Origin of the sequence: Synechococcus sp. Cruz-7E5 (assembly GCF_024345995.1) — a bacterium.
Taxonomy (GTDB): Bacteria; Cyanobacteriota; Cyanobacteriia; order PCC-6307; family Cyanobiaceae; genus Regnicoccus_A.
This window is the reverse complement of sequence record NZ_JAGQCE010000004.1, coordinates 112,702-168,195: the sequence shown is the minus strand read 5'-3', so window position 1 is coordinate 168,195 and position 55,494 is coordinate 112,702. Positions and strand designations below refer to the sequence as shown.

General features: G+C 65.7%; 57 protein-coding genes and 2 tRNA genes (2 of these 59 cut by a window edge). 31 read left to right on the top strand and 28 right to left on the bottom strand.

Features of this window, described 5'->3' with window-relative positions; translation table 11 throughout:
* The 5 genes from truA to prfA all read left to right on the top strand — a co-directional run.
* Positions 1-267 carry the 3' end of a tRNA pseudouridine(38-40) synthase TruA gene (truA, locus tag KBY77_RS07115; protein WP_261351975.1) on the top strand. 684 nt of this gene lie to the left of the window's left edge, so only the last 267 of its 951 coding nucleotides appear in the window; its start codon lies off the left edge, out of view; its stop codon occupies positions 265-267.
* A 115-nt stretch (positions 268-382) separates the two neighbouring features.
* The gene (gene rplM / locus KBY77_RS07110; protein ID WP_255102911.1) at positions 383-841 is read left to right on the top strand and encodes a 50S ribosomal protein L13; all 459 of its coding nucleotides are present in this window, start codon (positions 383-385) and stop codon (positions 839-841) included.
* Positions 838-1,245: a 30S ribosomal protein S9 gene (gene rpsI / locus KBY77_RS07105; protein ID WP_255102855.1), complete on the top strand. Its 408-nt coding sequence runs from the start codon at positions 838-840 to the stop codon at positions 1,243-1,245. The genes rplM and rpsI overlap by 4 nt, the downstream gene beginning before the upstream one ends.
* 32 nt (positions 1,246-1,277) lie before the next feature.
* Positions 1,278-1,550, top strand: a complete 273-nt coding sequence (rpmE, locus tag KBY77_RS07100) for a 50S ribosomal protein L31 (protein ID WP_255102854.1) — start codon at positions 1,278-1,280, stop codon at positions 1,548-1,550.
* Positions 1,551-1,622: 72 nt separating this feature from the next.
* On the top strand, positions 1,623-2,726 hold the full coding sequence (gene prfA, locus KBY77_RS07095; RefSeq protein ID WP_255102853.1) for a peptide chain release factor 1: 1,104 nt from the start codon (positions 1,623-1,625) through the stop codon (positions 2,724-2,726).
* A gap of 33 nt (positions 2,727-2,759) precedes the next feature.
* On the opposite strand, the gene KBY77_RS07090 is transcribed toward prfA, so the two are convergent.
* Positions 2,760-3,257, bottom strand: coding sequence for an HNH endonuclease (locus KBY77_RS07090; protein ID WP_255102852.1), 498 nt, complete (start codon positions 3,255-3,257; stop codon positions 2,760-2,762).
* Positions 3,258-3,393: 136 nt separating this feature from the next.
* On the opposite strand from KBY77_RS07090, the gene alr reads away from it, so the two are divergent.
* Together alr and KBY77_RS07080 are read left to right on the top strand one after the other, a co-directional pair.
* Positions 3,394-4,605 (top strand): alanine racemase, encoded by a 1,212-nt coding sequence (gene alr, locus KBY77_RS07085; protein WP_255102851.1) that lies wholly within the window; start codon positions 3,394-3,396, stop codon positions 4,603-4,605.
* 18 nt (positions 4,606-4,623) lie between these two features.
* Positions 4,624-4,712, top strand: a tRNA-Ser gene (locus KBY77_RS07080).
* 70 nt (positions 4,713-4,782) lie between these two features.
* Here KBY77_RS07080 and KBY77_RS07075 read toward each other — a convergent pair.
* Positions 4,783-5,715, bottom strand: a complete 933-nt coding sequence (locus KBY77_RS07075) for a serine hydrolase (protein ID WP_255102850.1) — start codon at positions 5,713-5,715, stop codon at positions 4,783-4,785.
* A gap of 17 nt (positions 5,716-5,732) precedes the next feature.
* Between KBY77_RS07075 and KBY77_RS07070 the strand changes: the two genes are divergently transcribed.
* Together KBY77_RS07070 and KBY77_RS07065 are read left to right on the top strand one after the other, a co-directional pair.
* Positions 5,733-6,464 carry a C40 family peptidase gene (locus KBY77_RS07070; RefSeq protein WP_255102849.1) on the top strand — a complete coding sequence of 244 codons (732 nt, stop codon included), beginning with the start codon at positions 5,733-5,735 and terminating at the stop codon, positions 6,462-6,464.
* 43 nt (positions 6,465-6,507) lie between these two features.
* On the top strand, positions 6,508-7,479 hold the full coding sequence (locus KBY77_RS07065; RefSeq protein ID WP_255102848.1) for a glycosyltransferase family 2 protein: 972 nt from the start codon (positions 6,508-6,510) through the stop codon (positions 7,477-7,479).
* Here the strand turns inward: KBY77_RS07065 and KBY77_RS07060 are convergent.
* Positions 7,437-7,967, bottom strand: coding sequence for a HEAT repeat domain-containing protein (locus KBY77_RS07060; RefSeq protein WP_255102847.1), 531 nt, complete (start codon positions 7,965-7,967; stop codon positions 7,437-7,439). The two genes, KBY77_RS07065 and KBY77_RS07060, sit on opposite strands and share 43 nt — an antisense overlap.
* A 92-nt stretch (positions 7,968-8,059) precedes the next feature.
* Here KBY77_RS07060 and KBY77_RS07055 point away from each other — a divergent pair, with 92 nt between their 5' ends.
* The 3 genes from KBY77_RS07055 to KBY77_RS07045 all read left to right on the top strand — a co-directional run bounded on the left by KBY77_RS07055 (position 8,060) and on the right by KBY77_RS07045 (position 12,030).
* Positions 8,060-8,176: a photosystem I reaction center subunit VIII gene (locus tag KBY77_RS07055; RefSeq protein WP_255102910.1), complete on the top strand. Its 117-nt coding sequence runs from the start codon at positions 8,060-8,062 to the stop codon at positions 8,174-8,176.
* Between the two features lie 47 nt (positions 8,177-8,223).
* The gene (locus KBY77_RS07050; RefSeq protein ID WP_255102846.1) at positions 8,224-8,715 is read left to right on the top strand and encodes a photosystem I reaction center subunit XI; all 492 of its coding nucleotides are present in this window, start codon (positions 8,224-8,226) and stop codon (positions 8,713-8,715) included.
* A 180-nt stretch (positions 8,716-8,895) separates the two neighbouring features.
* Entirely contained in the window at positions 8,896-12,030 is a 3,135-nt protein-coding gene (locus KBY77_RS07045) for an efflux RND transporter permease subunit (RefSeq protein WP_255102845.1), read from the top strand.
* 72 nt (positions 12,031-12,102) lie between these two features.
* On the opposite strand, the gene psaB is transcribed toward KBY77_RS07045, so the two are convergent.
* Both psaB and psaA read right to left on the bottom strand, forming a co-directional pair.
* Positions 12,103-14,322: a photosystem I core protein PsaB gene (gene psaB / locus KBY77_RS07040; RefSeq protein ID WP_255092241.1), complete on the bottom strand. Its 2,220-nt coding sequence runs from the start codon at positions 14,320-14,322 to the stop codon at positions 12,103-12,105.
* 21 nt (positions 14,323-14,343) lie between these two features.
* On the bottom strand, positions 14,344-16,647 hold the full coding sequence (psaA, locus tag KBY77_RS07035; protein ID WP_094555130.1) for a photosystem I core protein PsaA: 2,304 nt from the start codon (positions 16,645-16,647) through the stop codon (positions 14,344-14,346).
* A 454-nt stretch (positions 16,648-17,101) separates the two neighbouring features.
* Between psaA and KBY77_RS07030 the strand changes: the two genes are divergently transcribed.
* Both KBY77_RS07030 and cobJ read left to right on the top strand, forming a co-directional pair.
* Positions 17,102-18,514 (top strand): hypothetical protein, encoded by a 1,413-nt coding sequence (locus KBY77_RS07030; RefSeq protein WP_255102844.1) that lies wholly within the window; start codon positions 17,102-17,104, stop codon positions 18,512-18,514.
* Entirely contained in the window at positions 18,511-20,283 is a 1,773-nt protein-coding gene (gene cobJ, locus KBY77_RS07025; protein WP_255102843.1) for a precorrin-3B C(17)-methyltransferase, read from the top strand. Before KBY77_RS07030 ends, cobJ begins: the two co-directional genes overlap by 4 nt.
* Positions 20,284-20,320: 37 nt before the next feature.
* Here the strand turns inward: cobJ and KBY77_RS07020 are convergent.
* Positions 20,321-20,394 (bottom strand) — tRNA-Pro (locus KBY77_RS07020).
* A gap of 83 nt (positions 20,395-20,477) precedes the next feature.
* Between KBY77_RS07020 and lipA the strand changes: the two genes are divergently transcribed.
* Positions 20,478-21,347 (top strand): lipoyl synthase, encoded by an 870-nt coding sequence (lipA, locus tag KBY77_RS07015; protein WP_255102909.1) that lies wholly within the window; start codon positions 20,478-20,480, stop codon positions 21,345-21,347.
* Between the two features lie 8 nt (positions 21,348-21,355).
* Here the strand turns inward: lipA and KBY77_RS07010 are convergent, their stop codons facing one another.
* Genes KBY77_RS07010 through KBY77_RS07000 form a run of 3 tightly spaced genes read right to left on the bottom strand, consistent with a single transcriptional unit; the run spans position 21,356 to position 23,714 of the window.
* Positions 21,356-22,390, bottom strand: a complete 1,035-nt coding sequence (locus KBY77_RS07010; RefSeq protein WP_255102842.1) for a pseudouridine synthase — start codon at positions 22,388-22,390, stop codon at positions 21,356-21,358.
* Positions 22,383-23,144, bottom strand: a complete 762-nt coding sequence (locus KBY77_RS07005) for a response regulator transcription factor (RefSeq protein WP_255102841.1) — start codon at positions 23,142-23,144, stop codon at positions 22,383-22,385. The genes KBY77_RS07010 and KBY77_RS07005 overlap by 8 nt, the downstream gene beginning before the upstream one ends.
* A 45-nt stretch (positions 23,145-23,189) precedes the next feature.
* Entirely contained in the window at positions 23,190-23,714 is a 525-nt protein-coding gene (locus KBY77_RS07000) for a hypothetical protein (RefSeq protein ID WP_255102840.1), read from the bottom strand.
* A gap of 62 nt (positions 23,715-23,776) precedes the next feature.
* Here KBY77_RS07000 and KBY77_RS06995 point away from each other — a divergent pair, with 62 nt between their 5' ends.
* Positions 23,777-24,913, top strand: coding sequence for a cysteine desulfurase family protein (locus KBY77_RS06995; protein WP_255102839.1), 1,137 nt, complete (start codon positions 23,777-23,779; stop codon positions 24,911-24,913).
* 93 nt (positions 24,914-25,006) lie between these two features.
* Positions 25,007-26,002: a hypothetical protein gene (locus tag KBY77_RS06990; RefSeq protein WP_255102838.1), complete on the top strand. Its 996-nt coding sequence runs from the start codon at positions 25,007-25,009 to the stop codon at positions 26,000-26,002.
* A gap of 7 nt (positions 26,003-26,009) precedes the next feature.
* Here KBY77_RS06990 and KBY77_RS06985 read toward each other — a convergent pair whose 3' ends face one another.
* Positions 26,010-26,558 carry a DUF456 family protein gene (locus KBY77_RS06985; RefSeq protein ID WP_255102837.1) on the bottom strand — a complete coding sequence of 183 codons (549 nt, stop codon included), beginning with the start codon at positions 26,556-26,558 and terminating at the stop codon, positions 26,010-26,012.
* Positions 26,558-27,457, bottom strand: coding sequence for a 16S rRNA (cytosine(1402)-N(4))-methyltransferase RsmH (rsmH, locus tag KBY77_RS06980; protein ID WP_255102836.1), 900 nt, complete (start codon positions 27,455-27,457; stop codon positions 26,558-26,560). The genes KBY77_RS06985 and rsmH overlap by 1 nt, the downstream gene beginning before the upstream one ends.
* A 47-nt stretch (positions 27,458-27,504) precedes the next feature.
* Here rsmH and KBY77_RS06975 point away from each other — a divergent pair, with 47 nt between their 5' ends.
* Both KBY77_RS06975 and KBY77_RS06970 read left to right on the top strand, forming a co-directional pair.
* Positions 27,505-28,689: an NAD(P)H-quinone oxidoreductase subunit H gene (locus KBY77_RS06975; protein ID WP_255102835.1), complete on the top strand. Its 1,185-nt coding sequence runs from the start codon at positions 27,505-27,507 to the stop codon at positions 28,687-28,689.
* 23 nt (positions 28,690-28,712) lie between these two features.
* A complete protein-coding gene (locus tag KBY77_RS06970; protein WP_255102834.1) occupies positions 28,713-29,126 on the top strand; it encodes a DUF2752 domain-containing protein in 414 nt (137 codons plus the stop codon).
* A 17-nt stretch (positions 29,127-29,143) separates the two neighbouring features.
* Here KBY77_RS06970 and KBY77_RS06965 read toward each other — a convergent pair whose 3' ends face one another.
* The gene (locus KBY77_RS06965) at positions 29,144-30,178 is read right to left on the bottom strand and encodes a cyclopropane-fatty-acyl-phospholipid synthase family protein (RefSeq protein ID WP_255102833.1); all 1,035 of its coding nucleotides are present in this window, start codon (positions 30,176-30,178) and stop codon (positions 29,144-29,146) included.
* Between the two features lie 475 nt (positions 30,179-30,653).
* Here KBY77_RS06965 and KBY77_RS06960 point away from each other — a divergent pair, with 475 nt between their 5' ends.
* On the top strand, positions 30,654-31,160 hold the full coding sequence (locus KBY77_RS06960) for a thioesterase family protein (RefSeq protein WP_255102908.1): 507 nt from the start codon (positions 30,654-30,656) through the stop codon (positions 31,158-31,160).
* Between the two features lie 24 nt (positions 31,161-31,184).
* Here KBY77_RS06960 and KBY77_RS06955 read toward each other — a convergent pair whose 3' ends face one another.
* Positions 31,185-31,424, bottom strand: coding sequence for a hypothetical protein (locus KBY77_RS06955; protein ID WP_255102832.1), 240 nt, complete (start codon positions 31,422-31,424; stop codon positions 31,185-31,187).
* Between the two features lie 222 nt (positions 31,425-31,646).
* On the opposite strand from KBY77_RS06955, the gene KBY77_RS06950 reads away from it, so the two are divergent.
* Positions 31,647-31,880 carry a hypothetical protein gene (locus tag KBY77_RS06950; RefSeq protein ID WP_255102831.1) on the top strand — a complete coding sequence of 78 codons (234 nt, stop codon included), beginning with the start codon at positions 31,647-31,649 and terminating at the stop codon, positions 31,878-31,880.
* A gap of 40 nt (positions 31,881-31,920) precedes the next feature.
* Here KBY77_RS06950 and KBY77_RS06945 read toward each other — a convergent pair whose 3' ends face one another.
* From KBY77_RS06945 to menA, 5 genes are all read right to left on the bottom strand, one after another.
* Positions 31,921-32,310 (bottom strand): hypothetical protein, encoded by a 390-nt coding sequence (locus KBY77_RS06945; RefSeq protein ID WP_255102830.1) that lies wholly within the window; start codon positions 32,308-32,310, stop codon positions 31,921-31,923.
* Positions 32,311-32,547: 237 nt separating this feature from the next.
* Entirely contained in the window at positions 32,548-33,834 is a 1,287-nt protein-coding gene (locus tag KBY77_RS06940; RefSeq protein ID WP_255102907.1) for an AMP-binding protein, read from the bottom strand.
* 17 nt (positions 33,835-33,851) lie between these two features.
* Positions 33,852-34,157 (bottom strand): hypothetical protein, encoded by a 306-nt coding sequence (locus KBY77_RS06935; RefSeq protein WP_255102906.1) that lies wholly within the window; start codon positions 34,155-34,157, stop codon positions 33,852-33,854.
* 17 nt (positions 34,158-34,174) lie between these two features.
* Positions 34,175-35,251, bottom strand: coding sequence for an enolase C-terminal domain-like protein (locus KBY77_RS06930; protein ID WP_255102829.1), 1,077 nt, complete (start codon positions 35,249-35,251; stop codon positions 34,175-34,177).
* Positions 35,251-36,270 (bottom strand): 2-carboxy-1,4-naphthoquinone phytyltransferase, encoded by a 1,020-nt coding sequence (gene menA, locus KBY77_RS06925; protein ID WP_255102828.1) that lies wholly within the window; start codon positions 36,268-36,270, stop codon positions 35,251-35,253. Before menA ends, KBY77_RS06930 begins: the two co-directional genes overlap by 1 nt.
* Before the next feature lie 75 nt (positions 36,271-36,345).
* Between menA and KBY77_RS06920 the strand changes: the two genes are divergently transcribed.
* The 3 genes from KBY77_RS06920 to KBY77_RS06910 are packed head-to-tail and all read left to right on the top strand — an operon-like array spanning position 36,346 to position 39,817.
* Positions 36,346-37,779: an isochorismate synthase MenF gene (locus KBY77_RS06920; protein ID WP_255102827.1), complete on the top strand. Its 1,434-nt coding sequence runs from the start codon at positions 36,346-36,348 to the stop codon at positions 37,777-37,779.
* Positions 37,776-39,512 carry a cyclic nucleotide-binding and patatin-like phospholipase domain-containing protein gene (locus KBY77_RS06915; protein ID WP_255102826.1) on the top strand — a complete coding sequence of 579 codons (1,737 nt, stop codon included), beginning with the start codon at positions 37,776-37,778 and terminating at the stop codon, positions 39,510-39,512. Before KBY77_RS06920 ends, KBY77_RS06915 begins: the two co-directional genes overlap by 4 nt.
* Positions 39,513-39,517: 5 nt before the next feature.
* Positions 39,518-39,817, top strand: coding sequence for an Mpo1-like protein (locus KBY77_RS06910; RefSeq protein ID WP_255102825.1), 300 nt, complete (start codon positions 39,518-39,520; stop codon positions 39,815-39,817).
* 44 nt (positions 39,818-39,861) lie between these two features.
* On the opposite strand, the gene KBY77_RS06905 is transcribed toward KBY77_RS06910, so the two are convergent.
* From KBY77_RS06905 to grxC, 3 genes are read right to left on the bottom strand one after another with little or no spacing between them, the layout of a single operon-like run.
* Positions 39,862-40,905: a fatty acid desaturase gene (locus KBY77_RS06905; protein WP_255102824.1), complete on the bottom strand. Its 1,044-nt coding sequence runs from the start codon at positions 40,903-40,905 to the stop codon at positions 39,862-39,864.
* A gap of 46 nt (positions 40,906-40,951) precedes the next feature.
* On the bottom strand, positions 40,952-41,965 hold the full coding sequence (gene gshB / locus KBY77_RS06900; RefSeq protein ID WP_255102823.1) for a glutathione synthase: 1,014 nt from the start codon (positions 41,963-41,965) through the stop codon (positions 40,952-40,954).
* Between the two features lie 2 nt (positions 41,966-41,967).
* Complete coding sequence (grxC, locus tag KBY77_RS06895; protein WP_255102822.1) at positions 41,968-42,237, bottom strand: glutaredoxin 3; 270 nt, start codon at positions 42,235-42,237, stop codon at positions 41,968-41,970.
* Positions 42,238-42,335: 98 nt separating this feature from the next.
* Between grxC and prfB the strand changes: the two genes are divergently transcribed.
* From prfB to KBY77_RS06860, 7 genes are all read left to right on the top strand, one after another.
* A protein-coding gene (prfB, locus tag KBY77_RS06890) for a peptide chain release factor 2 (protein ID WP_255102821.1) occupies positions 42,336-43,461 on the top strand; the annotation gives its coding sequence in 2 pieces (ribosomal slippage) (positions 42,336-42,410 and positions 42,412-43,461; 1,125 coding nt in all).
* Between the two features lie 17 nt (positions 43,462-43,478).
* Positions 43,479-43,706, top strand: a complete 228-nt coding sequence (locus KBY77_RS06885) for a DUF3285 domain-containing protein (RefSeq protein ID WP_255102820.1) — start codon at positions 43,479-43,481, stop codon at positions 43,704-43,706.
* Positions 43,703-44,299, top strand: a complete 597-nt coding sequence (ybeY, locus tag KBY77_RS06880) for an rRNA maturation RNase YbeY (protein ID WP_255102819.1) — start codon at positions 43,703-43,705, stop codon at positions 44,297-44,299. The genes KBY77_RS06885 and ybeY overlap by 4 nt, the downstream gene beginning before the upstream one ends.
* Before the next feature lie 101 nt (positions 44,300-44,400).
* The gene (locus tag KBY77_RS06875) at positions 44,401-44,823 is read left to right on the top strand and encodes a diacylglycerol kinase family protein (protein ID WP_255102905.1); all 423 of its coding nucleotides are present in this window, start codon (positions 44,401-44,403) and stop codon (positions 44,821-44,823) included.
* Between the two features lie 23 nt (positions 44,824-44,846).
* Positions 44,847-45,479, top strand: a complete 633-nt coding sequence (locus KBY77_RS06870; protein ID WP_255102818.1) for an aminodeoxychorismate/anthranilate synthase component II — start codon at positions 44,847-44,849, stop codon at positions 45,477-45,479.
* Positions 45,480-45,640: 161 nt separating this feature from the next.
* Positions 45,641-46,330 carry an MBL fold metallo-hydrolase gene (locus KBY77_RS06865; RefSeq protein WP_255102904.1) on the top strand — a complete coding sequence of 230 codons (690 nt, stop codon included), beginning with the start codon at positions 45,641-45,643 and terminating at the stop codon, positions 46,328-46,330.
* Between the two features lie 261 nt (positions 46,331-46,591).
* Positions 46,592-47,152 carry a hypothetical protein gene (locus KBY77_RS06860; protein ID WP_255102817.1) on the top strand — a complete coding sequence of 187 codons (561 nt, stop codon included), beginning with the start codon at positions 46,592-46,594 and terminating at the stop codon, positions 47,150-47,152.
* 204 nt (positions 47,153-47,356) lie between these two features.
* On the opposite strand, the gene KBY77_RS06855 is transcribed toward KBY77_RS06860, so the two are convergent.
* The 7 genes from KBY77_RS06855 to mnmE all read right to left on the bottom strand — a co-directional run.
* Positions 47,357-48,619, bottom strand: a complete 1,263-nt coding sequence (locus KBY77_RS06855; protein ID WP_255102816.1) for a histidinol-phosphate transaminase — start codon at positions 48,617-48,619, stop codon at positions 47,357-47,359.
* Positions 48,616-50,460 (bottom strand): arginine--tRNA ligase, encoded by a 1,845-nt coding sequence (gene argS / locus KBY77_RS06850; RefSeq protein WP_255102815.1) that lies wholly within the window; start codon positions 50,458-50,460, stop codon positions 48,616-48,618. The genes KBY77_RS06855 and argS overlap by 4 nt, the downstream gene beginning before the upstream one ends.
* 110 nt (positions 50,461-50,570) lie before the next feature.
* Entirely contained in the window at positions 50,571-51,728 is a 1,158-nt protein-coding gene (gene grrM, locus KBY77_RS06845) for a cyclophane-forming radical SAM/SPASM peptide maturase GrrM/OscB (RefSeq protein WP_255102814.1), read from the bottom strand.
* Positions 51,725-52,201, bottom strand: a complete 477-nt coding sequence (gene grrA / locus KBY77_RS06840) for a GrrA/OscA1 family cyclophane-containing rSAM-modified RiPP (protein ID WP_255102813.1) — start codon at positions 52,199-52,201, stop codon at positions 51,725-51,727. The genes grrM and grrA overlap by 4 nt, the downstream gene beginning before the upstream one ends.
* A complete protein-coding gene (grrP, locus tag KBY77_RS06835) occupies positions 52,201-53,163 on the bottom strand; it encodes an extracellular substrate binding-like orphan protein GrrP (RefSeq protein ID WP_255102812.1) in 963 nt (320 codons plus the stop codon). The genes grrA and grrP overlap by 1 nt, the downstream gene beginning before the upstream one ends.
* Before the next feature lie 126 nt (positions 53,164-53,289).
* Positions 53,290-54,177, bottom strand: coding sequence for a carboxylating nicotinate-nucleotide diphosphorylase (nadC, locus tag KBY77_RS06830; RefSeq protein ID WP_255102903.1), 888 nt, complete (start codon positions 54,175-54,177; stop codon positions 53,290-53,292).
* Positions 54,178-54,233: 56 nt separating this feature from the next.
* A protein-coding gene (gene mnmE, locus KBY77_RS06825; RefSeq protein ID WP_255102811.1) for a tRNA uridine-5-carboxymethylaminomethyl(34) synthesis GTPase MnmE crosses the window boundary here: on the bottom strand, positions 54,234-55,494 show its 3' portion. The gene runs 92 nt beyond the window's last position; the window shows 1,261 of its 1,353 coding nt (coding positions 93-1,353); the start codon falls outside the window, past its right edge — the gene reads right to left on this strand; the stop codon is at positions 54,234-54,236.

Here is a 55,494-nt window from a genome sequence, read left to right as displayed (position 1 = left end):
GGGCGCTGGCGGCAGCGGACCCGCTCGGAGGTCAAGGAGGCAGCCCCTGCCCACGGACTCTCCCTGCTGCGGGTTGGCTACCCCGCCTCTCCTTTCCCACTGTCTGCCTGGTATGATTGCCAGCCGCGGCACTGGCTGGAATGCCAGGATCCGCCTGAGCTTCCTTCCCTGAGCCCGCCTCCGCTGTTCACCAGCCTCAAGGCGTGTTCGCCACTGGATCATGTATCCAGCGGAGACCCGGAAACGGGCCAATGGGCCACAGGTTAGGCTCAGGACTTGCGCGTCGTGCTGATGGGGTCACCCTTCGACGCCGCCCTTCCGCCCCATGTCCAGCCCCATCCTCTTCGGATGGCGCCCTACTCCGATCCGGCCTGCCGGTGCGATGAACAAGACCTCCGTTCCCTCTCTTGATTCCCTCGACCGCCAGTGGTTTCTGGTGGACGCCGAGAATCAGACCCTCGGCCGTCTGGCCAGCGAGGTGGCCAGTGTGCTGCGCGGCAAGAACAAGCCAACCTTCACCCCCCACCTGGACACCGGTGACTTCGTGGTCATCATTAACGCCGACAAGATCCGCATCAGCGGCAACAAGGCCAGCCAGAAGATCTACCGCCGCCATTCCGGTCGTCCTGGCGGCATGAAGACCGAAACCTTTGAGGCACTGCAGGCTCGCCTGCCCGAGAGGATTGTCGAGAAGGCCATCAAGGGCATGCTTCCTCACAACGCCCTCGGCCGTCAGTTGTTCCGCAAGCTGAAGGTGTACAAGGGTGCCGAGCATCCCCACACCGCCCAGCAGCCCCAGGTTCTGGTTCTGGCTCTCGATCCCTCCGCCACCGCCCAATGAGCAACGCTTCCAACCGCGTCGTCTACTGGGGCACCGGCCGCCGTAAAACGGCCGTCGCCCGCGTGCGTGTCGTTCCCGGCACCGGCTCGATCACGATCAATGGCCGCCCCGGCGACAACTACCTCAACTACAACCCCAGCTACCTCAGTGCCGTGAAGGCGCCCCTGGACACCCTCGGGCTCTCCACCGAGTACGACCTGCTGGTCAACGTCAAAGGCGGCGGTCTGACTGGTCAGGCCGATGCCATCAAGCAGGGAGCTGCCCGGGCCCTCTGTGAGCTCTCCCCGGATAACCGGAAACCTCTCAAGACCGAAGGCCACCTCAGCCGGGATCCCCGGGCCAAGGAACGGCGCAAGTACGGCCTGAAGAAAGCCCGCAAAGCGCCCCAGTTCTCCAAGCGCTGATCCTTCCCTTCCGTATTCAGCCCACTCCAGCCATGCCCAAGGCCGACATCCATCCCACCTGGTATCCCGACGCCAAGGTGATCTGCAACGGAGAGGTGGTGATGACCACCGGCTCCACCCAGCCAGAGCTCCACGTCGATGTGTGGAGTGGCAACCACCCCTTCTACACCGGTACCCAGAAGATCCTCGACACCGAGGGGCGCGTGGACCGCTTCATGCGCAAGTACGGCATGGGCAGCGCCGATACAGCCAGTACCAAGCCCAGCAGCGAAGAGCCCAAGGTGGAGGTAGAGGTCGAGGCCTGATCGCTCGAGATCTGCTTCAGAGGCCGGACACTCACGAGTGTCCGGCTTTGTGCTGTCTGCTCACCTGCCCCCATGGATTCATCCTTGCTGCGTGAGCGCCTTGAGGCTGCCGATCGCACCTTCCACGCGCTCGAGCGTCAGCTGGCAGATCCCGCCGTGGCAGCCGACCCCTCTGAATTACGCCGTCTCTCCAAGGAACGGGCCCGGCTTGAGCCCCTGGCCACGGGCCTCAGCCATTGGCAGAGCCTGCAGCAGCAACTGAAGGACGCTCAGCAACTGGCGCGCCAGAGCAAGGGGGATCCCGAAATGGAGGCCCTGATCCAGGACGAGCTCAGCCAGCTGGGAGGTCAGATCGATGCACTCGAGCAGCAACTCACCCTTGCCCTGCTCCCCAGTGACCCCCGTGATGAGCGCAGTGTGATGCTGGAGATCCGCGCCGGCACTGGGGGGGATGAAGCGGCACTTTGGGCCGGTGATCTCGCCCGGATGTACGAGCGCTTCGCCCAGGCCGTGGGCTGGAGCGTTCAGCCCCTCAGTGCTTCGGAATCCGACCTGGGCGGCTTCAAGGAGCTGATCCTGGCGATCCGCGGCGATGGCGTCTATAGCCAGCTCAAGTACGAGGCCGGCGTTCACCGGGTCCAGCGGGTGCCTGCAACCGAGTCCCAGGGACGGGTGCACACCTCTACCGCGACCGTGGCGATTATGCCAGAGGCCGATCCGGTCGAGGTCCAGCTTGATCCCGCTGATCTCGACATCAGCACGGCCCGCTCCGGCGGAGCCGGCGGGCAGAACGTCAACAAGGTGGAAACGGCCGTGGACCTGCTGCATAAACCAACGGGCATCAGGGTGTTCTGCACTCAGGAGCGCTCGCAGCTGCAGAACCGTGAGCGGGCTCTGGAGATCCTGAGGGCGAAGCTGCTGGAGAGGGAGCTGGCTGAGGCCGCTGCCGCCGAGAGTTCTGCCCGCCGTGCCCAGGTGGGCAGCGGCGAACGCAGCGAAAAGATCCGCACCTACAACGCCAAGGACAACCGGGTCACCGACCACCGCCTGGGGCGCAACTTCGCCCTTGAGCCGGTGCTGCAGGGCCAGCTCGCCGAAATGATCGGCGCCTGCGTGGCGGCGGAACAGAAGACTCGTCTGGAGCAGCTGGTGGCCGAGGGCGCAGGCGCGGACTGATGTCCAAGATGAGGGGCGTCCTGAAAGGGTGCCTCAAGCTCCGATCACGTACTTGGCCCACTCCTGGCGACCGGAGCGGATGTGGCGGGTGGCCTCGAAGTAAAGGGTGCTCACCGGCCGCCTCGGCACCCTGGCCAGGGGCATGGCCGCTTCCCTGGGCGTACGGCTGCCCTTGCGCACATTGCAGCGCAGGCAGGCGGTGGTGACGTTCTCCCAGGTGTCAGTTCCGCCGCGGCTGCGGGGGATCACATGGTCGATCGAGAGTTGCTCCCCCTGGTAGCCGCAGTATTGGCAGCTATGGCCATCACGCTGGAAGACGTTGCGTCGGGTCAGCGGCAACTGCTTGAAGGGCACCCGCACGAACTGGCGCAGACGGATCACCGACGGCAGCAGCATCTCGCCACGGATGGGATGCTGAGAATCGTGCTCAAGGCCTTCGGCTTTGCCCTTCAGCAGCATCACCGTGGCTCTACGCCAACTGGTGATGTTCAACGGCTCATAAGACGCATTAAGGACCAGAACCTGGCTCACGGCGCATGGTCCACGGAAGGGGTGCCAGATCCCCAGATGGCCGCCATGCTAATGGGTCTGAGTCATCAGGCACGAGATTGGACTCACGGATCACATCAGATTGACTCTGCTGCGATGCCGGTCTGAGATTGCACAGATGCCCCAGCCCTGCCAACAACTGCCAGTTGAGGATCCCCAGCAGTTCGGGGCACCCGGGCTGCACCCGCGGCAGAGGGCCTGGGTGGAGGTTGATGAGACAGCGATCGAGCACAACGCCAGGGCGCTGGGCCGGTGGCTGGCTCCGGGGTCGTCGCTGATGGCTGTGGTCAAGGCTGATGGCTACGGCCACGGCGCCGCACCGGTTGCTCGCGCGGCCATGGCCGGTGGCGCAACCTCACTGGGGGTGGCCACCCTGCAGGAAGGCATCGAGTTGCGCCAGGCGGGCCTGAAGGAGCCTGTGCTGGTGATGGGGAATCTGATCCACCCCGATGAGCTGCGCAGCTGCCTGGAGTGGGAATTGATGCCCACCATCAGCGGCATGCGCGAAGCTCTGCTTTGCCAGAATCTGGCCAGTGGCAGCGGCCGATCCATGGCGCTGCACCTCAAGCTGGACACCGGCATGGCCCGGCTCGGAGTGGACTGGAGCGATGGGGTGAGGCTGCTGCAGGCCATCCATGGTCTGGAGGCGGTACAGCTGGCTGGGGTCTACTCCCACCTGGCCGATGCCGACTCACCCGACCCGGGAGGTGGGGGACTGACCGCCATCCAGCAGCAGCGCTTCGAGAGGGTGCTGAGCGGCGCCGCTGAGCTGGGGCTGCCCACCGGAGTGCGTCATCTGGCCAATTCCGCCGGCACCCTGCGCTGCCGCCGGCTCCACTACGACCTGGTGCGTGTGGGCCTGGCGCTTTACGGCCAGGCACCCGCCGAGCACCTGAGCCACACAGTGTCCCTGCAGCCCGCCATGAGCGTGCGGGCAAGGGTCTGCCTGATCCGCGAGGTACCTGCCGGAGTTGGAGTGAGTTACGGCCATCGCTACCGCACCCGGCGCCCAACCAGGCTGGCGGTGGTCACGATCGGCTACGCCGATGGGGTGCCAAGGCTGCTCAGCAACCAGCTGGAGGTGCTGTTCGCAGGGCGCCGGCTGGCCCAGGTGGGGGCGATCACCATGGATCAGCTGCTGATCGATGCCACCGAGGCGCCCCAGCTGGAGGTGGGCTCGGTGGTCACCCTGCTGGGTGACGAAGGAGGTGAGCGCATCGCCCCCCAGGATTGGGCCCAGGCCACTGGCACGATCCCCTGGGAGATTGTCTGTGGCTTCAAGCACCGTCTGCCCCGCCTGCACCTTGGCGAGGCCGAGCGCGATCGCTGATAAGCTCATCTGGCCCCTGGAGAGGTGGCTGAGTGGTTGAAAGCGGCTCCCTGCTAAGGAGTTACAGGAGGCAACTTCTGTCGAGGGTTCGAATCCCTCCCTCTCCGTTCCAAGACCCTGGCTCCAGCAGCATCTTCGCCTTGGCACACTCTGGCGAAGCTTTACGGCCAATGGCGGTCAGCTCGTTGAACAAGCCTCGCTGAGCAGCCGGCTCAGCTCTGGAAGGAGCTTTTCATCGGCGGCCCGCTCCGCCCCTTCGCTGAAGATCACCAACAGGAAAGGAGACCGTCCCTCGATCTCCACATAGGCAGCGTCATGGCGAGCCTGGCTCATCCAGCCAGCCTTGCTCCACAGCCGGGCATCGGCTGGCAGACCCGCGCCGATGAAACCATCCACCTGGTTCTCCGGATCCGCCGCCCTCAGCTCAGGGTCAAGAGAGCGGCCCAGCAGCTCCCGCATCCGGGTGCAGGCGGGGGGAGACACGAGGGCGCCGGCCATGATCACGTGCAGGAGCCGGGCCGTGGCATCAGTGCTGAGGCGGTTGCGATTCTCCAGCTCCGGTCCGTAGAACTGCCGCTCTCGTCCGTAGGGGCCATCCCCCCAGGTTTTCTGGCAGACGTTGCAGCCCTCGAATTCGGGCCAGCCTTGGGAGGCGTACCACTGGTTCACCAGCTGGCGGGCCTCGATCCAGGCCCGCAGCGGCCGCTCCGGCAGGTCGGGGCCGCTGGTGGTGCCCGTGAGCCAATCCACCAGCACGGCGGTGGCATCGTTGCTTGAGTCGCGGATCATGTCGGTCATCGCCCGGCGCAACTCGGGGCCGTCTTCGAGCAGCTGGCGCTGGAGCCAGGCTTCGGTGGCCGCCAGGTAGAAGAGCTTGACCACACTGGCCGGATAGCGGGCCGTGGAGCCGGCCCAGGCAGCACCGGCCACTGGCTCCAGCCATGGCCTCAACGACTCACTCGCCTCGGCCGCGCCGATCAGGCTGCGCTGATAGCGCAACCAGGTGATAGAGACCTGGGAGGCCAGACCGGGGCGGCCCTGCAGCTCCAGGGAATGGAGGTGGTCCTCGAGAATCGCTCCCATCGCCGCATCGGGGCTGTAGAACGCCATCGGTACCGCTGTCTACCGTGGAGAGCCTAGGAACCGGGGAGAACACCGCTGGGCTGGAGGCCGGCCGCTGCTGGCGTCTTAACGCCGACATCGACGGCCACGCCCGCTCCAGCGGGCCGGGGCTGGCCACCCAGGCACGCCGCGGCCGCATGCTGCAGCTGCTAGGCCAGCGCGAGGGGACCCGGCTGCGGGCCCGACTGCTGGAGGATGGCTACCCCTGCTGGCTGGAGATCAGCCAGCTGCTTGAGCGGGCCATCCCCGCCCAGCCCAGCCGGTCGCTCCCACTGGGGCCGAGCAGCATCGCCGCTCGCCTGCCAGATGTGCTGAGCTTCGCCGAGCGGGCCCGGGAGCAGCCCAACCGATACCTCTGGGGCGGCAGCCTCGGCCCCGACTTCGACTGTTCAGGGTTCGTCCAGAGCGCCTTCGCCAGCGCCGGGATCTGGATCCCTCGCGATGCCTACCAGCAGGAGCTCTTCTGTCAGCCGGTGGCCGTACGGCCGGGAGTCTTCGCGCTGCTGCAGCCAGGGGATCTGATCTTTTTCGGCCGTCCCCAACGCTGCAGCCATGTGGGGCTGTATCTGGGCGCGGGCCACTATCTGCACAGCTCCGGCAAGGAGCACGGCCGGGATGGCCTCGGCATCGACCAGCTCAGCCCCGAAGCCGACCACCCCGTTTCGTGCCACTACCGCAGTGAACTGCGCGGAGCCGGACGGGTGGTGCGTTGCCATGACGGCAGCACCCTGGCCTGACCCGGGACTCCCGTAGGTTGCAGCTCGACACAGCCCAGCCGCCATGACCGCGTCGCACGGCCCAGAGCTCTCGGTCGTGATCCCTCTGTACAACGAGGAGGAAAGCCTCGGTCCACTGGTGGAGAAGGTTCTCGCCAGCCTCAGGCCCCTGGGTCGCCGCTTCGAGCTGGTTCTGGTCGACGACGGCTCCAGCGACGGGACCGCGAGCCGGCTTGAGGAGCTCGCCGCAACGACCCCTGAGCTGGTGGCGGTGCTGCTGCGTCGCAACTACGGCCAGACCGCCGCCATGGCCGCTGGCTTCGATGCCAGCCACGGTGCCGTGATCGTCACCCTTGATGGCGATCTGCAGAACGATCCCGCCGACATCCCCCTGCTGCTGGACCGGCTTGAGCAGGGCTATGACCTGGTGAGCGGCTGGCGCCACCAGCGCCAGGATGCTGCACTGCAGCGCCTGCTGCCCTCCAAGATCGCCAACCGTCTGATCGCCAGGGTCACCGGGGTGCGCCTGCACGACTACGGCTGCTCGCTCAAGGCCTACCGCCGCGAAGTGGTGGCTGACATGAACCTGTACGGCGAACTGCACCGCTTCCTGCCGGCGCTCGCCTTCATCGAAGGAGCCCGCATCAGCGAGGTGAAGGTGAACCATCACGCCCGCCGCTTTGGTCAGAGCAAGTACGGCATTGATCGCACCTTCCGGGTGCTGATGGATCTGCTCACGGTCTGGTTCATGAAGCGCTTTCTGACCCGGCCGATGCATGTGTTTGGTTTCGGTGGCCTGGCCTGCCTGGCGATCGGCCTGGTGCTGGGGCTCGTGCTGCTCGGCGAGAAGGTTTTTATCAACGCCGACGTGGGCGACCGGCCGCTGCTGATGGTGGCTGTGCTTGCAATCATGGCCGGCATCCAGCTGTTCTGCTTCGGGCTGCTGGCGGAGCTGCAGATGCGCACTTACCACGAAAGCCAGGGCCGGCCGATCTACCGGGTACGCAGCACATTGCGCGGCAGCCTTGCAGGCTGAGTGCGGCTGGCCTGAACGGCCGTCCGACCACGGAACGCCGCAATCCCCTCGGCGGCCAGGGCTGCCACGCAAGGGTCGGGATCGAAGCGAGCCCGCTTCAGCAGCGGCAGGCTGGCCCGATCTCCCCAGACCAGGCAGGCGGCCACGGCCGCCAGACGCTCGTCTTCGCCGCCTGTGGCAGCTGCGCGAAGCTCAGCGAGGACCTGCCGGCGCCAGCGAGGATCCCGGTGCGTGCCTGGCGCCATTGAGGCCAGGGCTTCCGGCAACAGCTTCGAGGGCTTGAGCGCAGGAGACGCGGAGATCGCCACCGCAGAGGGGGCTGATGAGGCCGCTGATGAAGTGGCCGGGGTCACGACCCGTTCGAGCTGCGCCCTGTTGACGGCGGCCACTGCACTGCCGTCATCGCCGGATAGCAGGGGCAGCCTGCTGCGGCGCACAAGCAAGACCATCACCAGGAGAGCCGCGGCGGCGGGGAGGGCCTGCTGCATCGGATTGAATTTTTATGTCGCAACGGCAGGGCGACAAGGCCTGCCCTGCAGTGATCTTTACAGTATCGGCGGTTGCTGTATTGGCCCGCGCCATGACTGGAGAATTCGCTGCCGCCTGGCTGCCCTCGTTGTTGGTCCCCGTGGTGGGGATCCTCGGCCCTGCCGTGGCCATGGCCCTGCTGTTCAACGTGATCGAAGCGCGCGACTGAGCGCCTCGCCCGTTCTTCTGCCTTTCGTTCCCACCACGAGCCCGCCCATGACCGTGCATCCCGTGGCCGACCCCACCGTCGGCAACCTCGCCACCCCCATTAACAGCAGTTACTTCACCAAAGCGTTCCTGAACGCTCTGCCCGCTTATCGCCCGGCTCTTTCCCCCAACCGCCGCGGCCTGGAAGTGGGAATGGCCCACGGGTACCTCCTCTACGGCCCGTTCGCCCTCACCGGCCCCCTGCGGCACACGGAGTACGCCACCACCGCTGGCCTGCTGGCCACGATCGGCCTGGTGACAATCCTCACGATCTGCCTGTCGATCTACGGCACCGCCGGCACAGGCCCCAACGTGCAGCCCCCCGACGCCACGATCGACAACCCGCCCGCTGATCTGTTCACCAAGGCCGGCTGGGCCGAATTCGCCAGCGGTTTCTGGCTGGGTGGCTGCGGTGGTGCCGCCTTCGCCTGGTTCCTGGCCAGCACGGCGCTGGTTTCCCCCCTGGTCGACCTCGTCGGCGGCGGCTGGAGCGCCGGCTGAGGCGCACGCCGCACCGAGCTGATCTCAGAATCCGGAAAGTGCAACTTCAGCGTTGCGCCAGGCCCCGCTAATGCGGGGCTTTTTCATGGCCGGGGATCCCCCCCTGCTCGGGCCAGGGGGCTCAACGCCAGTGGGGCAGGGCAGGCAGACTCTTGCGGCGTGCCCTGAGCAGCCGTTTCGATGTCAGTCTCCGATCCATTCCTGCGTCGGCCTGTGCTCACCCTGGTGGTGAGCCTGCTGATCGTGATGGCCGGCCTGCTGAGCCTGCCGGGCCTGCAGGTGGAAAACCTGCCCCCGATCGCGCCTGTGCGGGTGAACGTTCGCGCCACCTATCCCGGGGGCGGGGCCCTGGCGGTGGAGCAGGGGGTCACCACTCCGCTGGAGCGGCAGCTGAACGGGCTGGATCGGCTGGAGAGCATCCGCTCCACCAGTTCCGCCAACGGCAGCTCGATCACCCTCACCTTTGAGGGAGGCAATCCCGAGCTCAACCAGATCAATGCCCAGAACGAAGCCGTTCTGGTGAACCGCAGACTGCCGCCGGAGGTGGCCCGCCTGGGCGTGCAGGTGCGCCGCAGCTCCGACGACCTGCTGATGGTGATCAGCTTCAGCACTCCGAAGTGGATGTACAGCGACGCCTTCCTCAGCGGCTGGCTTGACCAGCGCCTCAGGGATGAGCTGCAGCGGGTGCCCGGGGTCGGCAACGTGGCCGTTGCCGGCGGCAGTGAACTGGCGTTCCGGGTCTGGCTGGATCCGGTGGCCCTTGAGCAGCGAAGCCTCACCATCGCCGACATCGAAGATGCGTTGGAGGAGCAGAACGTTCTCGCCGCTCTGGGCCAGGTGGGCGATGCCCCCAGCCCAACCGGTCAGGAGATCACCCTGCCCCTTGAGATGGAGGGTCGGCTGCGCACCCCCGCCGAACTGGAGGGTCTGGTGGTGAGCCGGGCCAGCAACGGCGGTGTGGTCCAGCTCAAGGACGTGGGGCGGGTCGTGCTCGATGACGAGAGTTTCGAGAGCACCGCCATGAACCTGGCAGGACAACCCACCTTGGCCGTGCTGATCTTCCAGCGCGACGGCAGCAACGCCCTCGAGGTGAGCGAGGCTGTCAACTCAGCGCTGAGCCGCCTGGAGCCCGATTTCCCGCCGGGGGTGGAGCTGCAGCGCATCGTCGATGTGGCCGACAGTGTGCGCGAGAGCATCCAGCTCACCTGGGTCAGCCTGCGCGACGCAGTGCTGCTGGTGCTGCTTGTGCTGCTGCTGGCGCTTGGCAACAGTCGCCTGGCGGCGATCACTGCCGTCGCGGTGCCCGTGGCCCTGGTGGGCAGCTTCACGATCCTGCGGCTGACGGACAGTTCGATCAACACCCTCAGCCTGTTCGGCATGGTGCTGGCCACAGGCCTGGTGGTGGATGACGCCATCGTGGTAAGCGAAGACATCGGCCGCAGGCTCGAGCAGGGGGAACCCCCCTGGCAGGCCGCCCGTAACGCCATGCAGGAGCTGGGCAGTGCCGTGATCGCCACTTCCCTGGTGCTGGTGGTGGTGTTTCTGCCGGTGCTGGCGATGCCCGGCAGTGTGGGCCGCCTCTACCAGCCGATCGCAATCACGATCAGCGCCACGATCCTTTTCTCCACCATCAATGCGCTCACCTTCACGCCGGTGGCCTCCAGCTGGCTCCTGCAGCATGGCTGGACGGAACCACACTGGATGCGCCGGCTGCTGGATCGGCCCCAGCGCTGGATCCACCGGCTCGGAGAGGACTACGGCCGTGCCCTGGATCGCAGTTTTCGCTGGCGGCGGAGCATCCTGCTTGGCTTGCTGGGCAGCCTAATCCTGGCGGGCTGGGGCCTGGGGCAACTGCCCACAGCCTTCATTCCCCAGGAAGACGACAGTCAGATTCGCGGCGTGGTGGTGTTGCCTGGGGGGGCCTCGATCCAGCGCACCGAAGCGGTGATGGAGCAGGTCCGGGAGCAGGTGGCGAACGAGCCCCTGGTGCGGGTTGGCAACTTCTACGCAGGCCGCTCCTTTGGCGACAGTGCCCCGAACCGGGGCATCTTCTTTTTGCGCCTGCTGCCGCTTCAGGAGCGCGGCTCCCGTGCTGAGGACAGCAGTGAAGCTGTTGCCGAACGACTCTCCAAACGGATGCGCAGCTCCGTCAGCGAGGCCACCGTGCAGGTCAGCGTTCCACCGGTCGTGAGGGGCTTCAGCAGTGAGGGGGGACTGGAACTGGAGCTGCTCGATCTCAGCGGCGGACGACTCAGCCTGAGCGAGTTCGAGCAAGCCACCCGCGAATTCATCGCCGCCGCCAACGCCACGGGGGACTTTGAGAGGGTGGGCACTCGCTTCAGTGCCGATTCACCGCAACTGCGTCTGAAGCCCGACCGGCTGCGCATGGCGTCACTGGGGGTGGACCTCGACACGGTGGTGAGCACCCTCGGTGCCAGCTTCGGCAGCAGCTATGTCAACGACACCTTCGAAGGCGAACGGGTGAGGCGGGTGATCGTGCAACTGGATGGGGCCTTCCGGCGCACAGCCGCAGATGTGCTTTCGCTTCAGGTGCGCAGCCGGGAAGGGAACCTGGTTCCTCTCCGCGAACTGATGACCCTTGAGCAGGACAGTGGGCCGACGGTGATCAACCACAGCCGCCTGGCACGCTCGATCACCATCCAGGCACTGCCCAAAGCGGGACTCAGCACAGGCAAGGCGATCGAACGGTTGGAGGAGGTGAAGCAAGAACTGGCCAATCCAGTGATCGCCCTGGAATGGGTGGGGCTGGCCAAGGAGGAGCGTCAGGCGGGAGGGCGCACCTGGCAACTGTTCGTCCTTGGGATGGCGGTGGTTTACTTGGTTCTGGCCGGCCTCTATGAGAGCTTTCTCGATCCACTGATCATCTTGATCACGGTGCCGATGGCCCTGCTCGGCGCCCTGCTGGGCCTGGCCGGCCGTGGGCTCTTTCTTGATATCTATGCCCAGGTGGGCATGCTCGTTCTGGTGAGCCTGGCCGCCAAAAACGGCATCCTGATCGTTGAGTTCGCCAACCAGCGCCTTAAGGAAGGTCTGGGCTTACGGGAGGCCGTGGAAGAGGCTGCCATCAGTCGCCTTCGCCCGATTCTGCTCACAGCACTCTCGTCCCTGGCCGGATTCCTGCCGCTGCTGCTGGCCACCGGAGCGGGGGCAGCCAGCCGGATCAGCATCGGCACGGTGGTGTTCTTCGGGTTGCTGGTATCAACCGGACTGACGCTGTTCGTGGTGCCTGTGGTGTACCTGGAGGTGAAACTGCTGGAAGGCCGTCGCTGGTGGCCCCAGGCAAAAAGGTCATGAAAAAACCCTCGGAGATATTCCCCGAGGGTTGGTTGTTGGAGGTGCGTCCCTCGGGGTGACTGATCGCTTGGATCAGCCGAACTTGCCTGAAGTGGAGGCGATCAGGAAGGCGCCGTAAGTGAGGATGTATCCCACTGTGAAGTGAGCCAGACCAACTACACGGGCCTGAACGATCGACAGAGCCACCGGCTTGTCGCGCCAGCCAACCAGGTTGGCAAGCGGGGTGCGCTGGTGAGCCCAGACGATGGTTTCAATCAGCTCCTGCCAATAACCGCGCCAGGAGATGAGGAACATGAAACCGGTAGCCCAAACCAGGTGACCGAACAGGAACATCCAGGCCCAGACGGCAAGGTTGTTCGAACCGAACGGGTTGTAACCGTTGATCAGCTGGGAGCTGTTCAGCCAGAGGTAGTCGCGGAACCAGCCCATGAGATAGGTACTGGATTCATTGAACTGGGCCACGTTGCCCTGCCAGATGGCGAGGTGCTTCCAATGCCAGTAGAAGGTGACCCAACCAACAGTGTTCAGGGCCCAGAACACTGACAGGTAGAAGGCATCCCAGGCCGAGATGTCACAGGTGCCACCACGTCCGGGGCCATCACAGGGGAAGGAGTAGCCGAAGTCCTTTTTGTCGGGCATCAGCTTGGAACCCCGGGCATCAAGGGCACCCTTCACCAGGATCAAGGTGGTGGTGTGCAGTCCGAGGGCAATGGCGTGGTGAACAAGGAAGTCACCAGGGCCGATCTGCAGGAACACATCGGTGTTGCCATTGATGGCATCCAGCCAGAAGTGATCGCCAGGGATATTGGCCGAAGCCAGGCTGGCGGCACTCGTCGGGTTGGAGAGCAGCACGTCGAAGCCGTAGATGGCCTTACCACTCGCCGCTTGCACGAACTGGGCAAAGACAGGCTCGATCAGGATCTGCTTCTCGGGAGTACCAAAGGCAACGACCACATCGTTGTGGACGTAAAGGCCAAGGGTGTGGAAGCCGAGGAACAGGGACACCCAGCTCAGGTGGCTGATGATCGCTTCTTTGTGCTCGAGCATCCGAGCCAGAACATTGTTCTTGTTGGCTTCGGGGTCGTAGTCACGGATGAAGAAGATCGCACCATGAGCGAAGGCACCGCACATCAGGAAGATGGCGATGTACTGGTGGTGGGTGTAGAGCGCAGCTTGTGTTGTGTAGTCCTTTGCGATGAACGCATAGGACGGCAGCGCATACATGTGCTGCGCAACCAGGCTGGTGATCACTCCCAGGCTGGCCAGGGCCAGACCCAGCTGGAAGTGCAGGGAGTTGTTGATCGTGTCGTAGAGACCCTTGTGGCCTGCACCGAGCGCACCTCCGAAAGGAGTTCCCTTAGGGGGGTTGTGAGCCTCCAGAATCTCCCGGATCGAGTGACCGATCCCGAAGTTGGTCCGGTACATGTGGCCGGCAATCACGAAGATGCAGCCAATCGCCAGGTGGTGATGGGCGATGTCGGTGAGCCAGAGCGCCTCGGTCTGGGGGTGGAAGCCGCCCAGGAAGGTGAGGATCGCTGTACCGGAGCCTTCGGAGGTGCCGAACACCTGGTTAAGGGTGTCGGGATTTTCGGCGTAAACGCCCCAGTTGCCGGTGAAGAACGGAGCCAGACCGGCGGGATGGGGCAGGACATTCAGGAAGTTGTCCCAACCAACGTGCTGGCCACGGGCTTCAGGGATGGCCACGTGAACCAGGTGACCGGTCCAGGCGATTGAACTGAAGCCGAAGAGGACGGCGAGGTGATGGTTGAGGCGGGATTCAGCGTTCTTGAACCATGCCAGTGAAGGCCGGAACTTGGGCTGAAGGTGGAGCCAGCCGGCGAAGAGGGCCCAGGCCGACAGGATCATCATGAAGATGGAACCCTGGTACAGCTCGGCGTTGGTCTTCATTCCGATCGTGTACCACCAGTGGTACAGACCTGAATAAGCGATGTTCACCGGGGAGGTTGCTCCCGCCTGGGTGAAGGCGGTGATGGCCCCCTGGCCGAAGTGGGGATCCCAGATCGCATGTGCGATGGGACGGACATGCAGCGGATCGGCGACCCACTGCTCAAAGTTGCCCTGCCAGGCGATATGGAACAGGTTGCCCGAAACCCAGAGGCCGATGATCGCCAGATGACCGAAATGGGTGGAGAAGAGCTTTTGGTAAAGCTTCTCCTCCGTCATCCCGTCGTGGCTCTCGAAGTCGTGAGCCGTGGCGATGCCGTACCAAATACGGCGGGTTGTCGGGTCCTGTGCCAGACCCTGGCTGAACGAAGGAAATTTCGTTGCCATTGGGAAAGGTCAGGTGTGAGGTCAGCCGACCGCGATGAGTCGGGACAGGAAGAAGGCCCAGGTGGTGGCGATACCGCCCAGGAGATAGTGGGCAACGCCTACGGCACGGCCCTGGGTGATGCTCAGCGCACGGGGCTGGATGGCCGGAGCCACTTTCAGCTTGTTGTGAGCCCAGACGATGGACTCAATCAGCTCCTGCCAGTAGCCGCGGCCGCTGAACAGGAACATCAGGCTGAAGGCCCAGACGAAGTGGGCACCAAGGAACATCAGGCCATAAGCACTGGAGGACGAGCCGTAGCTGTTGATCACCTGCGCGGCCTGAGCCCAGAGGAAATCACGCAGCCAGCCATTAATGGTGATGGCGCTCTGCGCAAAGTTCCCATTCGTGATGTGCTGGACGCTGCCGTCCGCATTCACGGTTCCCCACACATCGCTCTGCATCTTCCAGCTGAAGTGGAAGATCACAATCGAGATGGAGTTGTACATCCAGAAGAGGCCAAGGAACACGTGGTCCCAAGCCGAAACCTGGCAGGTACCGCCACGGCCGGGGCCGTCGCAGGGGAAGCGGAAGCCCAGGTTCGCCTTGTCGGGCACAAGCCTGGAGCTGCGGCTGTAGAGAACACCCTTCAGCAGGATCAGCACGGTGACGTGGATCGTGAAGGCGTGAATGTGGTGGACCATGAAGTCGGCCGTTCCTAGGGGGATCGGACCGGCAGCGACCTTGCCGCCAACGGCGACGACGGCGCCATTGAACACCTCACTGACACCGGCCAACGCATTTGGAGCGGTGGTGCCGGCAGCAGCGGCGTGCAGACCCTGAATCCACTGAGCGAAGACGGGCTGCAACTGAATTGCGGAGTCGCTGAACATGTCCTGGGGACGCCCCAGGGCACGCATGGTGTCGTTGTGGATGTATAGCCCGAAGCTGTGGAAGCCCAGAAAAATGCACACCCAGTTGAGGTGGCTGATCAGAGCATCACGGGCTTTGAGTACCCGATCCAGCACGTTGTCCACGTGCAGGGCTGGGTCGTAATCGCGGATGAGCGCAATGGCCGCATGGGCACCGGCGCCAACGATGATGAAGCCACCGATCCACATGTGGTGGGTGAACAGCGACACCTGCGTTGGGTAATCGATCCCGATGTAGGGATAGGGCGGCATCGCATACATGTGATGCGCCACGATGATGGTCAACGAACCGAGCAGCGCCAGGTTCACGGCCAACTGGGCATGCCAGGAAGTGGTCATGAACTCGAACAGGCCATCGTGACCCTTCGGAGCCGGGAACAGCAGGGGATCTCCCTTCTGTCCTTCAAGAATTTCCTTGATGCTGTGACCGATGCCCCAGTTGGTGCGGTACTGGTGGCCGGCCACGATGAACAGCACCGCGATCGCCAGATGGTGATGGGCGATGTCGGTCATCCAGAGGCTGCCGGTGACAGGATTCAGCCCACCCTTGAAGGTGAGGAAATCGCTGTAGGCGGCCCAGTTGCCGGTGAAGAAAGCGGAGAGACCGGCACCGAATCCTGGGTACAGCTGGGTCAGCAGATCCAGGTTCAGGAATTCATGGGGCAGGGGGATGTCCGCCACCGAAGCGATGGTCTTGCCATCGAGCACCAGCGGCTTGCCGGCATCGATGGCATCCATCAAGGCGGTGGTCGGCAGGGACACGTGCAGCAGGTGTCCTGTCCAGGACAGGGAGCCCAGGCCCAGAAGGCCAGCAAGGTGGTGGTTGAGCATGGACTCAACGTTCTGGAACCACTCGAGCTTGGGAGCTGCCTTGTGATAGTGGAAAACGCCGGCATTCAGCATCAGGCCAGCCATCACCAGGGCACCGATGGCCGTGCAGAGCAGCTGGAACTCACTGGTGAAACCCCAGGCTCTCCACACATGGAAGAGACCTGAGGTGATCTGGATGCCATGGAAGCCGGCACCCACATCGGCGTTGAGAATTTCCTGGCCGAAAATAGGCCAGACCACCTGAGCACTCGGCTTGACGTGCAGGGGGTCGGCCAGCCAGCCGGTGTAGTTGGAGAAGCGAGCACCGTGATAGAAGGCGCCGCTCAGCCAGATGAAGATGACGGCCAAGTGGCCGAAGTGAGCGCTGAAGATCTTCCGGGAGACCTCTTCGAGATCGCTCGTGTGGCTGTCGAAATCGTGAGCGTTGGCGTGGAGGTTCCAAACCCAGGTGGTGGTTTTGGGACCTTTGGCGAGGGTGCGATCGAAGTGCCCGGGCTTGCCGAGAACATCGAAGTCGACGGGAACAGGATTCCGGTCAACCATGGCCTTCGCCGTTTTCCCACGCTCTGGTGGGCTGATGGTCATCGAGACGTTCCTCGAGGGACGGAGTCGAGGTGGAGGTCCACCCCTCCGGACCGGGCCGAAAGGCCAGGCCGGTGGGCCTCACGGTTCCGCGGATCGAGACCCTTGGAACCATGGGCACCAGTGCGGAGTGGCTCCGGAAAAGACCGAAAGCCGCTGCCACCACTGGAGCTGGGGCCCCGATGAGGGGACCGCTGGCGGAAGTATAAGGGCGAGTTTCAGGCCCCTTGGGGGGTCAGTAACAAAGGTTCAATCCGCCACCACCCCTGTCTGGAACAGGGCTCTGACCCAGGCTCCCTATCACTCATCGACGACGCGATGGCGCGCTTTCTTTATCCAATTCCCAGCGGATCTGGGGCTACATTCGGCATCATTTTTCTACGGGCCCGAGGCACTCTCGGCAAACTGTTGCCTGGGTTCCGGCACCAAGGCCGCGGGCCGACTTCGATCAGGAGCGATGCGCATGTTGGCAGCGGGGCTTCGGGGCCTGGGGGCGGTGCTGCTCTGCCTGGCTGTGCTGCTGAGCGGAGGCTGGAGCCTGCGGCCCAGGCCCCAGGAGCCGCCAGCCGCAAGTAGCCACCCGGCCCCATCCGGGCGCCTGCGGGAGATCCCCCCACCCAAGGCCAGCCAGGCCTTGCGTCTGCGCCTGGCAGAGCATCAGCCCCGGCTGCAGATCCTGGCTCCAGCCGACGACACCGTGCTCCCCATGACCCCCTGGTCGCTGGATCTGTCGCTCGAGGACTGGCCCTTGGCCGATGCAGGCGCCCTGGGCCTTGGCGCCCACCTAGTGGTGCAGCTCGATGACCACGCACCCCTGCGACTGGGCCCCAAAGACCCCATGGCGCCAACCAGCAAGGACACCCGGCTGAGCGTGGCCATGGCGCCGCTCAGCCCAGGCAGCCACCGCCTGACTGTCTATGCGGCCAGGCCCTGGGGCGAAGCAGTGAAGGATCCCGGCGCCGCCGTGCAGATCCGCCTCCACGGCCTGGCCGCCAACCCCCTCAGCCAGCCTCTGCGGGGAACCCCCCAGCTGGTGAGCAGCACCCCCAGCGATCTGATTCATCACGAACCCGTGCTGATCGACTGGCTGCTGATCGACGCGCCCCTTCAGCCCCTCGACGGAGACGGTTCGAACTGGCGGCTGCGGGTGACCCTCAATGGCGACAGTTTCCAGGTGGACCGGCAGGAGCCGATCTGGCTCACAGGGCTGAACTCCGGCAGCAACCCCCTGCAACTGGAGCTGCTCGACGGGCTGGGGGAACCGTTGAATCCACCCTTCAACAGCCAGGTGCAGGACCTGGTCATGCGTCCCGAGGCCCCCCGTCCCTGGCAGACGGCATCCATCTCCGCCGAGGATCTGAAGCGTCTGCTGGGCGAGCGGCCGAGCGCGCCCGCAGGTGAGAGCACACCATCACCGCAGCCCGTCGAGGCCGCTGAGCAGGAATCGAAACCCAGCACGGAGCGGGACCCTCAGGCTGAGGGGATGGCCACCGACCGCGACGAAGCCGCCAGGTCATTGACAACCGCGAGCACTGAGCAACCGCTTGAGGAGGAGGCCACTGCATCTGAGACGGCGCCTGAACCTGAGGCAGCGACAGAACCTGAGGCAGGTGAAGACAGGAGCGCACTGGAGCCGGTACCAGCGATGCCGGAGCCTGTCGAGTCGGGGGAGTCCGTGGAGGGGGTGGACTCCCCAGACCCTGCGGCGTTGCTGGCACCGCCCGAATCAACCGAACCGCGGACCCAGCCCGAAGCGCTTGGCTCAGCTCCTTTGAGAGAGCCATCAGAGGAGCCGGTGTCAAAGACTGTGATGCTGCCTGAAGCGGCGGCATCGTCGCTGGATCGGCTGCGTGCCAGGTTCGGGGGATGAGTGATTTGATCTGCTGGGGACTGGCCCTGAGCAGGGCCGGTGCCCCCGTGCTCGAGCGCCTGGATCAGGGCGGGCTGGTGGAGGCCCGAGCGGAGCCCGGCGCCGGTGCCGCCGAGCTGCTCAGCCAACACTGGAAGCGGGCGTCGGCCTTTGTGGTGGTGGGAGCCTGCGGGGCGGTGACCCGGCTGGTGGCCCCACTGCTCCAGGGCAAGGAGCACGACCCGGCCGTGGTGGTGGTGGATCCCCAGGGGCGCTTCGCCATCCCCCTGCTGGGGGGGCACGGGGCGGGAGCCGAGCAGCTCAGCCAGCGCGTGGCCGCCCTGCTGGGGGGTGAAGCGGTGCTCACGGGCGCGAGCAGTGGCGGCGGCAGCCTGGCCCTTGACAGCTTCGGGCTGGCCTGGGGCTGGCGGAAGGGCATGGGCGACTGGGATGGCCTGGTGAAAGCCGCGGCCCGTGGCGAGCGGATCGCCGTGCAGCAGGAGAGCGGTTGTCCCGACTGGCAGGGCCTGGAGGCCGCCGCAACGCTGCTTCAGCTCCCCGCAGACAACCCGCCTGAGCAGATGGTGATCAGCCCACGCCTGGGCCCCGGCTGCCGCTGGCATCCACCCAGCCTCTGGCTGGGCTTCGGCTGCGAGCGTGACACCAGCCTCAGCCTGCTGGAGCGTTTGCTGGAGCAGGCCCTCGATGGCGCCCAACTGGCCCCGGACGCCGTCGCCGGACTGGCGAGCATCGACCGCAAAGGCGATGAGCCGGCCCTGCTGGAACTGGCCCGGCGCCATCAGTGGCCGCTGCGACTGTTCAGTGCCGAGGCCCTGGCGGCGGTGCAGGTGCCCAGCCCATCGCAGGCGGTGTTGAAGGAAATGGGAACCGCAAGCGTGGCTGAAGCGGCAGCCCTGCTGGCCTCATCCCCACACTCGGAGCTGCTGCTGGAGAAGCGCATCGAGCGGGCCCAGCCCGGGGAGCGGGGGGCCGCCACCCTGGCGGTGGCCCTGACCGCCGGGCAGTGGGCCCCGCAGCGGGGGAAACTCCATCTGGTGGGCAGCGGTCCAGGACAGCTCGACCTGCTCACCCCCGAAGCTCGCCTCGCCCTGGCCGAGAGCACGGTCTGGGTGGGCTATGGCCTCTATCTGGATCTGCTGGAGCCCCTGCGGCGCCCCGACCAACTACGACGCGACGGCCAGCTCACCCAGGAGCGCGACCGCTGCCGGCTGGCCCTGGAGCTGGCCGATACCGGACTGAGCGTGGCCCTGGTGTCGTCGGGTGACAGTGGCATCTACGGCATGGCGGGGCTGGCCCTGGAGCTCTGGCTTGAGCATGAACCCCAGACCAGGCCTGCCTTCTCGGTCCATCCCGGCCTCTCCGCCCTGCAGGTGGCCGCGGCCAGGGCCGGCGCGCCCCTGATGCATGACTTCTGCACGATCAGCCTGAGCGACCGGCTCACCCCCTGGCCGACGATCGAGAAACGGCTGCGGGCCGCCGCCAGCGGGGATTTCGTGGTGGCGCTCTACAACCCCCGATCCCTTGGCCGCGACTGGCAGCTGGGCAGGGCCCGGGAGTTGCTGCTCGAGGGGCGCAGCGCCGACACTCCGGTGGTGCTGGCACGGCAACTGGGCCGGGCAGAGGAGAGTGTGCAGCTGCACACCCTCGGGGAGTTGCCCCTGGAACAGGTGGACATGCTCAGCCTGGTGCTGGTGGGCAACAGCACTTCTCGCCAGCAGGACGGGGTGATGGTGACACCCAGGGGCTACCCGGGCGCCGAACTCAGCTGAAAGGCTCCGGGCGGCCATCGGGCCCGGAGCTCAGAGATCGGGATGACAGGATTCGAACCTGCGGCCCCTTCGTCCCGAACGAAGTGCGCTACCAAGCTGCGCCACATCCCGCCTCTGGCAGTTTACGGGATCACCCCCGGGCCGGGTTTCTAGACTCCCGGCTCCAGGATTAGGCAGTGATGGCTCCCGACGCCCTGCTCAAGCCCGACTGGTTACGCGTCAAGGCCCCCCAGCGGGAGCGGATAGGTGCGGTTGCCGATCTGCTGGTGGACCTGAAGCTGAACACGGTCTGTCAGGAGGCGAGCTGTCCGAACATCGGCGAGTGCTTCGCCGGTGGAACCGCCACCTTCCTGATCATGGGGCCGGGCTGCACGCGGGCCTGCCCCTACTGCGACATCGACTTCGACAAGAGCGTGAGGGCGCTTGACCCCACTGAACCGGAGCGGCTGGGAGAAGCGGTGGCCCGCATGGGCCTCTCACACGTCGTTATCACCTCGGTGAACCGCGACGACCTCGACGACGGCGGAGCCAGCCAGTTCGTGGCCTGCATCGCCGAGGTGCGTCGCCGCTCACCCGGCACCACCATCGAGCTGCTGATCCCCGATTTCTGCGGCAACTGGCAGGCCCTGGCCGCGGTGATGGAGGGGGCGCCCGAGGTGCTGAACCACAACATCGAAACCGTGCCGAGGCTCTACCGGCAGGTACGACCCCAGGGGATGTACGGCCGCTCGCTGGAGTTGCTGCAGCGGGTGCGGAATGGCTGGCCGCGCACCTACACCAAATCGGGATTGATGGTGGGGCTTGGGGAAACCGACGCCGAGGTGGTGGCGGTGCTTGGGGACCTGCGGGCCCACCGGGTCGACATCGTGACCATCGGCCAGTACCTCTCGCCCGGACCCAGGCATCTGCCGGTGCAGCGCTTCGTGACCCCCGGGCAGTTCGCTGGCTTCAAAGCCACCGGCGAGGAAGAGCTGGGCTTCCTGCAGGTGGTGAGCAGCCCCCTCACCCGCAGCAGCTACCACGCCGGGGAGGTGCAACGGCTGATGCGACAACATCCCCGCTGAGGCAGCGCTCAGCAGAGTTCCCCAGGCGCCGGGGCCTCCAGATCGAGCCAGTCCCCAGCCGGCAGCGGCAGGCGCAGCCGGTGGGCATGCAGCCGGTAGCCGCCGTCGCCCGGCAGGGCTCCGGGCAGGGGCTCCCCCCCCGGTCCATAGAGGGGATCGCCCAGCAGAGGAATCCCCAAACTGGCCAGATGGATGCGGATCTGATGCGGACGACCCGTGCGGATCGTCACCTCCACCAGGTGTCCCTGGGAACGGCGCTCCAGCAGTCGCAATTCGCTCCAGGCGGGCAGGGCTCCAGGGTCATCGGGCCCGGCAGCGGCGGCCCATATCTGACCAAGCACGGCATGGGGGCGCAGGCCGATCGGGGTGGTGATCGCCAGGGACTCACCCAGGCCCAGCTGCAGCGGGGCCGGCACGGTCAGAGCCCGGTACACCTTGCGGCAAGCAGCGGCAGTGGGAGCGGAGTGGACATCAGGCCGGGCCTGGGGGTGGAGCTCGGCGGTGCTCTCGCGCAGCCTGGCGCTCAGCCAGGCACGACTCTGGGGCCGGCGGGCACAGACCAGCAGCCCCGATGTGTGGCGCCCGAGCCGGTGCACAGGCCGCGGCAGTGCCGGAAACGCCTCGCCCCCTTCAGGCCCGTGACCCGGGAAGGATCGCTCCAGCAAGCGCAACACGGTGTGGTCCAGAAATCCACCGGCGGGGAGCACGGGCAGGCCGCTGGGCTTGTCGATCACGTAGAGATCGCCGTCGTCGTGGATCAGCCGCCAGCTCGCCGGCACGGCCTCCTCTCGCCAGGGGGGGCGTTGCCACTGGAGCCGATCGCCGGCGCTGAGCAACCCATCGCCATCGAGCCGACGGCCATTCAGCAGGATTTCGCCCTCCTGCAGGCGCGCTCTCCAGAGGGAGGCCTCGGAATGGCGGTAGCGATCAGCCAGGAACACACTGATCAGAACCGGCGCCTGAGCCTGGTTCACCCGCTCGCTGTAGGTCCAGCCCTGGTTGAGCCGGGCCGGCAGCCAGCCCGGCGGCAGCGGCTCAGTCAACCAGGCCGTTCTCGAGGGCGTAGCGCACCAGTTCGGTGCGGCTGGTGGTGCCGGTCTTGGTGAACAGGCGGCTCACGTACTTCTCGACATTGCGGATCGAGGTTTCCAGGCGGCGGGCAATCTCCTTGTTCATCAACCCCTCGGCCACCAGCTGGAGAACACTCGCCTCGCGGGGAGTGAAGGAATGGGTGGCCGGTGTGGCGCTCTTGTGGGAGCCGGTCTGCTGCAGCAGGGAGCGGATCTCGGTGATCTGCCTCGCCATCTGGCCGATGTCCGCATCGGCATAGCGGGCCGCCTCGGCCAGCAGCCGCTCCTGACGGCGCACCACATTGCGCACCCGCGCCACCAGCTCATCCGGGTCGAAGGGCTTGGGGATGTAGTCGTCGACCCCGGCCTGGAAGCCCTCGATCCGGTCGGCCGTCATGCCCTTGGCGGTGAGGAAGATGACCGGTGTGCCCCCCAGGCGCTCGTCGCCCCTCAGGCGCTTGAGCAGGCCGTAACCATCCAGGCGCGGCATCATCACGTCGGTGATCACCAGGTCGGGAATGAGCTCCTGCGCCGCAGTCCAGCCCTCCTCGCCGTCGTTGGCGGTGGTGACATCAAAACCCTCATCCTCCAGGTAGGCCTGCACAGCAGTGCGCAGGCCCGGTTCATCGTCAACCAACAACAGCCGGGCCGGAGCCGGTGGGCTGATCGGGGTGTCCTCGCCGCTGTTCTCCTCTTCCGGCCTGGTAGTGGACTCGATCTGGCTCATGAACCGGCTGGCGTTGAGAGGAATCTATCCAGGCCCCCGCGGCGGTCAGAGGTTGCCGGCAGGCACCACCTGCTCCCGTTCCACCCGGTTACCGCTGTAGCCGTGCTGAAGGGCCAGACTGCGCAGGCTGTTGGGGTCCTTGCCGGCCTGCTCGGGGAAGCAGGTGGCCCACCAGACCAGATGATCGATGCGGTTGGCCGGCGTCACCACCCCGCCGGGGTTGAGTTCCCGCAGGATCAGGTTGCGGCCGTCGTTGGTGACCCGTAGCGGCGCCGTGGGCGAGCACTGGACAGTCTCGGAGCGGACCTTGACGTCGTTGGGCAGCTCCTCCCACACCTTGATCCGCCAGACCTGGGGCTGGACGGGATCGGCGGTGATGCCGAACACCCCCAGGGCCTGCTTGCCGTCGGCGATGTCCCGCTCCAGTAACAGGGCCAGCCCCTTGGGGCGGTTCTGATCCGGGCGCAAGAAAACGCTCTGGGCACCGGCCGAGGGGATGGAGGTCAGCACCGCCGTCGCCAGGCCGGAGAGGGCAGCAGCCAGGAGCCGCAATCGCGAGGGTGAAGCCATCGGCTGGTTCGGGGCGGCTGGGTTGTCAGCATGGAACGGTTCCGCGGGGATGGGAAGGAGGGATGGCCACCATCTCCATCTATCTGGACCACCAGGCCACCACCCCCTGTGATCCAGCCGTGGTGGCGGCGATGGCTCCCTACTGGAGCGAACGGTTCGCCAACCCCTCCAGCCGCTCCCACCGCCCTGGCCTGGAGGCGGCGGCGGCCGTGGATCTGGCCCGCAGCAACCTGGCCCAGCAGCTGGGTGTGGTCGCTGAGCAGGTGGTGTTCACCAGTGGGGCCACGGAGGCCAACAACCTGGCGATCAAAGGGCTTGTGGAAGCCCGTCGCCAGCGGGGCAGACACCTGCTGACCCTGGCCACGGAGCACCGGGCGGTGCTGGAACCCCTGCGCTATCTGGCGAGCCACGGCTATGAGCTCACCGTGCTGCCGGTGCAGCGTGACGGCCTGGTGGACCTGAACCGGTTCAGCGAGGCCCTGCGCGACGACACCCTGCTGGTGAGCGTGATGGCCGCCAACAACGAGATCGGCGTGCTGCAACCCCTCGCCGCGATCGGAGCGCTCTGCCGCGAGCGGGGCATCGCCCTGCACAGCGATGGAGCCCAGATCTTCGGAAACCGCCCCTGCAGCCCGGGCGAGCTGGGCCTCGACCTGTTCAGCCTCAGTGGGCACAAGATCTACGGGCCCAAGGGCATCGGCGCCCTGGTGCTCGCTGAGGGGATGGTCCTGGCACCCCAGCAGCATGGCGGCGGCCAGGAAGGGGGCTTGAGAGGGGGAACTCTGCCGGTTCCCCTGATCGTGGGGCTGCAGCGGGCGGCAGAGCTGGCCTGCGACGACTGGGAGGCACGGCAGCAGCGCCTGGGCGGGCTGCGAGATCGGCTGCTGGCGGGTCTGCTGGAGCTGGGAGGGGTGCGGGTGAACGGCAGCCTGGAGCACCGCCTGGCCCACAACCTCAATGTTCAGGTGGATGGGGTGGATGGCACCCAGCTGTACCGGGCCCTGCGCCGGCAGCTGGCCGTGAGCGGTGGCTCCGCCTGCAGCAGCGGCAGCCCCTCCCATGTGCTGGCCGCCCTGGGGTTGAGTCCGGCGGAAGCGGCGGCCTCAATCCGGTTCGGGCTCGGACGCACCACCACAGCCGCGGAGATCGACCAGGCCGTGGTGGTGGTGGCGGCGGCCCTGAACGAGCTGCGGGGCTGATGAAAGATTCTTGCCTTAAAGGCCACCTTTCCTCAACCTTGAATGAATCATGGTTAATCCTTAACCAACGACAGTCCGCTGCGGAGGCTTGCCTTGCCGAGGTCCATCTCGATCCGTGCCTCCGAACTGGCTGCAGGGGAACAGAGCCTGCCGCCATTGGGAACAACGACGCAGCGGCGGCAGCGGGAGCGCTTCCTTGCCGGGACGATTGACGGATTGCTGGGAGCCTTTGGCGCGGCCCTGGTGCTCTCGGCGGCCGGGAGGATCGCCGGTATCGGTGGCAGTCGACCCACGTTCGTGCAGGCCGTGGTGGCGGGGCTCGGACTGCTGCTGCTCACGGCCGGCTGGCGCCGACTCGGCCGCGGGCTGCTGGAAGCAACTGCCACGCCCAAAGGGCAGAGGCAGCTTGAACGCGTGGTGGGCTGGTTTCCCTTCGGCGCCATGGCCTTGTTTGCCATCTACAGGCTCGGAGTCAGCGACGTGGAGGCCTACAAGGTTCTGGTGTCGGAAGGGAGCGTGGTGGAGTGGCTGACGTTCCTGTTCTTTATTGCCGCCGGATGCCTCTTCCTGCTCACTGGGAGAGGGGAATGGGTGACGGACAGGGCCAAGGGACGGCTGGGTCTCGGTGCGCTCTTCATCGCCCTGGGCGTTGTCAACCTTCTGATCGGCTTCGAGGAGATGAGCTGGGGGCAGACCATCTTCAACTGGGAAACACCTGAGCTGTTCGTCACCGCCAATGCCCAGAAGGAAACGAACCTGCACAACCTGGCGCTGATTCAGGACCGGATCTGGACCATCACGGCGGCGGTGTGCGTGGGGGCAACCCTGCTGGTGGCTGTGCGTCGTGCCCTGGAGGCAAGAGGACACCTAATCCCGCGCTCCCTGGCCGATGTGGTTCTGCCGCACTCCACATTGCTGGGCTACTTCCTGTTTGCGGCCCTCCTCTACGTGCCGGTGGCGCTGATCAAGCACGATGTGGCTATCCCTGTGCTGGTGACCCGCGACCAGGAGGTTGCTGAAGCCTTCTTTTCCCTGGGTGTGCTGCTGCATGCCGGCCGCTGTTACCTCCGCTGGGCCAGGCCTGCTTAGACCCTGCTCAACCCGGCAGCAGCACCCGACTGAGCAGCACGAAACCCAGCACTCCGAGAAGGGCGAGAAGAAACTGAGCCACCCGGCTCACGAGCATCCCGGTGACCACGGCCAGCCCCACCAGCAGGGAGCGGCGAAGTCGGAGCAAGCCCAGGGGCCCGAGCGAGGTGGGGGCCGTGAGCAGCTCACCCAGCGATGCTCCAAGCAAAGGACCGAGCAGGGCCCCGAGCAGCGGTCCCCCCACCGGCAGCGCCGGCAACAGCCCCAGCAGACCCACCAGTAAGCCCAGGCCAGCGCCGAGATAGGCCCAGCGGGTGGCCTGCAGTCTGGCTGCTCCGAGCGTCACGCCGAGTACATCCGCTCCCCAGCCAAGGAGCAGGATCAGGGCAGCCAGCAGAAACTCCGGCCAGGTGCCCGCCCAGCCCTCGGCCCAGACCCAGACCGCCGCCCCCAACGGCAGCAGGACGAGCCCAGGCAACACGGGCAGCAGTGTGCCCGGGATCGCCATCAGCTGGATGGTGAAGGCGATACACCAGAACAGGTCAGCGCGATCCATCAGCGGTCCTCCAGCGAGAGATCCGTCCAACGCCGCCGGGCCATCCTGAACTTTGCCGATCGGCTGCGGGGATTCCGCTCCAGTTCTTCATCGACGGCCACCACAGGCTTGCGGGTCAGGCGCTCAAGGCGGCCATCGCCCAGAAACGCCTCCTTCACCCGCCGGTCTTCGAGGGAGTGAAAGCTGATCACCCCGAACAGGCCTCCCGGCATCAGCCAGTCGGGGGCCTTGTGAAGCAGGCGCTCCAGCGCCCCGAGTTCGTCGTTCACGGCGATGCGCAGGGCCTGGAAGGTGCGGGTGGCGGCATGGATGCGGCCATGGCGGGCCTTGGGGGGATAGCAGCCGGCCACCAGATAGGCCAGGGCCGCCGTGCCGCGACTGGAGCCGGTCCACGGCCGGGCTTCCACGATGCGGCGCGCAATCCGCCGAGACAGCCTCTCTTCGCCGTAGGCATAGATGAGATCAGCCAGTTCCGTTTCCTCCAGCCGGTCGATCAGCTCGGCGACCGTCTCACCGCCGGCGGTGTTCATGCGCATGTCGAGGGGACCATCCGTTCGAAAGCTGAACCCCCGCTCAGGCCGGTCCAGCTGGGGACTGCTAACTCCAAGATCAGCCAGCACCCCCACCAGGGGCTCCTTCGGGGAGTAGTCGGCGAAGTTGCATGGCAGCAGGCGAACCCGATCGGCGAAGGGAGCCAGCCGCTCAGCTGCAGCCGCCAGGGCCGAGGGATCCTGATCCAGGCCGATCAGGCGCAGACCGGGATGGGCGGCGAGCAACAGGGCGCTGTGGCCGCCGCCGCCCACGGTGGCATCAAGCAGGGTTCCCTCGCCCTGGATCTCGGCAAAACCAGCCACCACGGCGGCGGCGAGAACCGGCTGGTGGTCGAACGTCTGCTGCATGGGTTCCTTCCTAAGATCCCCGAGTTCGCCTTCGAGTCCACGGGCCCATGACGCAACTGGAAACGCGCACGGAGCCGATGGTGGTCAACTTCGGGCCGCACCACCCGTCGATGCACGGGGTGTTGCGCCTGGTGGTGACCCTCGACGGTGAAGACGTGGTGGATTGCGAGCCGGTGATCGGCTATCTGCACCGCGGCATGGAGAAGATCGCCGAAAATCGTACGAACGTGATGTTCGTCCCCTATGTGAGCCGCTGGGACTACGCGGCCGGGATGTTCAACGAGGCGATCACGGTCAACGCTCCCGAGAAACTGGCCAGCATTCAGGTGCCGAAACGCGCCAGCTACATCCGGGTGCTGATGCTGGAGCTGAACCGCATCGCCAACCATCTCCTCTGGCTTGGTCCTTTTCTCGCGGATGTGGGCGCCCAGACTCCCTTCTTCTACATCTTCCGCGAGCGGGAGATGATCTACGACCTCTGGGAAGCGGCCACCGGTCAGCGGCTGATCAACAACAATTATTTCCGCATTGGTGGCGTGGCGGCTGATCTGCCCTACGGCTGGCTGGAGAAATGCCTCGACTTCTGCGATTACTTCGGCCCGAAGATAGACGAATATGAGAAGCTGATCACCAATAACCCCATCTTCAAGCGTCGCATCGAGGGACTGGGGGTGATCAGTCGGGAGATGGCGATCAACTGGAGCCTGTCGGGTCCGATGTTGCGCGCCTCCGGGGTCCCGTGGGATCTGCGCAAGGTTGACAAGTACGAGTGTTACGACGACTTCGAGTGGGACGTGGCCACGGAGCAGGAAGGTGATTGCTACGCCCGCTATCGGGTGCGGATCGAGGAGATGCGCCAGTCGCTGAAGATCCTGCGCCAGGCCTGCACAGCCATCCCCGGCGGCCCCACCGAAAACCTCGAAGCCCGCCGCATGAGCGAAGGCAAGAAGAGCGAGTGGTACGGCTTCGATTATCAGTATGTAGCCAAGAAGGTGGCGCCGACCTTCAAGATTCCCAGTGGTGAGCTCTACGCCCGGGTGGAATCAGGCAAGGGTGAACTGGGGGTGTTCATCATGGGCAACGACGATGTGACCCCCTGGCGCTGGAAGATCCGAGCCGCTGATTTCAACAACCTGCAGATCCTGCCCCACATCCTCACCGGGGCCAAGGTGGCCGACATCATGGCGATCCTGGGCTCGATCGACGTGATCATGGGTTCGGTGGACCGCTGAACGCCGGCGGCAGCCAGTGGCGGGTGCGTGGTCGGAGAGGCCGCTGGCTCGATCAGTTGCGCCGGTGCGGCATCGCTTTGCCTGCGCTGCTCACCGGCTACCTCTGGCTGAAGGGCTGGCATCCGGCTCTGCCTGGACTGAGTTGTCCACTGCGGGCACTCACGGGTCTTCCATGCCCCACCTGCTTCCTGACCAGGTCCACGGCCGCGGCCCTGCATGGCCGCTTCACGGAGTCGGTGGACCTGCACGCCTTCGGGCCGATCGCCGCTGTCGCCCTGCTGGCGTGGTCGGCGCAGGCTCTCTGGACCCGGCGGCTGATGCCCAAGGGGCTGAAGGACACCCACCTGGCCCTGGCGACGCTGCTGCTGCTGCTCTACTGGGCTGGACGGATGGGGCTCACCTATGGAGTCGGCATTGCCGTCTTTCCAGACACCTAGAACCGACTCAGCAGGGCTCAGGCATGGGTCAACAGATACTGGCCGTTGCCATTGAATTCGCCATCACAGCTGCTGAAGATTGTCCCAAGCAACAGGAGATAAAAGCGCCATATTCGCCGAAATCTTGCATAGCCCATGCCATAGTTCAATTGCCTGGCCACATCCTGGCAGGCATCAAATCGATTCAGCCAGGCAGCGAGAGTCTGGTGATAGTTGGTTCCATTCATATACCATCTTTCAATGGTTCTCAGGTCGCGATCGTGGCCGGGAACGGCGTCATGATTCCAGTATCTCCCATGCGGGAAAATATACTTGTGGGTGAAGCCCGACGACATGTTGTTCGGGATTCGCACGGTGATGATATGAATCAGGACCTTCCCCTGGGGCTCCAGCAGGGAAGCCAGCCTGGCGAAGGCCTTGGTGAGATTGCCCACATGGCAGAACACGCCAACCGAGATGATCTTGTTGAATTTTTCCGGGAACACCACCTCGTTGATGTCACCCTCCACGAGGGTGAACCTGCCAGAGCTCAGGTGACTACGAGGATCATTCATCTTCCCACGCATGTACGCACATTGCTGCCGGCTCAGGTTGACCCCCGTGCAGCGCAGGTTGGGGAACTTTGAAAGGATGTAATTGGGAACGCAGCCCCACCCACAACCAAAATCAAGGAGATTGTCTCCATCCACAATGCCTAGACGCTCAATCATCTGATCAATCATGTGCCGTTGCGATTCCTCCAGATCTCTGGCGCCATGCTCCCAGTATCCAGTGCTGTATTTTGGATAGATAGGCTCCCAATCACCCAGCATTCGGTTCAGCATTTCCTGGGGGCGATCATACTGAATCTCCATCAGCTCCCTGGATGATTCCGCAATCTGATCAGATTCCTCCAGCACCCATTCGTATGGCGCCAACAGACCAGGGAAGTGGCGAAACAGGATGGGCATGGAGGCGTGGATCATCCCTCGGAAGAGAGAGTCAGGAATTTCCAGACCATTGATGTAGGCCTCCGCCATGGCCATCTGGGCCTGGTTGAAGGCTCCTGCCATCAGACGGGTCCCCCTATACCCCAGGGAGTGACTGGCTTCCCTGGACCGGGGCTCGGCCGAAGCCGCCGACAGGGCTCCAGATAGATCAACGATCGAACGTGCCATCAGTGAACACCCAAAAAGCAGGACTGGAAGACCGACCTCTGCCGGGGAAAGCATGAGTTGTGCGCCTGGAACCCCTTGACGCCCTCGCCGCCACTCAACTCGTGTTCAAAGCATTGCTCTCAAAAGCCGCCTTGACCAGCAAGACAGGAAAACGACATTTTCTGTCATCATCTGTCTGACCATCACCTGGACGGATCCTTGCTGGCTGGGATGCCGATCTCCACCACCAGCCTGGTCACCAGGCGCGGCGGGGAGGTGGGATCATCTATATGGGCAGGACATAACGGGAGACCCAAGTTCAAGGCAAGCCAAGATTGAATCGAGCGGCAACAACATGACCAGCGACCTCCTCGGCAGCGGGACGGCCCCAATCGATCCCTCCGGGTGGTTGCTGCTCCACCGAAGGGTGCGTTTCGGCGAGACCGATGCCGCCGGCGTGATGCACTTCCACCAACTGCTGCGTTGGTGCCATGAGGCCTATGAGGAGAGCCTCGAAGCCTTCGGGATTTCAGCCGCTGCGATCTTTCCCACCCCCGGCCGGACCCCTGAGACCCATGACACAGACGACCCCTGCCCGCCGAAGGTGGCTCTTCCGATCGTGCATTGTCATGCCGACTTCCTGGCACCCCTGGTGTGCGGCGATCCGCTGGCAATCGGCCTCGCACCACGACGGCTCACGTCCGGAAGTTTTGAGGTGAGCTACAACTTCACGTGCCTCGATGTCCCCAGCCGCCTAGTGGCCCGTGGCCTCACCCACCACGTGGCCATCGAGGCCACCAGCCGGCGGCGCTGCGGGCTGCCGGAGCCGATCGAGCGCTGGCTGGAGGCCTCAGCCGGCTGGGAGTCTCCTCCCTCAACTCCGGAAGAGCAGGGGTGATGGAGCCGACGCTTAACGATCCAGTCAGAGGATTGGTGGCCGGCGGGAGAGCGCCCAGAGCAGGGCCGCCAGCTGCAACGGGAGCAGGCTGGCCACCAGGGTGAGCGGATGGAAGCCATCCTCCACCGCCACCCCCGCCAGGGAGAAACTCACCGAGGCCGCCATGGCGATGAGGAGCGTCAGGCCGAGACGGCCGGAGAGCCCGGGTGCCCGCAGATTGAGGGCTCCAGCCTTAGGTGATGATGTGGGGCCGCGGCCAGCCATCAGAACCACTCCTTCTTGGCATCGATGTAGGTGGCCTTGAACTCGTCGGGGATTTTGTTGAGATAGATGATCCCCCTTGATCATACTGATCACGTTAAAACTCCTAAAATCCACTGAGTCATCCAAAGAATAAGAGCGAATGAACTGCAAACTTGGCAACCCTTGACAAAGGCACACGAACCATTATCGCATCCAACAAAGCTGGCAAGAATCAAAGTCGGGATGAGCGACAGCAAGCCTAACAAACAAGCATGCCATAAGGAGCGCAATCAACGACAAGTCTATATTGCTCAAGCACGCCCCTTAAAAGTAGCCATGATGCAGGAAATTGCTTTCGTCATTCCATTGTTGTCCATACTGGAATTGCCAATCGTCGCTCTAAGCATAAATCAGGAAGTGATTATAGTTCATTTGCGGAAAACTGTGACAAGAACAGTATTGATATCGCATCAATGACAGAAAGCATTCCCTCAATGACAGGTTAGCCTTGCGCAGCTTAAGGGAGTTCATATTGTACACGATCAAGCGCCTGTTGATACACAGGGATTGGATCGACAAACAAGTAGGCAATATTGCCAGCCCATGATATAATCAGACAAAATCCTAAAGCCAAGCAAATCCAAAAAATACCGCTAGGCTTTGTAATGATTTGACAATCAATATCATAAGCTCCTTCCTTGCGTTTACTAGGGCTGACAGTAACAGTCGCTTGAATCCTTGCCAGAAATCCAAGGCTTACACCTTGACTGCCATCTGTCACGATTATAGTGTTATTTCTTGCAAGAATTTGCCCTCCTAATCTTCTTAGAGAGAGCTGCACAGCCTCTACAACTTCTTCGATTGGCTCGGAAGTCCTGAGCTGCAGAAAAGCTGTCTTGATAGCCATAAAATCAAAAAATCAGAGTTGTTGTCAGGATTTATTCAAGCAATCATTAGAGTTTAAGCTCCATCCTCTTATCTCCTGCCTGCTTTAGGCCCCCAGCAGGAACTTGTGGATGCCGACGTCTCCAGAAAGATGCAGGACAGCGCTTCCGCCAGCTGTTTGTTTCTGACTTCGGTGAGATGGCTGACGGTCATGGCGGATCCGGTGCCCCCCCGCTTCTAGCCGCGGTCCGGGCCGTTGTCATGGATCCGTAATAGTGGCGTCAGCCGGCCCATCGGCCGACGTCGACTCCCGGGCCGTCAGCCAGCGGCTCCAGCGCCCCCGCTCCCACTTGCCCAGGACATTGGGGGCCAGATCAGGGCAGGCCAGCCAATGTTGGGGGCGCTGGGCAGGGGGAAGCCGTTTGGCCAGCCGCTGGCAATGGGCGATGAGGGCCGCCGTTGTGGCGGTGGACGCCTCAGGCCCTGGCGCTGGTGACCCTGAGGCCCCGCCATGACGCACCAGGGCCACCAGGCGCTCGCCCCAGAGGGGATCACGGCAGGGCAACAGCAGCAACTGGTCCAGGGGCAGCTCCTCCGCCCGGGCCCAGCCCAGCAGCCGAGCCTCCACCTGTTCAGGGAAGACGGTTTCGCCGCCGCTGCTGATCGCCCCATCCAACCGCCCCATAATCTCCAGCCCAGCGGGGCCGAAGCGGGCCCCATCGCCACTGCACCACCAACCCTCCTGAAGCTCCAGGGGCTGCAGCTGCCCGGCCTCCAGCAAGCCCGGGCTGAGGCGTTTCGTGCGCACCAGCAGGGCACCATCGGGGTCAAGCCGCAGCTCCACGTCGGACAGCGCCCGGCCACACCCCCCATCCCCCTCCAGGAAACGCTCCGGAGGCAGGGCCGCCACCATCGCGGCGGTTTCGCTGGCGCCATAACAGGGAGAGAGCGGGATCTCAGCCGCCCGGGCCCGGGCGGCCAACTCGCTGGAGAGCGCCGCGCCTCCCACCCAGACCACGGCGCAGCCCCGCAGCCAGGCGCAGCCCTCCGCTGCGGCCAGCAGCCGCTCCAGCTGGATGGGAACCAGGGAGAGCAGCGCTGGACGGTCGGCTGAAAGGGGAAACGCCGCCGCCAGATCCCGGGGCCGGCGCATCAGCTCCGGCGGCAGCCTGCGCCAGGACGTCCCCCAGACCCGGCTCCGCACCAGGGGCAGCAGACCGCTGACGTGATGAAGCGGCAGGGGGTTGAGCTGCAGCATCGCTGAGGGATCCAGCCCGATCGATTGCAACCACTGGCCAGTGGCGCACGCTGAGGCCTCCAGGTTGGCCAGGGGCTGCAGGCACCAACGGCGGCCGCCGGCACTGCCGCCACTGCCCACCACCACTGCTGCGCCGCTCAGGACTGACCCTGCCAAAGCGGCGCCGAGCAGGTCCTGCTCCTGCTCCGCGCAGAGGCCCACCAGCCGCTCCTCACGCCAGGCCTGCTCAAGCCGTGCCACCAGCCCCTCGGCCGGCTCGGCGCTGGTGAGCAGCAGAGGAGAACCCATCGGCAACGATCCCGCGTTCAGTCCTGCCGTGCGCGGCGGGCGGCGATCCCCGCCTCCACAGCGGTGACAGCAGCGAGCAGCAGCAGGCCAATTAGACCGACAAGCTGTTGCCGCGGATCGGCCTGGGAGCCCAGATCCACTCCGTCCCGCTGGCCGAGCACCAGGCCGAGCACAAACCAGCCGGTGCTCAAGGCCGAGGTGATCCAGTAGGCCCGCCAGCGTCGTTGATAGATGTAACCGGTGCCCAGGCCCGGCACCAGGTTGAGGACCACGGCCACCCAGGGGGCCGAGGCCGCCAGGGTGTCCTGCTTGCTGAGGCTCATCGCGGTGGCGGTTTTGTTCACGCCAACTCTGGCGGCTCCAGCCAACGCCCGGCGGCCGCCGCCCAGACCAGCTCGGGGTCGGAACTGGCCAGATCGCCGCTGGCGCCCCAGCCCGGGGCCAGACCCGGCGCCGCGGGGGTCGGTCCCCCTGCCTGGAGAGCGGCCAGCTGGTTCAGCCAGCGGCGGCCGATGCCGGTCTCGAAGCCCGTGCTGAGCATCAGCCGGGGCACCCCTGCCCGCAACTGCGCCAGCAGGGGCCTGGGGTCTCCCTCCTGGGAGGGCCGTCGCACCTGCCAACCGCCCCAGCTGCGGCGCAGACCCGGATGCTTCGCCAGCGACTCATCCAGGGCCACCGGAAGGGCCGGGGGGCCAGCCGCCAGGGCGAGCAGACCGGCGTGGTCGGCGGGAGCCAGCGGTTGCTCCAGCCAATCCAGGCGAGCCTCAGCGGCAAGCCGCGCGCCCCAGGCCGCAGCTGTTGGGCGCGCCCAGCCCCCATTGGCATCCAGGCGGAGTCTGGCCCCGCTCGGCAAGCGCTCCAGCAGCAGCTCCAGCAACTGACGCTCCTGAAGGTCATCCGTAGCCGCCACTTTCCACTTCAACGTGAGGGGGAGAGCGCCGGGCTGAGCTGGCTGGCTCTGCTGGTGGCTATCCAGGATCCGCTCCAGGGCTGATAACAGCGGCGGTCCTGCCGGCAGCAGCCATGCAGAGACCGGCGGCGGCAGCCACCCCCCGGCGGCGGGCCCCACCAGCCCCTGGATCTCGCCCAGGGCGGCACCGAGGGCAAAGGCCAGCGCCGCCGGCAGGGCCGGCAGGCGTGCCTCCAACTCCTGGCACTCGATCGTTGGACCCAGGGCTTCCATGGCCCTGGCGATGCTGACAAGCTCCGGGCCCTCAGCCCCTTGATCGGCGCCCGACGACAGCGGGGCCGCCTCCCCCCAGCCCTGATCGAGCACCGGCGCAGGCCCCCTACCTCCCCCAGCCAGCACCTTGAGCCGGAGCAGCCAGCCGCGCTTGCTCCTCAGCGTGCCCCGACCGGTGACAAGAGGCGAGGGCAGAACCAGTTCAAAGGGCCGCCAGTGCAGGCCCAGGGTCATCACAGCGGCAGCCAGGGGCCGATCGCCAGGCCCAGCGCCAGGCCCAGACCATTGAAAGCCTGGAAGCGCAGGGCCAGGAACTTGCTGCCGGCGATCCGCTCAGGTGTGTCGTGGTGATCGCGCAGCAGCTTGATCAGGCCCCTGGCTGAAGGCAGGCCCACGATCCCCAGCAGGGCCGTCAGGGGCCAGCGCCCCAGAAGCACCGGTGCCCACTGCAGGGCCAGGCTCAGGGCGATGAACCAGGGCACCAGGGCAGCGGCGCCGGCCGTGCCCAACTTCACCACCGGCGAGCGTTTGCCGTGGCTGGCGTCCTGTTCCACCTGATGGAAATGGGAGCAGAACAGCACCAGGGTGGTCGCCAGGGCGGGTCCGCTGCCGAGCAGCAGGGCCGCCTTCCATGGGATACCGGCGACAGGAACCAGGTCACCGAGCCCGGCGCCGGCCGAGGGCGCCAGCGCCAACAGGGCGGCGGCGGTTGCCAGCGGGCCGAAGGCGAGCCAGCAGAGTGGTTCACCCAGGCCGCGGTAGCCCAGTCTCAGGGGTGGTCCCTGGTAGATGTAGCCGAGCGCGCAGCAGCCCAGCACCAGCGCCAGCACCAAGGGGTTGCTGCGGGCCGCCACCAGGGCAAACAGCGCCAATCCGAGCGCCAGGCAACCATTGGCGAGCTGGGCCACCCGGTCGCGGCGGCCGGTGAGATTCACCAGGGAATGGGGCTTGCCGAGCCGGTCCACGCCGGTATCAGCATCGAAGACATCGTTGGCCAGGTTCTCCCAGCCCAGCAGCAGCACCGCCGCCAGGAGGAAAGCCAGCAGTTGATCGAGGCGAGGCACCTGGCCCCGGCCGGTCCACCAACCCGCAGCCAGCAGCACCGGCATCACCGCCACCGAATACATCGGCCATTTGATCGCCGCCTTCCAGAGGCGGCGGCGGGATGGGTCGTGGGAGCGGTCCCAGGGCGACAGGTCGCCGGCGGAGTTCCCATCGGCGTAACGGCTTGCGACGACCTGGGGGTCGGACATGGGCAGCGGGGACGGCGGACCGGAAAGCACCCATACATTTGAGCAGCTTTCCTGGCCACCGCCGCCATCGTCCTGGTGCAGGTCGTTCCCTCCTTCACCGAACTGCTCGCCGCCGCCGCCCAGGGGGCACGGCAGCTGGAGGAAGAGGGCGTGCTCAGCCTGGCGCTGCCCATGCCCTGCCGGGATCCCCTGGCGCTGCTCCCCCACCTCGATGACGGGGGACGCTTCCGCTTTCTCTGGGACGGCGCGCCCGGGCTCTGTCTGGCAGCCAGCGGCAGCACCCACCGCCTGGAGCTGAGCGGACCGAGGCGCTTCGAGCTGGCCCAGCGCTTCAGCGCCATGAGCCTCAGCCGTCTGGGGCAACAGCCCCAGCACGTTCCGCCCCTGGCCAGGCCGAGGGTGCTGCTGGCCTTCTCCTTTTTCGACAGTCCCCTGCAGGAGGGCAGCGGCTCCGTTGCCGGCGTGCAGGCCGTGCTGCCCCGCTGGCAGCTGAGCCGTCAGGGACGCCATTGCTGGCTGCGGCTGCAGCGCTGCCTCGGCGGAGAGGTCACCCCCCGTGGCGTGGCCGAGGAGCTCTGGGAGCGGGCCCAGCTGCTGAGCCGGCTACCGACCGAAGGCGAAGGCGGTCTGCCAGGCACCAGCGGGGTGGGCATCACCAGCCGCTCCTGCTGGGAGAGCGACTACCGCGAGGCGGTGCGTCAGGCCCTGGACCTGGTGGAAAGCGGCGCCCTGCGCAAACTGGTGGTCGCGGTACGCCAGCAGGTGGGACTGGATCAGCCGCTCGAGCCCCTGGAGCTGCTGGCCCGCCTGCGCCGCCACCAACCGGGCAGCTGCCGCTTCCTCTGGCAGCAGCGACCCGGCGATGCGCTGATCGGGGCGTCGCCCGAGCGGTTGCTGGCGGTGCGGCAGGGGCAACTGCGCTGCGATGCCTTGGCAGGCACAGCCTCCCTGGGACCACCGGCCGAGCAGCTCACCCATTCGGTCAAGGACCGCCACGAGCATGAACTGGTGGTGGAGGCGATCACCCGGGTGCTCTCGGAGGCTGGACTGACGCCCCGGCGGCCCCGCCACCCCAGACTGGCCAGACACGGCAAGCTGGTTCATCTGCACACCCCCATCACCGCCGCCCTGATGGAGCACCAGCCCCTGGCCCTGGCCGAGGCCCTGCATCCCACCCCGGCGGTGGCCGGGCTGCCGCGGCGGGAGGCGATGGCCTGGTTGCGCAGCCTCGAACCGTTCGAGAGGGGCCACTACGCCGCACCGATCGGCTGGATCGACAGTGCCGGTGATGCCGAGCTGAGGGTGGCGATCCGCAGTGGTCGCCTGCAGGGCCACCAGCTGGAACTCACCGCCGGCGCCGGTCTTGTGCGCGGTTCCGAGCCGGAGCGGGAACTCCAGGAAGTGGCCCTGAAGCTGGGGGTGCTGCAGCAGCAGCTCAATCTTCCGCTCGAATCCCCAATCCAGCGGGTCGGCCAACCCCAGGGCGAGCGAGCGTCCTGGTGGGGATGAGCGACCCGTCCCCAGAGGAGCGCCTCCAGCAGGTGTTTGCCAGCTCCCGTCTGTTCCGCACCATCCCGCCAGAGTGCCTCGAGGCCCTGAATCCACTTCCGCTCAGCCTCTTGGAGGGGCAGCTGCTCTTCCAGGAAGGGGACGCCGCCAAGCTCGCCTATGTGATCGAGTCGGGCATCCTCGGACTGTTCAACGGCCCCCTGAGCCCAAGCACGGCCTGGTTCCGGAAAGTGGTGCGCGGTGATCTGGTGGGGGAATACGGACTGCTGGGCGATGAGCCACGGTCCGCATCGGCGATCGCACTCACCGATCTGAACGTTTTTGGCTTCAACCTGGAGAATCTGCGCCAGCTGCTCTCCCTCTCAGAAGAGCTCCAATCGCTGCTGATCACAACCCTGGCTGATGCGGCCTCGATCGGACGTGACCCGCGGCGATCTGCCCTGGGCACGATCCTGATTCACAACGCCAGCCCATACTCCCACCTCACCAAGCTGGTCCTGGAGGGCTTGCCGGAAGAACTGATCAGCCTTGGCGCCGGTGAGATCTCACTGGGCGAAGGTCCACTTCTCAGCCCCTTCACCAATGAAGCCGACCTCCACCTGGCACTGACCCAGGCCACCGGAGCGGGATTGAGCCGGGTGTTCCTCACACAGGCTCCAGAGCTGCTGAGCTCCCGTAATCAGAAGCTTCTCGACCGCCTGGTGATTCTCACGGACGGGACTGCCGATCACATCCAGATTCCCGATCCGACCAAAGCGGAGTGCATCCTGGTCCGGCTCTGGCCAAGCGATCAGGAGCGCCCCTGCACGAAACCCTGGGGCGGCGGCAGGCGCGTCTCCTTTGTGCTCAATGTCCGATCCGGCCAGCGCAGCCATCTGCAGCGGCTGGCCCGAACGGTGCTGCGTCGTCAGAATGTGCTGGTGCTCGGCGGGGGTGGGGCCAGGGGATTTGCCCATGTGGGAACGATCGCCGCACTGCAGGAGTGCAAGGCCCTTGACATCGACATGGTGATGGGGGTGAGCATCGGAGCGCTGGTGTCATCGCTGGCCGCATTCGATCTCAAGGCCGATGAGATTCTTGGCCACCTTGAGCGGGTGATCATCCGTTCACGGCCCTACTCGCTGACCCTTCCACGGCAATCACTCTTCTCCCTGGCCAATTCAGAACGAGAACTCAGGGCCTTCTTCGGCCCCTCGCAAATCGAAGACAGCTGGCTGGTGCTGCAGTGCTTCTCCACCAACCTATCCACCAATCAGCTGCAGGCCTGGACCAGCGGCGACATCCCCACCGCCGTGCTGGCCAGCATGTCAGTGCCAGGGATCTTCCCGCCCGTGGAAGATGCCACAGGACACCTGCATGTGGACGGAGGGATCCTGAGCAATCTGCCGATCGCTCCAGCCCGTGCGCTCACCGACGGACGGATCATTGCGGTGTCCCTGGATGTGGAGCCTGATTCGGCCAATAACTACGGTCCGGATCGCCAGCGACGACGCCCGTCACTGGCTAAAACCCTCATCAATGCGATGATGTGTGCCTCCCATTCCACATCCCATTCCCAGGAACGATTAGCCGATATTGTGCTCAGGCCGGAGATTGGGCACATTCCGTTTCTGGAGTGGAAAAGTTATCTCCAGAGTTTCGAAGCCGGTTACAAGCATGCCCGTGAGAACCTCTCCTCCTGGTCTGGCCATGAGGCGGTAGTCAAATCACCCTCCCAGGATTCGACGTCCTGATCACGATGCTGAACGGTCAACCCTGGAGCGAATGGATCAAACGCTACGAGCGGAGCCATCGCCACCCGCTGAACCGCTTCTGCCATCTCATCGGCATCCCTTTGATAGTGATCTCCCTGGTGGCCGCGGCCCTGGCCATCTGGTGGCCTGGACTTGGTTTCCCTGCCGCGGCGCTGTTCCTGGCCGGATGGGCTTTGCAGTTCGCCGGTCACGCGGTGGAGGGAACCCTGCCGGAATTTCTGGGCGACCCTCGCTTTCTGCTGGTGGGTGTGCGTTGGTGGCTGCAGGCCATCAGGGGAAACTGACCAGCCACCTTGGTACCTCCCTTGGGACTTGAGCTAACCAACGCTCAGAGCAGGAGAGCCACGCCCTCCGCATAGCTGTTCAGTTTCGGCAGGGGAGGATGACCGTTCCGACTGAGCACCTCTTCCGCGATAAGTGTGGCCTGGGGCAGCTTGTCGTAGGGGATGGAGGGGTAGGCGTGGTGAAGGGAGTGATGGGGCAGACCTCCCATCAGCAGATTCACCAGAGGACTGGCTTCAATGTTGCGGGAGCTGTAGAGCTGGGTGAGCTCATAGGTGGAAAACCGCTTCCAGATTCCATGGTGCTCAATCATTCCGCGTACCTGCATCAGAGCCCCCACCACCCGCTCCACCACCACCAGCATCAACAGCAACTTGATCAGCTGGCCATGGCCGATCGCCCAAGTGAACATGGCGGCCTGCACCACCAGGATCCCGATCCCATCGCTGACCAGGCCTCCAATCAGTCTCGAATGGCTGTCGCGCAGCTTCCAGCCGAACCAGAACATGGAACCAATCAACTGGATGCCGCCGAGCACCAGCACGCTCAGCCAGAAAGGATGGCTGAAATGGAGCCGCCTCCACCAACCGGCCCTGGCCAGTTCCTCTTCGGATGGTTCACGTCGTTCCGGATCGCGGAGATCCATCCCGTTCATACGGTGGTGAAGCTGATGGAGATTGCGGTACGTGCGATAAGGCCATGCCACGGGCCAGCTCAGGGCGCATCCCAACGCCTGCTCAGCGTTGCCGAGATCTAGCAGGCTGGCATGGCTGATGTCGTGGGTGCTGATCATCACGAAGCCATAAAACACGGCCGCCGCCAGCAACCAGAGAACAGCCAAAGGCAGATACGGCTCGCGGATATACATGACCAGGCAGGCAAGGGCCGGCAACAGCAACAGCAGCAGCCGGCCCCAGCCGAGGGCACGATTCACCTTGAACAAGGGCTGAACCGCATCCTCGATCTCTTCGGTCATCAGCCGATCAGCCCGACGACTTGCCCCCTCCATGACGTCATCCCGGCTCGTGACGGTGTTGCTCGTGACAGTGTCGCTCTGCTGGGAGTTGAGCGGATGGGAATCGGAGCTCATTGGTCCCGCGGGGGAGGCTTGAACCGCAGAGTAGTTCGAGTTTCAGTCAGCTCGCCAGCAGCGCCTCAATGGTGAGATCAGCCAGGGGCACCCCGCCCAGCCGCTCGATCTCACGCACGCCTGTGGGGCTGGTCACGTTGATCTCACTGAGGCGGTCGCCGATCACATCGATGCCAACGAAGAAAAGCCCAGCCTCGCGCAGGGCAGGTGCCAGCTCGGCACAGATGCGGCGCTCGGCGTCGGTGAGGGAGGTGGCTTCGGGCTCCCCACCCACAGCCAGGTTGCTGCGGAACTCTCCGGGCAAGGGGCGGCGGTTCACGGCACCGAGCGGTTCGCCGTTCACCAGCAGGATGCGCTTGTCGCCAGCCACCACCTCGGGCAGGAAGGCCTGGGCCATCACCGGCAGCTGGCCCTGGTTGGTGACCAGCTCCAGCAGGGCCCGCAACCCCGGCGCCCGCGCCTCGCTGCGCACCACCCCCTGACCGGCGCGTCCGCTGAGGGGCTTGAGCACCACCTCGCCGTGCTCGGCGGCAAAAGCCGAGAGCTGATCGATGTTGCCGCTCACGAGGGTGGGCGCCATCAGATGGCTGAAACGCAGGGCGCCGAGCTTCTCGTTCCAGGCCCGGAGGGAGGCCGGCCGGTTGAGCACCCTCACCCCGGCTGGCTCGGCCAGCTCCAGCAGATGGGTGGCGTAGAGGTAAGCCTCATCAACGGGCGGATCCTTGCGCATCCATACCCAGGGGAAGGCGTCAAGCGGCATCCGCTCGGGTTCCCCCAGCTCCACCCAGGGCTCGGGAATCTCCCAACCAGCTGCAGTGGGGCGAATCTGGGCGAGGCGGGCGGGCTGGGCCAGCACCGTGGGGCGGTGACCCGGCTCAGTGGCGTCGGCTCGCTGCCCTTCCACCGCCAGATCGGCCAGGCTGCAGATCCAGACCTGATGGCCGGCACGCTGGGCCGCCTGCATCAGGGCAACGCTCGAATCCTTACCCGGACGCAGACGCTGGACCGGATCGACGAGAAAGAGGTGGGAGCGGCTGGCGGCCTCGGCGCGACTCGGCACCCTCAGGCCCCTTGCAGCAACTGATCGAGCCGGCCAGCTCGCTCCAGGGAATGGAGTTCATCGCAGCCGCCGATGCCCCGGTCGTCGATGAAGATCTGGGGGAGGCTGGAGCGGCCTTCAGCCCGCTGAGCCATGGCGGCACGGGCCGCCTGATCGCCATCGATGGCGTATTCCTCGTAGGCCACACCCTTGCGATCGAGCAGGGCCTTGGCTCGGACGCAGAAGGGGCAGAACCGCCAGGTGTAGATCTCGACCTTCGCCGGTGTGTTCACCACAATCGACCAACTACATGGCAATGGCGGGATCCTAGAAGCCTCTCCAGTGGCCCAGTCCCGCTGATACGGTCGGGAAAACCGTTGGGCAGCAGCCAGTGCTCGATCTCACCGACTTCAAGCGCGACCTCTCCGAGCTCACCGACCGCCTGGGCCATGCCCAGGACTGTCTTTGACGTACCGGCCCTGAACGCGCGTCAGCAGGACCTGGAGCAGCTGGCCTCCCAGCCCGACTTCTGGGACGACCAGCAGCAGGCCCAGAAGCAGATGCGCCAGCTCGATGAGGTGAAGGCGCAGCTGGAGCAGTTGCAACAGTGGCGAACCGCTGTGGAGGATGCCCGCGCAACCCTTGAGCTCTACGACCTGGAGCCCGACGAAGAACTGCTGGCTGAGGCCAATGGCGGCCTGCAGAAGCTCAAGGCCGAGCTCGATCGCTGGGAGCTGGAGCGACTTCTGAGCGGCATCTACGACAAGGAGGGCGCCGTGATCTCGATCAATGCCGGCGCCGGCGGCACCGACGCCCAGGACTGGGCCCTGATGCTGATGCGGATGTACACCCGCTGGGCCGAAGACCATGGCATGAAGGTGTCCGTGGATGAGCTCTCGGAAGGGGAGGAAGCGGGCATCAAGAGCTGCACGATCGAGATCGACGGCCGCTACGCCTACGGCTACCTGCGCAACGAGAAGGGCACTCACCGGCTGGTGCGGATCTCGCCGTTCAACGCCAACGACAAACGGCAGACCAGCTTCGCCGGCGTCGAGGTGATGCCCAAGCTCGATGAGGAGGTCAAGCTCGACATCCCCGACAAGGACCTGGAGATCACCACCTCCCGCTCCGGCGGAGCCGGCGGCCAGAACGTCAACAAGGTGGAGACAGCGGTGCGCATCCTGCATGTGCCCACCGGCCTGGCGGTGCGCTGCACCCAGGAGCGCTCCCAGCTCCAGAACAAGGAGAAGGCGATGGCTCTGCTGATGGCCAAGCTGATGGTGATCGCCCAGGAGCAGCGCGCCTCCGAGATCGCCGACATCCGCGGCGACATCGTTGAAGCCGCCTGGGGCAACCAGATCCGCAACTATGTGTTTCACCCCTACCAGATGGTCAAGGATCTGCGCACCGCCGTGGAAACCACCGATGTGCAGGGGGTGATGGATGGCGACCTGGATCCCTTCATCCAGGCGCTGCTGCGCCAGGGTGTGGAGATCGCCGCCGATGTGGCCGCCTGAGCCCTGCGCATGCCCCAATGACTGAAAGCAGCAACCCAGACACCAGCCCAGCCGAAGCCAACCTCTCGGAATCCACTCCCACGCAGGCAGCTGCCAGCCCACCGCCCAGCTTCGTGAAGCTGGCGATGCGCAACATGGTGCGCAAGGGCCGCCAGAGCCTGCTTCATTTCGGCCTCACCGCCGTGGGATTCAGCGCCGTCCTGCTGCTGCTGGCCTGGTTCGGCCGGCCCAGCCTGCCCCAGTGACCTCGATTCTTCGCCCTGGCCTTGATCTGGCCTTCAGCTGTGACGAGCAGCTGAGCCCGGAGTTACTGAAGGCCGCTGGCCGCCTGGCAGACCCTGCCAGGGCCGATGGGCAGTGGCTTGATCTGCTGGCAACCTGGCTGGAGCAGATGCAGCCCGAGTTGCCGGAACCTCTGCGGGCGAGGGCCTACAGCCTGGGGCTGAGCCTGGTGGGCGACGGGGAAATGGCCGAGCTCAACGAAAGCTGGCGGAGTCAGGAAGGCCCCACCGATGTGCTGGCCTTCGCCGCCCAGGACGAGGGGCTGGCAGGGGCGCCGGCGATGCCGAAGCTGCCGGCGCCTGAGCCCGATCAAGAGGAGCCCCTGGAGCTGGGCGACATCGTGATCTCCCTGGAGACGGCTGCCCGCCAGGCTGAAACGGCGGGCGTGAGCCTGGCCCGGGAGCTTCACTGGCTGGCCAGCCACGGCCTGCTCCACCTGCTGGGCTGGGACCACCCCGACGATGCCCGCCTGGAGGCCATGCTGCGCCGCCAGGATCAACTGCTGGCTTGCTCCGCCTGTAGCGACGGCAGCGAGCCCCCTGGACGACAGCGGTAACGTTCAGCCCGGATGCCCGATGCGGCGGAACGCAAGGAGGAGGAAGCAGCATGGTTAACCCGGTCCCTCTTGAACCGGTGCCCCTTGCGCTGGCTGATCCCATGAACAGCGACTCACCGCGACGGGGGCGTGGCCAACGAAGTGGGGCATGGCGTGTGGCCAGCGATCTGCCCCTGAGCTTTCGCTATGCCGCCCAGGGCCTGGCTTACGGCTTCACCAGCCAGCGCAACTTCCGCATCCATGCGATCACCGGCGGCTGCGTTTTCGCCCTGGGGGTGTGGCTGCAGCTGAGCACCGAGCAGCTGGCACTGCTGGTGCTCACTGTGGCGGCAGTGCTGGTGCTGGAGCTGATCAACACGGCGATCGAGTCGGTGGTGGATCTGGCCATCGGCCGCCGCTTCCATCCCCTGGCCCGCATCGCCAAGGACTGCGCCGCTGCGGCCGTGCTGGTGGCCGCAGCGGCCTCGCTGCTGATCGCCGCCCTGCTGCTGCTGCCGCCCCTGCTGCTGCGCCTGGGCGTTTGAATGGAGGCCTGGCGGCTGGCTTGATGCTCCTGGTTCTCGACAATTACGACAGCTTCACCTTCAACCTGGTGCAGTACCTCGGTGAACTGGCGACGGAGCACCCGATCGCCGCCGATCTGCGGGTGGAGCGCAACGATGCCCTCAGCGTGGATCAGATCAGAACCCTGCAGCCAGCGGCCATATTGATTTCACCAGGCCCGGGCGACCCCGACCAGGCCGGGGTCTGCCTCGATGTGCTGCGGGAGCTGGGACCGACCGTGCCGACCCTGGGGGTCTGCCTGGGCCACCAGTGTCTGGCCCAGGTGTTCGGCGGCCGGGTGGTGCGAGCCGATGAGCTGATGCACGGCAAGACCTCCCCTGTGCTGCACGGAGGACAAGGGGTGTTCGCCGGCCTGCCCAGCCCGCTCACAGCCACCCGTTACCACAGCCTGATCGCGGAGAGGTCCAGCCTGCCGGCGGAGCTGGAGATCACCGCCTGGCTGGAAGACGGCACGATCATGGGTCTGCGCCACCGCCACTTCCCGATCGAAGGCGTGCAGTTTCATCCGGAGAGCGTGCTCACCCAGGACGGTCACCGGCTGCTGGCCAACTTCCTGCGCCAGGCGGCCCAGCACCAGCAACCCAGCGCCAGCCCCCTCACCGGAACTCCCTCCTGAAAGCCTCCATGCCAACGCTGCTAGGTTCGCGCCACGATCAGCGCCTGCGGCGCGCACCAGCTGGCATGGCCTCCGCATCAGGGCAACCGCACCAGGCCCCCTCCAGCAACGGCAGCAAGGCCCATCGCCGCCGGGCAACAGCCGTGGGCGCGGCGTCCCTGATGGCTGCTGTGAGTCTGGGCCTGCCTGGCGCCGGCCTGGCCGTCGGTGGGGTCTCAGTCACCAGCTACGGCCACAGCGCCCTGCTGATCCAGGGCGGTGGTGCCACCGTGCTGGTGAACCCCTTCAAGGCCGTGGGCTGCGCTGCCGGCCTGGCGGAGCCGCGGGTGCGCGCCGATGTGATTCTGGCCAGCAGCCGGCTCCTGGATGAGGGTGCCCCGGTGGCCTCCGGCCGGATGCTGGTGACCCCTGGCTCCTACCGGGTTGCTGGCCTGAAGCTGGAGGGGGCAGCCATCCCCCACGACCGCATCGGCGGACGGCGCTTCGGCCAGGCCACGCTCTGGCGCTGGAAGCAGGGCGGCCTGGAGATCGCCCACCTGGGCGGAACTGCTGCGCCCCTGCGCCCCGAAGACCGAGTGCTGATCGGCAAGCCCGATGTGCTGATCATCGGCGTTGGCGGTGGCGCCAAGGTGTATACCGGCGCTGAGGCGGCGGCAGTGGTGCGTGCGCTCGAACCCCGGCGAGTGATCCCGGTGCAGTACGTGAGTGGCAACGCCCCAAGCGGCTGCGATCAGGGCAGCATCGAGCCCTTCCTGGAAGCGATGAGCGGCACACCGGTGCAACGGGTGGGACGCACTGTGAGCTTCAGCGCGCCGCTGAGTGATGGGCCCCAGATCAAGGTGATGCGCTGAAGCGATTTGATTTACGACAGCTCATCGTTGCATCAGCTGATCCATCGCCTGAGCTTATTCAGCGGCCCCATTCCGTTCTAGAGGCCATTACGAAGAGTGTTGCCAAACCTTTGCATGGCAACTAGCCCAAGGAGCATGCTATATGCTCTAAGCAGGAAATTGATTCATTTGCTACTTAATTGAATCAATAAAGACACTAGGCAGCATTTTCAGGCCGCCTGGATTGACGACTTCGTACTTTATTCATGTCTTTGGGTCTATATGAAATACCCCACCTCTCCTCTGCAAAAGATTCCCTTCCAAGTGCTTAGCACAGCATTCGGCTCAGTTTTTGGGAAACTTAGGCCGGAATGCGCTTTCTCTCTTGATGTCGGCGTCATCGCCCCCAAGCTCATCAAGCTGATGCCACCTAAGTTGACACAAAAACTCAAGCCATTACTTTCCAGCAAGGAGAATCTTGGGTTTATCATTCACGGCCTGACTTTTGGCCGATCCAAGGCACAGCTTTCCTTCTTGATTCTTGTCTTAGGCGCCGACACCATCAAGTCCGCCACTCTTCAAGGATTTCTGCTCCCAACGGCCAGCCTGGAATCTGACGATGACGACGAACTTCCAGTCACCAAAGAATGCACGAGCCATCTCTGCATCACCCGCGGTGACGAGTCCCTATGCGAGGAATGGAGCATCGTGGTTCCCCTTGAGCTGTACTGCCCTCCAGCCAACGATGGATGCCCCAATACCCCCTGCAGTGCGGACTCCGGATCTGGTGGCTCGGGTGGTGGTGGCTTTGGGGGACTAAATATGGATCAGCTGATCAACTGATTCATCTGCCCTTGCCCATTAAAGCTTGGCAAGCATCAACCTTCTGAGACAACGTCGTTTAATTCCAGAGCACATTGAGCGGCTAGCATGAGAATATAAGTCCAGGCAACCAATGATCGACTTCAGCAATTTGACCATCGATTCATCGTCAATAGCAGATGAGATTATCAGCATGTTCTCTATGATGATTGGGCAATAACAGCTTCATCCGACATTCTCAGGGCGATCGGTCACGATTGCTTGATCATCCGACCTCAAGTCAATCTGTTCAACCTTGCAGAAACTCCGCCAGAAGCGTCCCATCTGCTCGCTGGTGCCCAGGCTCACCCGCAAGGCCCCATCGATCAGGGGCTTGCCGGCCATGGAACGCACCAGGATGCCCGCCTTTCGCAGCTCAGCCTCCACCTGGGCAGCCGGCCAGGAGGGCCAGATCAGCAGATAGTTGCCACCAGCAGCGTGGTACCGCACGCCGGAAGCCTGGAGTTGCTCCAGCAACCACTCCCGGGCCCGCAGCACTTCGGCCACGTAGGCGTCGGTGTAGGCCTGATCGGCCAGGGCGGCGCGGGCTGCCGTCACGGCAAAGCTGTTGATGTCGTAGGGACCGGTGACGCGGCCCACCCGGTCCACCAGGGCCTGCGCGCCGATCGCGAAGCCGATGCGCAGCCCCGCCAGACCTGCCGTCTTGGCCAGGGAGCGCAGCACCAGCAGGTTCGGATGGGCCGCGAACGGATCGGCGCCAACCCCATTACCGCCTCCTGGCGATGCCGCTGGGGCGTTAAGCAGAAGAGGCAGCACGCTGTCGCCGGTGAAGGCCTCGTACAGCTCATCCACCACGACCAGCGTGCGCGGCGCGGCGGCCGCCAGCTCGAGGATCCGCTCAGGCGCCAGGCGGGTACCGGTGGGGTTGTTGGGATTGCAGATCAGCAGGAGGCGCGGCGGATGCCAGTCGCTGCTGGCTTCGCCGGCACCACCGGGACCGAGCAGCGCCGCGCGGATCTCCTCGAGCGGAAAAACAAAATCAGGCATCCGGTAGGGAATCGCCTCGATCGTCATGCCCTGCATCCGGGCACAGGGGGTGTAGTAACCGAAGGTGGGACTGGTGGTGAGCAGCCGATCGCCCTGGGCGCCGTAGGCCTGGAACACCGCATGCAGGGCAGCATCGACGCCGTTGAACAGGCCGATGTGGGCGGGAATGAGCGCTTCAGGGCCGGCAGCTGCTTCAGTTACGAGCGCACTGATCACCGCCTCGCGCAGGCCGTCGTATTCGGGATAGATGGCGTAGTGGTCGGCGGGGATGGCGCGGATCGCCTCCACCACCTGCGGGCTTGGGCCTACTGTGTTTTCGTTGAAGTCGAGTCGCAGCAGGCCCCGGCGACCCTCCAAGGGGGCGCTGTAAGCAACCAGGTCCTCTACCTCGGGGCGGGCCGAGAGAGCCCCAGCTGAATGCGGCCGACGGGTTTCGCTCACATCCTCTCCAGCGTCGGGATGCCCAGCAGGCCCAGGCCCAGCCGCAGCGTGTCGGCGGTGAGGCGACAGAGGGCCAGCCGTGAGCCCCGGGCCGGTTCCTCCGCCTTGAGCACCGGCACCTGGTCGTAGAAGCGGTTGAACACCTGGGAGAGCTCGAAGAGGTAGGAGCAGAGCCGGTTGGGCAGCAGTTCCTCCTCTACCTCGGCGATCACGGTGTCCAGCGCCAGCAGCTGGCGCGCCAGGGCCCATTCCTGGGGCTCACTGAACACCAGGTGATCAGGGAAGCCCGCGGCCGATTCCCCCTCGCCGGCGCCGAGGCCGCCGCGGCGGGCAATGCCAGCGACGCGCACCAGGGCATAGAGCAAATAGGGCGCCGTGTTGCCGGCCAGGGCCAGCATGCGATCGAAGCTGAACTGGTAGTTGGTGATCCTGTTGGTTGAGAGATCCGCATACTTCACCGCGGCAATGCCCACGGTGGTGGCTACAAGCTGGATGAAGGCCTCGTCTTCCTCACGCTCCTCCTCGGCCAGCCGGCGACGCAGATCGGCCTCGGAGCGCTCCACCGCCTCATCGAGCAGGTCTTTGAGCCGAACCGTGTCGCCGGAGCGGGTCTTGAGCTTCTTACCGTCTTCCCCCTGCACCAGGCCGAAGGGCACGTGCTCCAGCCGTCCTCCCTCAGGCACCCAGCCGGCGCGGCGCGCCACCTGGAACACGGCGGCGAAATGGCTGGCCTGGCCGGCATCGGTCACGTAGATCAGCCGGCGGGCGCCATCCCCCTCCGGAGGCACGGCGAACCGGTAGCGGAGCGCGGCCAGGTCGGTGGTGGCGTAGTTGAAACCGCCGTCGCTCTTGCGCACGATCAGCGGCAGCGGCCGGCCGTCCTTTCCTGTCACGCCCTCGAGGAACACGCACTGGGCACCGGCATCGGTCACCAACAGCCCGCTGGCCGCCAGATCGACCACCACCGGCTCCAGATAAGGGTTGTAGAACGACTCGCCCCGCTCGCTCAGGCGGATATCGAGCCGGTCGTAGATCTGCTGAAACTCTCGCCTCGACTGCTCACACAGCAGCTGCCAGGCACGGCGGCTCACCGGATCGCCACTCTGCAGCTTCACCACTTCCTCGCGGGAGGTGGCCTGGAAAGCCTCATCAGCGTCGAAGCGCGCCTTGGCCTGGCGGTAGAAGGCCACCAGATCGCCCAGATCGACCGCATCCGCAGTGGTGAGCGCCTCGGGTGCCACCTGCTTGAGATGGGTGATCAGCATGCCGAACTGGGTGCCCCAGTCGCCCACGTGGTTCAGCCGCAGCACCGCGTGGCCGCGAAACTCCAGCACCCGCGCCAGAGCGTCGCCGATGATCGTAGAGCGCAGGTGCCCCACGTGCATCTCCTTGGCGATGTTGGGGCTGGAGAAATCCACGATCACCGGAGCCAGCACCTCAGCGGAGCTGGCCTGAACGGGATCTTCCGCCGCGCTGGGCACCCCCAGACGGGGATCGCCCAGGCGGGTGCTCAGCTCCGCCGCCAGCGTCCGAGGGCGCAGGGTGAGGTTGATGAAACCAGGCCCAGCGATCTGGGCGGGTTCGCACAGCTCGGCGAAGGACGAATCGGCGGCCAGCTGGTCCACGATGGCGCTGGCGATGACCCGCGGCGGTTGCTTCAGGCGCCGGGCCAGGGCCAGGGCTCCGTTGGCCTGGAAATCACCGAATTCCGGCTGGCTGGCTGGCGCCAGCTGCGGATCCAGGGGGGTGCCGTCCCCGCTGGCGGCGGCGGCCTCCGCCGGGAACGCCCGCTCCAGGGCCGCGCGCAGCTGGGCTTCAAGGGCGTGGGCGATGCGGAGCATGGGTGGCGGGTGCGGCCGAAGCGCCGTGGCAAGGGGGAGATCCAGCTCCGATCATCCCTCCTGGGGGTGGCTGCACGGGCCTATCCAGACCGCTCAGACGCTGGGCCCGTTCAGGCGCTCAGCCCCAGCTCCTGCTCCATGCCGCTGAGCACCACATCGGCCACCAGCTGGATGCGGTAGCGGCAGGCCTCGGTGACGCTGCCATCAAAGCGGCCGTGCTCCCAGTATTTGTTGCTGCCGGCGCCGCCGCCGCAGAGGCCGAAATAGGCGCACTCCTGGCGGCAGAGCTGCACACCGGCCTCGATCTCTCGGCGCACCAGCTGGAACTTGTCGGTGACCATCGATGCCTCCAGGCTGCCCTCCAGCACGTTGCCGAAGACGAAGTCGCCGTATATGGCCGTGGCCACCGCCAGCAGTTCGGGATCAAAGGTGGAGAAATTGCCCTTCGCGTCCACGTTCACGATCGCGAAGGGGGTGTTCATGTCGGTGCTCTCCATCCGGGCTTCACCGCAGGCCAGGCTCGTGATGCCATCGAACTCGCGCAGGCGCAGCCGTTCGGGCTCCGCGCGGATCCGCTGCCAGAAGCGCTCCATGAAGGCGCTGTAGCGGCGCTCGCTGTCGGGCCGCTCGAGGGTGGAGCGCAGGTTCTCACCTTCGGTTTCCTCCATGTTGAAACCGACGCTGGTGATGCCGCTGCCGGTGAAGAAGTCGTAGAGGGCGTCGGCCTGATCGAGGGCATCGGCCGTGAGTACGCAGATCACCTGGAAGGGAATGGCGCGGCGCTGCAGGGCGGCGATGCCGCGCATCACCGCTCCATGGGTGGGCAGGCCCGTGCGGGTGCGGCGGTGGGCGTCGTGCAGGGCAGCCGGTCCATCCATGCTCACGCCCACATGGATGCCGTTGCGCTCGAAGCAGTCGCACCAGGCGTCGTCGATCACCACCGCATTGGTCTGCAGCGACTGCACGATGGTTCCAGGCGGCAGGCCATGGCGCTGCAGAGCCTGGTCGATGCGCTCAGAGGCCGCGTCGTAGAAGGCGATCGGCATGGTGAGCGGCTCGCCCGCATGCCAGAGCAGGGTGAAGCCTCCCTCAAGGAACGGACTTTCGAGCACCCGATCCAGGGCCGCATCGAGGATCTCCAGCGGCAGCCGGCTGCGGTCATCGCGGCTGGGCAGGTAGCAGTAATCGCAGTCGAGGTTGCAGAAGGGCGTGGGTTGTACCACCAGCAGGCGCAGGGGACCAGCCAGGACCGGTGCGGATGGGTTCACCAGAAATTGCGCCAGCCGACGTTGGGCCAGCCGCCATTGCGGAAGCCGCCATTCCGGAAGCCGCCGTTGTAGAAGCCGCCATTCCTGAAACCGCCGTTGTGGAAGCCGCCGTTGCGGAAGCCACCATTGCCCCAGCCCACCCTGGGACCGTTGATGAAGGCCCGCGCCAGCCTGTCGTCGACACCGGCCTCAACCCCCCCGGCTTCTGCGTCGTCCTGCTCCCGGATGGCGGCGGCGATGCGGCGCAGGCGCTCCTCGATGGCATCCGACTGGCGGGTCGGATCAGCGGCGGGTGGAACCGAACCCGAAGCCGCGATGGCCCGGCCCACGCCTGGATCCAGGGGCAGGGATGCCGCCAGCAGCAGGATGCCGAAGAGCCGGGAGCGGGTGAGGAAGGCCATCGGAGCGGGGAGGGAGCGGGGTTGAAACGGAAGCGGCAGAAAACGGCGGGCCGGGTGGCCGACCCAGGGCATCAGGGAGCGGCGGGCCTGGTGGGAGCCGCACCCGCCTGGCTGGGCAGTGGCCTGAGGGCCTCCACCCCCAGCAGCACCGCGTCGAAGTAATTACGAATCTGCTCCGGCGAGCGGTTGAGGACACTGCCAGGACCCACCCAGCGATCGATGGAGGCCACCGCCTCCGGTTGACCGTCGAGATACCCCTGCAGCAACCGCGCGATCGCCAGGTTCACCAGATTGCGGAAGGCGGAGTCGTTCTCAGGCACCAGGCAGGCCACGGCATAGCGCTCATAGGGCTCAGCGGGGGTCTGGAGCAGCGCTCCAGCCTTGCCACCGGCGTTCAAGATGGCCAGGCGGACGGTGTCACCGATCACCCCCTCCACCGACCCGGCCTGCAGAGCTGCCACCGCCTGGGAAAGATCCGCAAAACCGACAGGCCGGGCAGCCGGCTGGATCCCTCTCAGCTCGGTTTCGCCGAGGGAGTCGGCGACCACGCCGATGCGGCGGCCCGCGAGCGACTGTGGCGATCCGTCGAGACGGCCGGCGGGCGACAGCAGCCGCAGGCCGGAGAGACCGAAGGGCATTGAGTAGTCGAGGGTGATGTCCCGCTCCCAGGTGAAGGGCACACCACAGGCCAGATCGCCCTTGCCCTCCTCCAGGCGCTGGCCCAGGGATGCCGGGTCGGTGACCGCATCGAGGCGCACGCTCACCGGCCGGCCCACGGCCACGGCCAACTCGGCGGCGATTCTGTTGGCCACCTCCATCGCCAGGCCGGCCGGCCGGCCCTGGGCATCGAGGCTGAGCAGGGGCGCCAGGTCGGGACTGCCCACCAGCACGAGCTCGCCACTGCGAGCGACCCGGTCGACGACACTCTCGGCGCGAGCGGAGGCCGCCGGCGCGAGGCCAGCCAGCAGGGCCAGACAGCCAGGCAGCAACCAGCGGCACGAACGGACACGAAAGAGTCGCTGAACGGGAGACATTTGCTGATCAGGAGACAGTCGCGTCAAGAAAGTCGCCAGGCAGACCATGCACAATCTGGGTGCCCCAGGCGGATTTGGCCAGCATCAAGGCCGCCAATGCACAGCATTGTGACGAGCCGTAGGCGCTCAGGCCAGCACGGGCTCATAACGCATGCTCAGATCCAGCCAGGGGCTGCGGGTGATGGGGGCGCTGGTGGAGATCAGATCGATTCCGGTGGCGGCATAGGCACGCAGCTGGGCGGGATCCACACCGGAGGCCTCCAGCAGCACCGGCAGACCCCGCTCGCTCGCCCGCCGCTGGAGTTGGGGCACCAACTGCCCCAGGTCCTCGGGAGTAAAGCCGTCGAGCAGAACTGCATCGGCACCAGCGTCAACGGCATGCAACGCCTCATCGTCGGTTTCCGCCTCCACGATCACCCGTGACGGCCAGGGGGCGACGGAGCGCACAGCGGCGATGGCGTGCGCCACCCCACCCGCCCAGGCCAGGTGATTCTCCTTGAGCATGGCGGCGTCATCGAGCCCGCAGCGATGGTTCGTGCCCCCACCGCAGCGCACGGCGTACTTCTCCAGCAGCCTCAGACCAGGGGTGGTCTTGCGGGTGTCGGCCAGCCTCACTCCTGTACCGCTCAGCACCGCCACCAGCGCCGCCGTAGCGGTGGCGATCCCGGACAGGCGCATGGCCAGGTTGAGGGCGGTGCGCTCACCAGCCACCAGGGCCGTCGCCGGTCCCGCCAGTTCCAGCACCCGCTGATCCAGCGCCACCGGCTCCCCGTCGGCCACCAACAGGCGCACCTGCACCGAGGCATCGAGCAAGCGGAACAGCGGCTCCACCAGCACACCGCCACAGAAAGTCCCCGCACGCCGGGCTGTCCAGCTGGCTCGGCCATGCTGGCCGATCAGGGCGGCGGCGCTGAGGTCGCCACGGCCGATATCTTCCGCCAGCCAGGAGCGGAGCTGGAGCTCCAGCTGAGGCTGGCTGAGCAGGGCGGCGGCCGCCAGGGCGCTCGGAGGAATGGCCAACGGGAAAATGGACAGGCAGGGGTTCCCCCATCCTGACGGCCACGACGCGGCTATTTGCCAATGCAGAAGCGGGAGAAGACACGGTCGAGCACGGCTTCGTTCACCTCCTCACCGGTGATCTCGCCGAGGCTGCGCGCGGCCTGACGCAGGTCGATCGTCCAGAAGTCCCAGGGCAGATCCTCCGCGGCTGCCGCCAGGGAGCCATCAAGGCTGTCGGCCGCCGCCGCCGCCAGATCACACTGGCGGGCATTGAGGGCCACCTCCAGGCCAGGCCCGAGGCTGAGACCACAACGGCCCAGCAGCGCCTCCGCAAGCGCCTCGAGGCCGCTGCCCGTGAGTGCGCTGATCGCCACATCCACCTGCGCAGGGGGAGCGGCGACAGCACGATCGGCCTTGTTGCCCACCACCAGCGCCGGCACCTCGGCGGGCAACTGGCCGGCCAGGGCCGCGTCGGCCTCGGTCCAGCCCTCGCTCAGGTCCACCAGCAGCAGCACCGCGTCAGCGCTGGCCAGGGCCCGGTGGCTGCGCTCAATCCCCAGGCGCTCCACCAGATCGTCGGTGGCGCGGATGCCGGCGGTGTCGAGCAGGGTGAGCGGAACGCCCTGCAGCACCAACTCGCTCTCCACCAGATCGCGGGTGGTGCCGGGCTGGTCCGTCACGATCGCCCGCTCACTGCGGCTGAGGGCATTGAGCAGGCTCGATTTACCCACGTTGGGACGGCCGATGATCGCCACCTTCAGGCCTTCCCGCAGCAGCCGGCCCTGGGAGGCCTCCTCCACCAGCTGTCGCAGCGCCTGCTGCACCGCCTCCAGCTCCGCCACCAGAGCCGCCGGATCCAGGGGCGGCAAATCCTCCTCGAAATCCACCCGCGCCTCCAGCTCCGCCAGCTGGTCGAGCAGGCGGGCGCGCAGGGCGCTGATCCGCCGCTGCAGGCCGCCATCGACGCCGGCGACCGCCAGCTGGGCCGCCCGGCGGCTGCGGGCCGTGATCAGGTCGCTGATCGCCTCGGCACGGGTGAGATCGAGGCGGCCGTTGAGGAAGGCCCGCTGGCTGAACTCCCCCGGCCGGGCCAGGCGTGCCCCGGAGCGGAGCACCAGCTCCAGCACACGGCGCACGGCGATCAGCCCCCCGTGGCAATGAAGCTCGACCACATCTTCCCGGGTGAAACTGCGGGGTGCCTTCATCAGCAGCAGCAGGGCCTCATCCAGCCGCTCCGCGCTGCCTGGGTCAACCACATGGCCATAGAGCACGCGATGGCTCCCCCAAGGCTGCTCACCGGGGGGAATAAAGAGATTGCGGCCGATGGTCTCC

Coding starts and splice junctions, on each gene's coding strand:
- KBY77_RS06860 (WP_255102817.1), top strand. CDS start 46,592: ATGAAATACCCCACCTCTCCTCTGCAAAAGATTCCCTTCCAAGTGCTT.
- KBY77_RS06995 (WP_255102839.1), top strand. CDS start 23,777: ATGGCCACCATCTCCATCTATCTGGACCACCAGGCCACCACCCCCTGT.
- KBY77_RS06885 (WP_255102820.1), top strand. CDS start 43,479: ATGACTGAAAGCAGCAACCCAGACACCAGCCCAGCCGAAGCCAACCTC.
- KBY77_RS07055 (WP_255102910.1), top strand. CDS start 8,060: ATGACTGGAGAATTCGCTGCCGCCTGGCTGCCCTCGTTGTTGGTCCCC.
- KBY77_RS06865 (WP_255102904.1), top strand. CDS start 45,641: ATGGCTGCTGTGAGTCTGGGCCTGCCTGGCGCCGGCCTGGCCGTCGGT.
- cobJ (WP_255102843.1), top strand. CDS start 18,511: ATGAGTGATTTGATCTGCTGGGGACTGGCCCTGAGCAGGGCCGGTGCC.
- KBY77_RS07000 (WP_255102840.1), bottom strand. CDS start 23,714: ATGGCTTCACCCTCGCGATTGCGGCTCCTGGCTGCTGCCCTCTCCGGC.
- KBY77_RS06945 (WP_255102830.1), bottom strand. CDS start 32,310: ATGGCTATCAAGACAGCTTTTCTGCAGCTCAGGACTTCCGAGCCAATC.
- KBY77_RS06915 (WP_255102826.1), top strand. CDS start 37,776: ATGAGCGACCCGTCCCCAGAGGAGCGCCTCCAGCAGGTGTTTGCCAGC.
- KBY77_RS06985 (WP_255102837.1), bottom strand. CDS start 26,558: ATGGATCGCGCTGACCTGTTCTGGTGTATCGCCTTCACCATCCAGCTG.
- rsmH (WP_255102836.1), bottom strand. CDS start 27,457: ATGCAGCAGACGTTCGACCACCAGCCGGTTCTCGCCGCCGCCGTGGTG.
- KBY77_RS07065 (WP_255102848.1), top strand. CDS start 6,508: ATGACCGCGTCGCACGGCCCAGAGCTCTCGGTCGTGATCCCTCTGTAC.
- argS (WP_255102815.1), bottom strand. CDS start 50,460: ATGCTCCGCATCGCCCACGCCCTTGAAGCCCAGCTGCGCGCGGCCCTG.
- KBY77_RS06955 (WP_255102832.1), bottom strand. CDS start 31,424: ATGGCTGGCCGCGGCCCCACATCATCACCTAAGGCTGGAGCCCTCAAT.
- KBY77_RS07045 (WP_255102845.1), top strand. CDS start 8,896: ATGTCAGTCTCCGATCCATTCCTGCGTCGGCCTGTGCTCACCCTGGTG.
- menA (WP_255102828.1), bottom strand. CDS start 36,270: ATGTCCGACCCCCAGGTCGTCGCAAGCCGTTACGCCGATGGGAACTCC.
- KBY77_RS06875 (WP_255102905.1), top strand. CDS start 44,401: ATGAACAGCGACTCACCGCGACGGGGGCGTGGCCAACGAAGTGGGGCA.
- rpsI (WP_255102855.1), top strand. CDS start 838: ATGAGCAACGCTTCCAACCGCGTCGTCTACTGGGGCACCGGCCGCCGT.
- grrP (WP_255102812.1), bottom strand. CDS start 53,163: ATGTCTCCCGTTCAGCGACTCTTTCGTGTCCGTTCGTGCCGCTGGTTG.
- KBY77_RS07005 (WP_255102841.1), bottom strand. CDS start 23,144: ATGAGCCAGATCGAGTCCACTACCAGGCCGGAAGAGGAGAACAGCGGC.
- KBY77_RS06905 (WP_255102824.1), bottom strand. CDS start 40,905: ATGAGCTCCGATTCCCATCCGCTCAACTCCCAGCAGAGCGACACTGTC.
- psaA (WP_094555130.1), bottom strand. CDS start 16,647: ATGACCATCAGCCCACCAGAGCGTGGGAAAACGGCGAAGGCCATGGTT.
- KBY77_RS06950 (WP_255102831.1), top strand. CDS start 31,647: ATGAGCGACAGCAAGCCTAACAAACAAGCATGCCATAAGGAGCGCAAT.
- KBY77_RS07060 (WP_255102847.1), bottom strand. CDS start 7,967: ATGCAGCAGGCCCTCCCCGCCGCCGCGGCTCTCCTGGTGATGGTCTTG.
- KBY77_RS06940 (WP_255102907.1), bottom strand. CDS start 33,834: ATGGGTTCTCCTCTGCTGCTCACCAGCGCCGAGCCGGCCGAGGGGCTG.
- KBY77_RS06975 (WP_255102835.1), top strand. CDS start 27,505: ATGACGCAACTGGAAACGCGCACGGAGCCGATGGTGGTCAACTTCGGG.
- KBY77_RS07050 (WP_255102846.1), top strand. CDS start 8,224: ATGACCGTGCATCCCGTGGCCGACCCCACCGTCGGCAACCTCGCCACC.
- rpmE (WP_255102854.1), top strand. CDS start 1,278: ATGCCCAAGGCCGACATCCATCCCACCTGGTATCCCGACGCCAAGGTG.
- rplM (WP_255102911.1), top strand. CDS start 383: ATGAACAAGACCTCCGTTCCCTCTCTTGATTCCCTCGACCGCCAGTGG.
- KBY77_RS06910 (WP_255102825.1), top strand. CDS start 39,518: ATGCTGAACGGTCAACCCTGGAGCGAATGGATCAAACGCTACGAGCGG.
- KBY77_RS06965 (WP_255102833.1), bottom strand. CDS start 30,178: ATGGCAGGAGCCTTCAACCAGGCCCAGATGGCCATGGCGGAGGCCTAC.
- grrA (WP_255102813.1), bottom strand. CDS start 52,201: ATGCCCTGGGTCGGCCACCCGGCCCGCCGTTTTCTGCCGCTTCCGTTT.
- alr (WP_255102851.1), top strand. CDS start 3,394: ATGCCCCAGCCCTGCCAACAACTGCCAGTTGAGGATCCCCAGCAGTTC.
- psaB (WP_255092241.1), bottom strand. CDS start 14,322: ATGGCAACGAAATTTCCTTCGTTCAGCCAGGGTCTGGCACAGGACCCG.
- KBY77_RS06870 (WP_255102818.1), top strand. CDS start 44,847: ATGCTCCTGGTTCTCGACAATTACGACAGCTTCACCTTCAACCTGGTG.
- KBY77_RS06935 (WP_255102906.1), bottom strand. CDS start 34,157: ATGAGCCTCAGCAAGCAGGACACCCTGGCGGCCTCGGCCCCCTGGGTG.
- prfA (WP_255102853.1), top strand. CDS start 1,623: ATGGATTCATCCTTGCTGCGTGAGCGCCTTGAGGCTGCCGATCGCACC.
- KBY77_RS07030 (WP_255102844.1), top strand. CDS start 17,102: ATGCGCATGTTGGCAGCGGGGCTTCGGGGCCTGGGGGCGGTGCTGCTC.
- KBY77_RS07075 (WP_255102850.1), bottom strand. CDS start 5,715: ATGGCGTTCTACAGCCCCGATGCGGCGATGGGAGCGATTCTCGAGGAC.
- KBY77_RS06930 (WP_255102829.1), bottom strand. CDS start 35,251: ATGACCCTGGGCCTGCACTGGCGGCCCTTTGAACTGGTTCTGCCCTCG.